This window comes from Rhizobium sp. Root1220, from assembly GCF_001426265.1.
Taxonomy (GTDB): domain Bacteria; phylum Pseudomonadota; class Alphaproteobacteria; order Rhizobiales; family Rhizobiaceae; genus Rhizobium.
Genome location: NZ_LMDG01000036.1, coordinates 1 through 57,671, shown reverse-complemented (window position 1 = coordinate 57,671; position 57,671 = coordinate 1). Strand labels below are relative to the sequence as shown.

The following is a 57,671-nucleotide window of genomic DNA, read 5'->3' as shown; positions in this document are numbered from 1 at the left end:
CGACGCTCTGACGGCGGAAGCGCGTCGCGGTCTTGTCTACGTCAAGCCGGAGCTTGTAGCGGAGGTTGAGTTTCAGGCATGGTCCGGTGACGGAAATTTGCGCCACGCGGCCTTTCGCGGGCTGCGCGAGGACAAGGCGGCAGGGGATGTTATGCGAGAGACGCAAGAAGAGAGTGCAAGGGATTTGCCTCAATCCGACATTGTGCTCACCCATCCGGACCGCATCTATTGGCCCGATGAGGGTGTCACCAAGCAGGGACTTGCCGGCTACTACGCCCAGGTCTGGCGTTTCATGGAGCCTTATGTCGTCAACCGCCCCCTGGCACTCCTAAGGTGCCCGGATGGCATTGCGGGAAGCCAGCGTTTCTTCCAGAAGCACGCGTGGAAAGGCATGAATGCGCACATCGAGCAGATCACCGATCCGAAAGACCGGGGTGGCGAGAAACTGCTGAGGATTGCCGATTTCGACGGCATGATAGCCCTCGTTCAATCGGCCGTGTTGGAAATCCATCCCTGGGGTGCGACGACTGGCAACTGGGAAAAGCCGGACATGATCACCATGGATCTCGATCCGGCCGAGGATGTTTCCTGGGCCGATGTGATCGTTGCCGCGCAGGAACTGAAAGTGCGGCTAGCAACTGCCGGCCTTGCTGCTTTCGTCAAGACCTCGGGTGGCAAGGGCCTGCATGTGGTGGCGCCCTTGAAGCCGAAGGCAGGATGGGTCGACGTCAAGGCCTTTTCCAAGGCTCTTGCAGACGGCATGTCGCGCGATTATCCCGACCGATACCTCGCAACGGCGACAAAGGCGAAACGCAACGGCAAGATCTTCATTGACTATCTGCGCAATGGGCGCGGCAACACGGCAGTTGCGGCTTACTCGACGCGCGCGCGTCCGGGGGCAGCGGTATCGATGCCACTGGCATGGAGCGAACTGACCGATGACATTGGTCCCGCCTATTTCACTGTAGACAATGCACCAGCTCGGCTCGAGAGCCTGGCAAAAGACCCATGGGAAGCGTTTTTTGCGTCGGCGGTGCCGCTGGAGAAGCTCAAGTAAGGCTGCTCGCTTCTCGCTTTCGGCTCAATGCGCTTTCGGACGGCCGGGGTCCTTGGCGATGCTCTTTTTCAAGGCATCCATGATGTTGACGACGTTCCCCGTGGGCTTGGCCGTTTGACGCTTCGGGGCGGGCGCCTTCGGCATGCTCTTCTGCCTTGCGCGGATCATTGCCTTCAGGCGCTTCTGGATCGGATCCTGCACCATCGACGGCTTCCAGTCCTCCGTCTTATCGCTGACGAGTTTGCTCATGAGGGAGAGCACCTTGGCGTCGATGCTGTTTTCCGTATCGAGCGAGGAGGCCGGCTGGCGGAGCTCGTCGCCGAAATGAAGCGTCCAAAGGATGATTCCTTTCCCTTGTGGCTCGAGCAGCACTGCACGTTCCCGCCGGTAGAGCACGAGGCGGGCAATTCCGACCACATCGCTGGCCTTCATCGATTCGCGGATGACGCAGAACGCCTCCATGCCCACCTTGTCTTCGGGCACCAGAAAGTGAGGCTTGTCGTACCAGATCCAGTCTATCGACCCGCGTGGCACGAAAGTGTCGATATCGATCGTACGCGTGCTTTCAAGGCCGACGTCCTGAAGTTCCTTGTCCTCGAGAACGACATACTCGTCTTCACTACGCGGATATCCCTTGGCCTGGTCCTTATCGGAGATCGGTTTGTGGGTGACGCTGTCAACGTAGCGGCTCTCGACCCGGTTCCGAGTCTTGCGGTTGAGGACGTGAAAGCGGATCTGATTGCTGTCGGTCGTTGCCGGTGTCAGTGAAACGGCTGCCGTTACGAGCGACAGCTTAAGGTATCCCTTCCAATAGGTTTGCCTTGCCATATTTCCCCTGACGCGCCCGCGCCATCTCCCAAGCCGTAGTCCGGCGATTTGCCAGTAACGGATGATTTCGATTTTGGTTCCGAAGTGGCGCCGCCAACACTGCGAGAATCTCTGTTGTGGTCAGAGGCTCACACGCTGCGTCTGTCTCAGCCAACGCAGCACCGCAATCTCGTCGGGTTCCATAAAGCGTTGCAACCGTGCGCTGCGGCTCGAACGCATCGTTGGAAGCCTCGCCAATTCGCCGCTCTGGAAATCCTCGAATACCTTGGGATGGATGTATGACGATTTGCAGACTGCACGCGTATTGACGAGACGGGCCGCTACGCCATCGACCACCTGGTTGATTTGCAATGTGCGCCCGCGGGAGGTTTCGTGCGGCTCGAGTACGGAAAGCGCCGTTGCCGCCATGTGCGTTGCGCCCCACGTGCGAAATTGCCGAGAGCTGAAATCGGCGCGGGCAGCCTCGCGAATGTAGGCATTGACGTCCTGCGAGCGAACCGGATGCGCTATCCCTTCCTCGTCGATGTATTGAAAAAGCTGTTGGCCTGGCAGTTCCTGGAGCATCCGTACGGCCCGCGTTATGCGCCTGTCATAGTGGCTCAGGCGCCATTCCTTGCCGGATTTTCCCGTGAAGCGGAAATGAAGGCTCGAACCGGTGATCTTGACGTGACGACTGCGTAGCGTCGTCAGGCCGTAGGACTTGTTCTCGGCGGCATAACTTGCATTGCCAACACGGATGTAAAGGTTGTCCAGCAGCCAGACGACGGTTGCAAGTGCCTTGTCCATCCCCGGCGACCGAAGTTTGAGATCCATGTCGACCTTCTCGCGAATGGCGGGCAAGGCTGAGCCGAACTCCGCCAATTTGCCGAACTTTTCCTTTCCACGTTCGGCGGTCCAAGCGGGATGGTAGCGGTACTGCTTGCGACCGCGAGCGTCGCGGCCGATCGCCTGCAAATGCGAGTTGGGATCAGCCGAGATCAGCACTTCGGTGTAAGCTGGAGGGATGGCGAGAGCGGCAATCCGATCGAGTTCGCCTGCTTCGCTGACGCGCTTGCCATCGACATCAAAGTAAAGGAAGCCGCTCTTTCCGGCCCGTCTGAGAATGCCATTCTCCAGGCTGGAAACGAACACCAAATCTGTCCCTGCCGGCTCTTCTGCGAGCGCCGGGAATGGCAGCTTGGTCCGATACTTCTTTTTGTAAGATGCGTTCTGATCCACAGTGCGAGGGAAACGCCAGATCGCAAGGTCGGTTCCATCGACCACACCGGGTTGAAACCAAGGCGTCGGCCTGGGACCGGGTCTTGGACATGTGCGAGGAGCTGTTCGAAGTCACCTTGCTGATGCGCAATTTCCTTGGGCAAGCGAGGTGAGTCGAGTCGGTCCAAGACCCGCAGACTTTGGCTGCGCTTTCACAAAACTGACATCCACGCGACATCGTAGGTTCACGCAGAACCGCTAATGAGCCCCGAACTAAACGACGGGGGACCGGATGCGTCTGGAAGCACTCACACGAAAATTCAACCGCCGAACAGCCGTCGACTCCGTAACCCTCGACATTCCTCAGGGCCAGATGGTCGGCATCATCGGCCGCTCCGGTGCCGGCAAGTCGACCCTCCTTCGCATGATCAACCGGCTTCAGGAGCCGAGCTCCGGCTCGATCCATTTTGCCGGTGTCGAGGTTTCCGGCCTGCGTGGCCGGGCGCTGCGCAATTGGCAGCGCGACTGCGCCATGATCTTCCAGCAGTTCAACCTCGTTCCGCGCCTCGACGTGCTGACCAACGTCATGCTCGGCCGCCTCAACCATCGATCGACGACGATGAGCCTGCTCGGCATTTTCACCCGCGAAGAGCGCACACATGCGATCGCGGCCCTCGAGCGTCTCGGCATCGAACAGACGGCGCTGCAGATGGCCGGCACGCTGTCGGGTGGCCAGCAGCAGCGTGTGGCCATAGCCCGCGCACTGATGCAGAACCCGAAGATAGTTCTCGCCGACGAGCCGATCGCCTCACTCGACCCGCTGAACGCCAAGATCGTCATGGACGCCCTGCGCGACATCAACGAACGCGAAGGCATCACGGTCATCACCAATCTTCATACGCTCGATACGGCGCGCAGCTATTGCGAACGCATCGTCGGCATGGCTGGTGGCCGCGTTGTGTTCGATGGCAAGCCTTCCGAACTGACGGCCGACGCCGTCAAGCAGATCTATGGCACCGACAAGGACGGCGCCGGTATCGACGAGGCGATGACCTCGACCTCAATCAACATTCCTGCGGCTGTCGCCGCCAATCAATCCGCCGGCTTGCAACCGCTGGCGTTGGCCGGTCTCTGAGAGGGGCGGCCTCGATCGTAAGCCCGCGTTATGGGCACACTTCTTCTTAACCAGAGATCGCCGGAAACACCGGTCAATCAGGAGAGTACCATGTTGAAGAAAGCACTCTTTGCCGCGACGGCGCTGTTTGCGCTGGCTGGCGTTTCGCATGCGGCAGACCTCAAGGAATTCCGCGTTGGCATCCTCGGCGGCGAGAACGAAACCGACCGCCTGCGCAATTACGCTTGCCTGGCCGACCACCTGAAGACCGAATTCGGCTTCGAAAAGGTTTCGCTCTTCCCGGCTGCTGACTACGACGGCGTTATCCAGGGTCTGCTCGGCGGCACGCTCGACTTCGCGGAACTCGGCGCTTCCGGCTACGCTGCCATCGCCATCAAGGACGAAAAGGCCGTCACCCCGATCCTGACGACCGTCCAGAAGGACGGCTCGACCGGTTACCACTCGATCGGTCTCGCTCTGAAGTCCTCGGGCATCAAGGACATCAAGGACGCCAAGGGCAAGAAGCTCGGCTACGCCGATCCGGACAGCACCTCGGGTTACCTCATTCCGCTGACGCAGATCCCGAAGGACACTGGCATGCCGAATGACCATTACTTCGCTTCCACGCAGTTCAACGGCGGCCACGAGAACAACCTGCTCGCAGCCTACGACGGCAAGGTCGACATCGCTGTCGACGACTCCTCCGGCATCGGCGATTTCAAGGACGGCTTCACCTCCGGCACCTTCCGCAAGGCTGTCGACAAGGGCACCGTAGACCCGAACAAGCTGGTTGAAGTCTGGCGCTCGCCGCTGATCCCGAACGGCCCGCTCGTCGTTCGCAACGAACTCGGCTCTGATTGGCAGGCCAAGCTTAGTGACTTCTTCATGAAGCTGCCTGAGACCGATGCCAAGTGCTTCGCAGCCATCGAAGGCGGCGACTACAAGGGCTACACCAAGGTGCAGGCCGATTTCTACAACGCCATCATCGACGCTCGCAAGGCTGCCATCGGCGGTTGATCGATCCTGATAGTTGAGGGGCGGCCGCAAGGCCGCCCCTTTTCCTGCGAAGAAAGCGGACACCGTTCATGACTTTTGCCGATCCAAACGCCCACGCGCCCGCTGCGCCGCAAAGCGCCCGTGAAATCGGCGACGCCTGGGACAAGATGGTGGCACGTCGCCGCCTTTATACCGGCCTCGGCATGGCGATCCTGCTGGCAGCCTTCGTCGCCTCCGTGCGCTTTGCCGACGAAAGCAATGCCGGCCATTTCTTCGACCGGCTGCCGCATCTCTTCGACTTTCTGAGCTGGCTCATTCCAAAGGATTGGAACGATGTCTGGCGGGCGCTGTTCGATATCGCAAGCCCGATCCAGAAGACCGGCGAGGAGTATAATTTCGCTCAGGGGCGCGTCTACGTCTGGGGCGGCTTCTACATCCCCGAGTACTTCGAGTTGATGATCATCACCATCAACGTCGCGCTCGTTTCCACCCTGATCGGCTTCATCTTTGCAGTGCCGCTGAGCTTCCTCGTGGCCCGAAATCTGGCGCCGTCCAATCCGCTGCGCATCGTCGCCAAGCGGCTCACCGAATTCCTGCGCGCCTTTCCCGAGATCGTCATTGCCGGCCTGTTTTCAGCCATTCTGTCGATTGGTCCGGTCGCCGCGATCATTGCCGTCAGCCTGCATACCATCGGTGCGCTCGGCAAACTCTTCTACGAAGTTGTCGAAAACATCGACATGAAACCGGATGAAGGCATGAAGGCTGTCGGCGCCAGCTGGTCGGAGCGTGTCCGCTTCGCCGCCCTGCCGCAGGTCATGCCGAATTTCGTCTCCTACGCGCTGCTGCGCCTCGAGATCAATGTCCGCGCCTCCACCATCATCGGTGCCGTCGGTGGCGGCGGTATCGGCGAGGAGCTGAAGCTCTCCATCTCGCGTGGTTTCGGCGCCAAGACGATGGCGCTCGTTCTCCTGCTTTTCATCACCATCGTTGCGGTCGACCAGTTCTCCGCATGGCTGCGCCGCCGCCTCGTCGGCGAGCATGCCTTCCTTTTGCAGCATTGAGGTCCGCCATGACGGTGATCGACGCCAACCGGATGCACGAGATCGAGCAACGGTACCCGGAATATTTCAAACGGTCCTTCAAGCAGCGCTTCGGCGGCCTGATGATCGCGATCGCCACGCTTGTCTATGCGCTTTACGCAACCTGGTTCTTCGATCTGCCGAAGCTGCTGGCCGATGCCCATTGGGAGCGCGTCGGGCTCTATCTCAGCCAGTGGGTGAGCTACGACGTGCAGCCGGAGTTCCGCATCGGAGATACCGGCATCACCGTCAAGTATCCGCGCTTCTCGCCGCTTGGCGACAACCCGCATCCCGACTGGGTGATCAACAATCCGGATGGCAGCGTCACCGTTTCCATCAGCGGCACACATCGCGCCGTCACCGTTTCTAAAACGGAAACGATCGTTACCGCCCATGGCATGAGCGTACCGGTGGAAGTCTCGAGCGGCGCTCCGAAAGTCGTCGGCCCGGTCCCCGCCTGGATGACCGTCTATGACGACAACGTGCTCGCCGATCTCGGTTTTGCCGGCGACGTCAGCATCTCGGTCGATCGCGTCAAGGTCCGCAAACGCTTCCTCGGTTGGGCGAATTTCGTTTTCGACACGCAGTCGCCCTTCTTCGACAAGTCGGCGAGCGAGGTTATCAGCCTGATCGTTTCGGGACCGGAGCTGAAGCCCGGCCAGTCCAATCTGTCGCTTGCCTTCGACAACATCTGGCACAACAGCGCCTGGCAGCATGGCGACGTCTGGACCAAGCTGTTCCAGACCATCGTCATGGCATTCCTCGGTACGCTTCTTGGTGCGCTTGTGGCCTTTCCTCTGGCCTTCTTCGCCGCCCGCAACATCACACCAAACCGTCTTGTCAACCAGGTGCTGAAGCGCTTCTTTGACTTCCTGCGTTCGGTCGACATGCTGATCTGGGCGCTCTTCCTGACCCGCGCCTTCGGCCCAGGCCCCCTGGCCGGCTCCGGCGCGATCTTCCTCACGGAAACCGGCACGCTCGGCAAGCTCTATTCCGAAGGTCTGGAAAACGTCGACAACAAGCCGCGCGAAGGTATCAGGTCGACCGGGGCCGCCACCGTGCTCACCCATCGCTATGGCATCATCCCGCAGATCGTCCCTGTCTTCGTCAGCCAGACGCTTTACCAGTGGGAATCCAACGTCCGGGGCGCCACCATCATCGGCGCAGTCGGCGCCGGCGGTATCGGTCTCAAGCTGTGGGAAGCGATGCGCACCAACGCCAACTGGGAAAACGTCGCCTACATGGTGCTGCTGATCCTTCTGGTCGTTTACATCTTCGACACGGCATCAAACGCGCTTCGCTCCCGCCTCATGGGGACTAACCGCCGCGGCAGCTAGCCCGTGGGAGTTTGACGCTGGCTCATCGGACGCCAGCGCCTTCGGCTGACCTGATTGTTCTCGCGAGTCGTCCTCGCCGCGCAGGCGCCAGTTGCCGTACGGGGCGAGCCAAAACGCCTCGGAATGACGAAACAGACCACCGCATGCTCCAAGTAGAACAAGCAGCGGGTGAGGGAGGGGCGTGGACGATATTTCTTGGTGGGTGAGCTGGCGGGTCAGCCCCGCCAAGGCCCGCAACGTTCCGCGAGCCGGACCGGAGGTGGGGGATGGACTGGTCGACGCGCGCCCTAGAAGTCGCCGAGCGCGTAGCCGGCACCGCGCACCGTTCGAATGACACTGTCCGTCTTTCCGAAGCTTATGCCCTTGCGAAGCCGCCCTATGTGGACGTCGACCGCCCGTTCGTCGACGCTGGCCTCGTCGCCCCAAAGCGACATACGAAGCTCCGCCCGGGAGTAAACTCGGCCAGGAGACTTCATGAGGAATTCGAGCAGTCGGAACTCGGTAGGGCCTAGCTTCATTTCCTTCTTCTGTCGGTGCACTCGCCGCGCATTCTTGTCGAGAACGAGGTCACCGACCTTGAGGGTGGTGTCCAGAAGAGCGGGATTGAGGCGGCGGAGCAGGTTCTTCAGCCGGATCAGCAGCTCCACTGGCGACACGTCCTTCATCAGACAGTCATCGGCGCCCGCCGACAGGACCGCAAGGCGGTCCTGTTCGAAGGAGGAGCCAAGCAGCACCACGACGGGCAGGCGTAGAGTTGCAGGGGTCGTCCGGAACTCCCTGCAGACCTCGATCGCGGCCGAACCCGGAGCGCGAGCCCCGAAGACGACGGCGTCCGGAAGTCGGGCAACGGCACTCCTCACAAGGGCCTCGCCCGGACGCATCGGTTCGACCGCGTAGCCCTCGGTCTCCAGCGCGCGCTGAAGCGTGACCGACAGTTCCTCGTTCTCTTCGGCAAGCAGTATCCTGAGCGACAATCGCGTGTCCCTTTAGGCTTCCATTGAGTATCCGGCGCCGCGAACGGTGCGAATGACATCTTGCATATTGGAGAAGTTGAGCGCCTTGCGCAGACGGCCGACATGGACGTCGACAGTGCGTTCGTCGACATAGATGTCGTGACCCCAGACACCATCGAGCAGCTGTGAGCGCGAGAAGACGCGGCCGGGCGATGCCATCAGGAATTCCAGAAGTCGGAATTCGGTTGGGCCGAGGCGGACTTCGCGGCTCTTGCGGTGAACGCGATGCGTTTCGCGGTCGAGTTCGATATCGCCGCATTTCAGCAGCGACGACAGAACCTCAGGCTTGGCACGGCGCAGCATCGCCTTGACGCGCGCGACAAGCTCCGGCGTCGAGAATGGCTTGACGACATAATCGTCAGCGCCGGTCGACAGGCCGCGAACGCGTTCGCTTTCCTCGCCGCGGGCCGTCAGCATGATGATCGGCAGCCGCTCGGTTTCCGGTCGCATGCGCAGACGACGGCAGAGCTCGATGCCTGACACACCCGGCAGCATCCAATCGAGGATGAGCAGATCGGGGGTGCGCTCCTGAAGCCGGATCTCGGCTTCGTCGCCACGCAGGATGGTGTCAACTTCGAAGCCCTCGGCCTCGAGGTTATAGCGAAGAAGTACGCTCAGTGCTTCTTCGTCTTCAACGACTGCAACTCTTGGGATCATTCGTCTTGGTCTCCTGGGGGCACGGGTCCGGAGCGCTTATTCCGTGACAGCGCCGACGGTGTTGGCGGTGTCGTCCTTCGGACGCTCGCCTTCCGGCTGGGCACCGGTCGCCATATAGTAGATGGTCTCGGCAATGTTGGTGGCGTGGTCGCCGATGCGCTCGATGTTCTTGGCGCAGAAGAGCAGATGCGTGCAGCTGGTGATGTTGCGCGGATCTTCCATCATGTAGGTCAGCATCTCGCGAAATAGCGAGGTATACATCGCGTCGATTTCCTCGTCGCGTTCGCGGATCGACTTGGCGCGGTCCGCGGCGCGGCTGGTGTAGACGTCGAGCACTTCCTTGAGCTGGACGAGCGCCAGTTCGGAGAGATGCTCGAGGCCGCGAGCGAGCTTGCGTGGAACGCCGGTGCTCTGCACGGCGATGACGCGCTTGGCCGTATTCTTTCCCAGGTCGCCGACCCGCTCTAGGTCGGCCGCGATACGGATCGAACCCATGATTTCGCGAAGGTCGGCTGCCATCGGCTGCCGACGGGCGATGGTGATGATCGCCTTGTCACCGATTTCGCGCTCGGCGTGATCGAGGATCACGTCGTCGGAGATGACTTTCTGGGCAAGCGCGGTGTCGCCGTTGACGAGCGCGCGAACGGCGTCGCCGACCATCTGTTCGGCAAGGCCACCCATTTCCGAGATACGGCGGGTCAGGAACTTGAGGTCGTCATCATAGGCGGAATAGATATGTGTCGATGCCATGGGGCTTATCCTTGAATGTCCTGAGGGTTTCCGACGCCGGAGATCAACCGAAGCGGCCCATAATATAATCCTGGGTGCGCGGGTCATCCGGGTTGGTGAACATCTTGTCGGTATCGTTCTCCTCGACGAGGTTGCCGAGGTGGAACATGGCGGTGCGCTGCGACACGCGAGCTGCCTGCTGCATCGAGTGCGTGACGATGACGATGGTGTAGGCTTCACGCAGTTCGTGGATAAGCTCTTCGACCTTGGCAGTTGCGATAGGGTCAAGCGCCGAGCACGGTTCGTCCATGAGGATGACCTCAGGGCTGACGGCGATGGCGCGGGCGATGCACAGACGCTGCTGCTGACCACCCGAGAGGCCGGTGCCGGATTCATGGACGCGGTCCTTGACTTCGTTCCACAGGCCGGCGCGCTGCAGGCTCTGTTCGACGATCACGTCCATGTCGGCCTTCGCCTTGGCGAGACCGTGGATGCGTGGGCCGTAGGCGACGTTTTCATAGATCGTCTTCGGGAACGGGTTCGGCTTCTGGAACACCATACCGACGCGGGCGCGCAATTCGACGACGTCGATGTCAGGATCGTAGATATCATCGCCATCGAGCGTGATCTTTCCGGTGACGCGGCAGTTGTCGATGGTGTCGTTCATGCGGTTCAGGCTGCGCAGGAAGGTGGACTTGCCGCAACCCGACGGACCGATGAGTGCCGTCACGGTGTTTTCGCGGATGTTCAGCTTGACGTCGAACAGCGCGCGCTTGTCGCCGTAGTAAACCGAAACGTCCTGGCCGATCATTTTATACGGAACTGTGTTCATCTTCTGGTCCAGCGCCTTCTCAACTGCGGCTTCCGTCAACATGTTCATGATGTTTACTCCGTTTACCAGCGGCGCTCAAAGCGACGACGCAAGAGGATAGCTCCGAAGTTCATGACGATCAGGAACAGGAGCAGGACGATGATGGCGCCGGATGTGCGCTCCACAAAAGCGCGTTCGGCTTCGTTTGCCCACATGTAGACCTGTACCGGCAAAGCCGTGGACGGATCCATTGGGGTCGTCGGTGCATTGGCGACGAAGGCGACCATGCCGATCAACAGCAGTGGTGCGGTTTCGCCGAGCGCATGCGCCAGGCCGATGATGGTGCCAGTCAGAATGCCCGGCATTGCCAGCGGCAGAACGTGGTGGAACACCATCTGCATTTTCGAGGCACCGAGACCGAGGGCCGCGGCGCGGATCGACGGCGGCACGGCGCGGAGCGCTGCGCGGGTAGCGATGATGATGGTCGGCAGGGTCATCAGTGTCAGCACCAGGCCACCGACCAGCGACGCGGAGCGCGGCAGGCCTGCGAAGTTGATGAAGACGGCGAGGCCAAGCAGACCATAGACGATCGACGGAACAGCCGCGAGGTTGTTGATGTTGACCTCGATCAGGTCGGTCAACTTGTTCTTCGGTGCGAATTCTTCGAGGTAGATCGAAGCGGCGACACCGATCGGCAGGGCCAGGACGAGGACGATCAGCATCAGGTAGAGCGAGCCGATAAGCGCGACACCCAGGCCTGCAGCTTCAGGGCGGCTTGAATTGCCGTTGACGAAGAGGCCGGTGTTGAACTGCTTGTGCAGGGTGCCGCTGGCGGTCATCTGCTGCATCCAGCCGACCTGACGATCGTTGACCTTGCGGTTCTTCTCATCGACGGTCAGGTCGATCTGACCTTTATTGGCAGAGTCGACATTGGCGTCAGCAAGAAGCGTAACGTTGACGGTCTTGCCGATCAGCGACGGATCGGCTTCGACCATGTCACGCAACACGATCGGCGCACCCTTGGAGATCATCGCCGTTGCGTCGCGTACTTCGGGACGGCTCGAGGCGTTGATGCCAAGCGTCTTGACCATGGCGTCGCGGATCAGGACCGGATAGTTGGCCGCAATCAGGACCGACGGATCGGTTGCTCGCTTGTTGTTGGGATCGAGCACCTTTTCGGAGAACTCGATCGGCAGCGTGATCGCCGTCTGTGCGAAGGCCGTGTAGCCCTGGCGGATGACGGTGGTCAGCAGGATGGCGAGGAAAATCAGTCCGAAGGAGATGGCAGCGATGCCATAGGCCTGAAACCGGCGTTCAGCGGCATACCGGCGCTTGATACCGATATCGCGGCGGGCCGGCGCCTTGGAGACGACGACGCCCTGTCCGGAGGAAACAACATCGGTCATTCGTACTGCTCCCGGTATTTGCGCACGATAAAGAGCGCGTAGATATTGAGGCAAAGCGTGATGAAGAAGAGCGTGATGCCAAGCGCGAAGGCGACCAGTGTCTGCGGCGAGGTGAACTCGAGGTCGCCCGTGAGCTGGTTGACGATCTTGACCGTCACGGTGGTCATCGGCTCGAACGGATTGATCTGGATACGGGCCGCGACACCGGCTGCCAGCACGACGATCATGGTTTCGCCGATGGCGCGCGATGCCGTCATCAGGAGAGCGCCGACGATGCCGGGGAGTGCGGCCGGAAGCACGACCTTCTTGATCGTTTCCGAGCGGGTCGCACCCAGACCGAGCGAACCGTCACGCAGCGCGCGCGGCACGGCGGTGATGATGTCATCGGAAAGCGACGAGACGTAAGGGATCAGCATGATGCCCATGACGACACCGGCGGTCAGAACACTCTGGGCCTGGATGAAGTTGCTGTAGTCGCCGGTCAGAAGGCCGTTCACCTGGGACGACAGATCACGCAGGAACGGACCGACGGTGATCAGCGCGAAGAAGCCGTACACAATCGTCGGGATGCCGGCCAGTACTTCGAGCAGCGGCTTTGCCACCGAGCGAACCTTGGGCGCTGCATATTCCGCCATGTAAATCGCCGCAAACAGGCCGACCGGGACGGCGACAAGCATAGCGACGAGACCGATATAGAGTGTGCCAAGCAGCAGCGGGATCAGGCCGAACTGGCCGAAGGAGGAACTGCCGGCACCGGCAAAGCGCGGATCCCAGACCGTGCCGAAGAAAAAGTCAGCGGCCGGAACCTCTGCGAAGAAGTGGGCCGCTTCGGTCAGCATCGACAGGACGATACCGATGGTGGTGAGAATGGCGATCGACGAGGCCAGCAACAGGCCCCAGAGCATGACGCGCTCGACACGGTTGCGGGCCCGGAAGCGCGGGGCGACTTCGCGCAGGGCATAGAAGCCACCGGCAACAGCGATTGCCAGAACCACCAAGGTCATGATGAGGCGGCTGATGCCGCTTTCCGCGTTGAGCTTCTGCGCGCCTTCGATCATGTAGGGCTGCGGTTCGCCGGCAAGCGGAACGCCCTTGGCTGCAAGCTTGGCCTGCAGGCCGGCCGGGTCACTTGCAGCCGACGCAACGTCTTCCTTTTCCAGCAGCGGCAGGCCGCGGGCGATGGCATTGACCATGCCGTAGCTGAGGTTCTGCTGTGCAGAGGACTGCGCCTTGACGTCTTCAGGGAAGGCGCCGCGGACGGAGGATTCGATGATGGATGGGCTGATGGCGAGCCAGGCGCACAACACGATCAGTGCCGGCAGGACTGCCCAGATGGCGGCATAGGCACCGTAGTAGCCAGGCCGGGAATGCAGCGCCGAGGATTTCCCTCCGGCAAGCGCTGTCGCACGGCTGCGCGCGGCCACGAAGGCGACGGCGCCCAGTAGGACGAGGCACAAGAGTAAGACGGATGTACTCATTCGTTAAGGTCCCCAGGCTCTTGGCCCCAAAACGCGAAAACGGCAACCCGCCGGCTTTCGGCTTCCAATCATGGAGTCGTTCAACTTCGTCGTTCCCTTGGAACGGACAAAGGCAATGCCGGCGCGCCTGTCTGGGCGCGCCGGCAAAGTTGATTACATGGTCTTGCCGTCTTCGACCAACTTACGGGTCGCTTCGCGCTCGGCGTCCGGAGCAGCAACCAGGCCGTACTCGACGAGCGGGCTGTCAGGACCAACCATCTGGTCGGATACGAAGAAATTCACGTATTCCTTCAGGCCCGGGATAACGCCCAGGTGAGCCTTCTTGACGTAGAAGAACAGCGGACGGGAAACCGGGTAGGTGCCGTCAGCGATTGTTTCCGGGCTAGGAACGATGCCCTTTACGGTGGCAACCTTCAGCTTGTCAGCGTTGTTTTCGTAGAAGGACAGGCCGAATACGCCAACACCGGTCTTGTTGGCAGCGATGCGTGCCAGCGTTTCCGGATAGTCGCCGTCGATGTCGACAGCAGCGCCGTCCTTACGAACTGCAACGCAAGCCTTGCTCTGAGCAGCCTTGTCAGTGATTTCCTTGGCGATAACATCAAAAGCGCCGGAGTCCTTGCAGCCAGCAAGCAGAACGTTCAGTTCGAAAACTTCGCGGGTGCCGTGCTTTTCGCCCGGGATGTAGGCAGCAATATCAACAGCCGGGAGAGCCGGGTTGACTTCAGACCACTTCTTGTAAGGGTTGGCTACGAGCTTGCCATCGACAACAACCTGGGCAGCCAGAGCCTTGTAGAGGTCGGCAGGAACGTAAGCGACATCAGGGTTCGAGGAGTCAGTCGCGAAGACGATACCGTCGTAGCCGATCTTGACTTCCTGGATGTCGGTAACGCCAGCTGCCTTGCAGGCTTCCAGTTCCTTGGCGTTGATCGGACGCGATGCGTTGGCAACGTCGATCGTGTCAGGGCCCACGCCCTTGCAGAATTCCTTGAGGCCAGCGCCGGTGCCGCCAGATTCGACGACCGGTGTCTTGAAGTCCTTGAAGGTTTCGCCGAAGGTCTCGGCAACAATCTTTGCGTAAGGCAGAACCGTGGACGAACCACTGACCTGGACCTGGTCGCGTGCGGACGCCGCACCTGTGGTGGTGAGCAGAGCTGCGGCGATGACGCAGCTTCCAAAGTACTTGTTCATGGATTTACTCCGGTAGAATTCCGTTAGACGCTAGGGCGTCGGCTACCCTCTAAAGACTGTACGTAACAGTTTTGTGACACTTTTATATCAATTGAAATTCGATCGATAAGCGCTCGGAATGGATGAGCCATCCCCGTCGGGAGCGCACTGATCATTGCAGCCAACCGCCTACAAGGGTGTGACCGATTTGCCAACAGTGCCTCGCAGGTCATTGACCATCAATCGCCTCTCATTCCTTGACACCCTGACGCCGGATCAGCTTGCTTCGACACGCTGATACCGATGGCACCAGCGTGTCGAAGTTGGACAAACCCAGCTACCTCTGTTCAGTGGCCCGATAGCACCAGCGTCTGTACTGGAAGCAGCAGTGCCTGCATCCGGAGTAACATGGCGTGCACGAGCCCGACGGCGTCGACCACATGCAGGAAAAGCCAACGCAATGTGCCGATATTGGGATCGGCAAGCACATCGTGATTGTTAGTATAGGCATTTGCGATACAACTGCTACCCGGTGGGATGCCGTCCAGACCGCCCTCGAACAAGGGTTGCAGGAAGACCGTCAGCGTTCCCGGCGTTGAAATCGACCTTACATCGATAAGCTGGTCGGTCGGACGCAATTGGCCGGCTGCGATCACATCCTGCACATCGGTCACAACAAGTGGGATGATGGTGAACGGCCTCCCGATGCAGGTTGCTTCCGCGATCATCCCCCGCTTGATCACCTGCGCTTCGATCTGGCCGAAGCCTGCGATCAGCGTGCCACGACCCGCCGCCTCCGGAACGAGAATACCTGCAGGGCGCAGCATCGTATTGACGACGTCGCCCGTTCGAAGCGTGAACTGCTGAACAGTACCAGCGATGCCTGCGCGCACGATGGTCTTGTCCAACTCCACCTGCGCCTGAGCGAGAGCGGCTTCGGCGCTGGCTTTCTGTGCTGGCAGCAGTGCACTGATCTTGGCTTCCAGAGTCTGTTTCTTGGCAATCGCAGCAGCCAGGCTTCCCTTGCGGCTTTCGATGGTGTTGGCCAGACGCTCGACTTCGCGGCGGGCGACCGCGTCCTTTGCCAGGAGTTGAGCCTTCATCTCGTATTCAGTTTCGGCAAGCTGAAGAGCTCCCTGCGCTTCCTGGATCTGCCCATCCGCTGTCGCGAGCTCCGTCATGGCCACCGCGGCTTCAGCCTCGAGTTCCGCGATCTGCCGCCGTGCCGTCTCCACGGCCGCTTTCTGCTGAGAGTCGTCCAGCCGGAAGAGCGGTGCGCCAGCGGCGACCTTGTCGTTAATGCCGACATAGACATCATCGACGCGTCCGACCGTTTCCGGCAGGATGGTCACCGTGCGGAACACCGCCGTCACGCTTTGGGTCGAGGGATGGAAGTAAAAGATCATCGTGATCAATGAAATGGTGAGCATCAGGCAGGCCGAGATGCCCCAGCGCAATTCGTACCACATGGAATAAAGGGTGATTTCACGGCCAATTCGCTTTCCCTGACCATACCGTCGATAGAGATAGTCCGGGAAAATGGTCAGCAGGGAGCAAAGCATCAGCTCAAGCATGGTCAGATTCCTTCACGATCGCTGGCACTCTCCGAACTTTCTTCGACGGGCTTCGAGGGCTCATCTGGGACCAACGCTGGGTCGCCGCTGGTTTCGAGGGTGCGGCCGGACAGCTTTCCGAGCGATTGTGCGATCGAGTATAGCGGTGTCGAAAAGTCGGGAATATGCACGAAGGCGAGCAGCAAGCCGGCGATCCAGAAGAGGTGATTGTGTGTAAACAAAGAAATCAGCGCTAACACCGCGACGACCTCCATCTGCACTTTGCTTGTGCGATGTGCCATGCGCTCGGGAACCGCGTGAAGCTGAAAGTATAGATTGCCGATGATCAGGATAACCAGGACCAGGAAGATGACAACGCCGACGAAGAGGTAGTCGGTCTGTCCGGGCTCTGTGATAAAGCCTGGCAAGTGATCGACTGCTGCCGGGTGAAGAGCTTGCATCGTCTGAATCTCCTTTCTGTGAGGTTGGAAATATTCGCAGGCCACTTCTCGCGACCGACGTTGACCACTGCGCCGCCCGTTTGTCGCGTGCTACCTCGATCGTCGAAGCGTCGATCTCAATGGCATCTTCGCGGGCGCGGGATACCGGTGTCATGGTGATCTGTCGGAGGCGGCAGGTTGCACTGATCGAAAAGAGTGTTGTCGCATGATGGCGCCATGGCTTCGAAAGAGCCGAAAGACGCGCCATGATTGCCGGTACATCGCTCTCTTGTGCTCTCAATGCGACTTGTCCACCTCCGTGGTTCGATCCCTTCAGTCAAGCCTCAGGGAACAATAAGCGGCGATCACGCGGTTTACCCGTAGTATCCTGTAACTTACGGCGAACTTGGCGCCGGGTCTTCGGCTTGGTCGCCTTCTTGTGAAGGGGCGCCGTTGTGAGTCGGGAGGCCAAGCGGAATGCATGTGCAATCAGATACGATGCAAGCGCCTCAGCGCAACTTGGCAATGCATGCTATTCGAGTATCAAAATGTCAGCCCGTTGAGACAGAGTGAACGGACTTCTGCGCAATTCGTTTGCCGGCTGGGCGCCACAACATTTTTGGTGACAAACTTCGGGATGGTACCCACCGTAAATGTTGGACAGGACCGTAGCATCGCGTAAGTTACGCCTCTCCGAAAGTCCGGTAGTATAGTGTTTCGATGTGTCCGGGGAGGGAGCGTATCAAAGGCAGCATTTTCGCGCAACGCGTCGGCCAGCAGCGCTTGCCGCGGCTCAATCCGATCAAGGTAGTGCTGCGTGGTCAATCGCGCTAGGCTGGCCGAAATGCTCCAAATCCCCAGACGCTAGATGAGAGGAGGTCGACCCGTGATGAAAGCAAGATCCTTCAGATTGCTTGCCGGACTGTCCGCGTTGGCGCTCGTTTCGACGTTTTTCGGTCCGGCAGCCTATCCGCAGACGCCAGTACCCGCGTCGAAGCCGGTTTCCGCGCCGACAGCGGCCGAGGCGGAAACCGGTCTGCTTTCCGACGACGAACTCGCGGTTCTTGTCGCGCGCATAGCGCTCTATCCGGACGAGCTCGTTGCCGCAATCTCAGCGACGTCGCTTTTCCCCCTGCAGATCGTCGAGGCCGAGCGGTTTCTGGAGGCCAGGAAGAAGAAAAGCGATCTCAAGCCGAAGGAAGATTGGGACGGAAGCGTCATCTCGCTGCTCAATTATCCCGATATCGTCAAGATGATGAGCGAGGACCTCGACTGGNCGACGCACCGTCTTCATTCAGCTGCGGCTTTTCTTTGGAGGCCAGGAAGACAAAAAGCGATCTCAAGCCGAAGGAAGATTGGGACGGAAGCGTCATCTCGCTGCTCAATTATCCCGATATCGTCAAGATGATGAGCGAGGACCTCGACTGGACCCAGTCGCTGGGCGATGCGCTGACCAATCAGCAGAAGGATGTGCTGATCGCCATCCAGCAGCTTCGTGACGAGGCGGTGGCGAAAAACGTCATCAAAACCGACGACAAGGTCACGGTGGTGGTGGAAAACGAGAATGTCGTCATTCGTCCGACCGATCCGGAAAAGGTCTACATTCCGCANGAAAAACGTCATCAAAACCGACGACAAGGTCACGGTGGTGGTGGAAAACGAGAATGTCGTCATTCGTCCGACCGATCCGGAAAAGGTCTACATTCCGCAATACCCACCCGAAATGCTCTATCAACCGGGATATGTTGCAGAGCCGATCTCTTATTATCCCAATCACTACGATAGCTATTACTATCCAGGCGCCGCTTTCTTCGCCGGGGAAATGCTCTATCAACCGGGATATGTTGCAGAGCCGATCTCTTATTATCCCAATCACTACGATAGCTATTACTATCCAGGCGCCGCTTTCTTCGCCGGYGCGGTGACGGGCGTCGCGTGGGCGGCCATCGTCAACTGGGATGATTGGGGCGTCTGGGGTGGCGGCTGGGGCAACGACCTCGATATCGACTGCAACAACTGCTTCAACGACCGGAACTTCAATGGCAAGGTCAAGTGGAACGACGTCGACTGGTCCAAGGTGGACCGGAGCAAGTTGAGCATCGGAAAGGATCAGCTCGCCAAGCTCGATCGCTCGGCGATCAAGTCCGGCCTACAGTCCGACAACCGCAACCAGCTCAAGAACAAGGTCAGCGATCGCCAGGCGAACCGCGGACCGGGCAGCAGGGATGTCGGCGTCCGTGCCAACGATATTCGCAAGGGCACTGTGGAGGGACTAAAGGCAAATCCGAGGACCGGTGCGGGAATTGCTGCCGCGAACCGGCCTGGCGCTTCGCGTCCGGATGCCCGCCCTGACAGGGCGGCCAACCGCCCTGCGAACGCGGCCAACCGTCCCTCGAAGCCGGCCGCGAATGTCAACAGGAAGGCAGCCGCATCGAAGATGGCGGCGCGTGCGGACAACCGTCCACGCCAACCAAGCGCTCTCGGCAACATGCAGTCCGGGCGTCGCGAAGCAGTTGCTTCCCAGCGGGGCGGGCACAGCATGGGAGGCGGGCAACGTGGCGCGCCGCGCGCCGCGCAACATCGCTCGCGCCCAATGCCACATGGCGGCGGTGGCGGTCGTGGCGGCGGCCGTGGTGGTGGTGGCGGACGGCGCTAGGTTGCAGCCCTCAGATTTTCGGAGATGAACAATGAGACCACAGTTGAAATTGACTGCGCTGCTGCTCGGAACGTCTCTCGCTGTGGTGTCCGCAGTTCCTTCCACGGCCCAGATGCAGACAAGCATTTCTGAATTCGCTGCCGGCAACCCGCCGTCATTCGACGACCCGTCGGCCGCCCTCGAGCGGCTCAAAGCGGTGCTCAGCGCCAACGATATCGATGGCCTGGCAAGTCTCCTTGGTCTGGACGCTGCCAAGCTCAGGTCCAGCAACGACGCCATGGCAAGCTATGACCTCATCCGCGAGGGGGCAGCCCGGCAGTTGCGCCTTCAGGATGTAGGAGATCGCAAGGTCGTTGCCGTGGGAGACATCCTCTGGCCCTTGCCATTCCCTCTGTCCCAGGGAAAAGACGGAAAGTGGGCGTTCGATACCGAGGTCGGGTTGCAGGAAATTGTCAACCGCCGGATCGGCCAGAACGAACTCGCGACCATTCAGGCGATGCATGATTACGTGACCGCGCAGTATGAATACGCGCGCATCGACCAGGATGAGGACGGCGTCTACGAATACGCGCAGCGCCTGATCAGCACTCCCGGCAAACGTGATGGCTTGTACTGGCAGCCCGACGTCTCCGACGAAGCGAGTCCTGCGGGTTCTCTGATCGAAGCAGCGGCCTTCAACAAAGCCAAACGCGGCGAGGGATATTACGGCTATCGTTATCGTATCCTGACGGCTCAGGGCTCCAACGTGATTGGCGGCCAACAGAACTACGTCGTCAACGGCAATTTGACAGGCGGCTTCGCGCTGATTGCATGGCCGGTCAAGTACAGGGAAACTGGAGTCCAGACTTTCATCGTCAACAACGCGGGCATCGTCTATGAGATGGATCTGGGCGCGCGTACCGAGGAACGCGCCGCGGCGATCAAAGAGTTCAATCCGGACGCCAACTGGAAGATCGCAGAGGACTAGCGTTTCCGCGATGCCAAGGCAGCGGTCAGAGGATTGCGGTCACTTGCCGTGTCGGCGTCGGCTGCATCGGGCCCTACCGGGATGACTGCGGGGCCGGCACGGCTTCCTGAATCAAAGGATGTTCCCCGGACGATATGTCAGGGCTGCCTTTCTCCCTGGACTTCGCGGCTTTTATCCATTTGCCCACCACCGTCGATCGGCACCGACGGCGGCAAAGGCCATGCCCATGCGAGCAGCAGGTCGTAGAAGACACTGAGGACAATCGGCCCAAGAAACAGGCCTATCAGACCATGCGAGATCGTACCGCCGATAACCCCTATAAGAATGACCGACATTGGCGTCGAGAGTCCCCGCGACATCAAGAGCGGCTTCAGGATGTTGTCCATAAGCATGACAGGTACAGCAACGATCGTGAACGCGAACGACACGCCAACCGGCCACGAGAACCAGGCCCAAATGATTGCGGGCACCAGAATGAGGCCGGGTCCGGGCAATCGCTGCCAATATCGGGCGGCGACCCAAGAGCCGGCTCAGGAAATCGAAGATGGGGTAGAGCGCGACAGTCAAGATGCCCGCCCAAACTACGATCAGGGCGAAGGGCGCTATTATCTGCGCCGACCAGTAAGCGAAGACGGCGATAATACCGAGGCGAACAAGGTCACTGACCCGTGCCTCGATGGATATCTGGCTCGATCGCGCTACAACCGGAGTTTCATCTTTCACCGATGCGTCGACATTCATCGTCCTGACTCACCTCACGATCGCCGGCTCTGATCGCCACGGCATTTCAAAAACTAGGTCGTGAGATCGGGGACGACATGGCGGATGTGCTGATCCTCGACATAGTCGTTCGGTCGTTTCTGCCGCTTTCCCAGATCCGGAGCCTCGAATTTGACGCGTTCATAAGGGATCGACTTGAGTATGTGTGTTATGCAATTTATGCGTGCTTTTTTCTTGTCGTCCGACGGGACAATCCACCACGGGGCGTGTTCACTGTCGGTCATTCGGAGCATCTCGTCGTAGGCGTGAGTGTAGTCCCACCACCGACGATAGGACTCAACATCCATGGGGCTCAATTTCCACTGCCGAAGGGGATCTTCAATTCGCCTCTTGAACCGGCGTTCCTGCTCCTCCTCGCTGACCGTGAGGAAATATTTCAACAGCAAGACGCCGCTTTCCACGATCGCCGCCTCAAAGCGTGGAGCAAGTTCGAGAAAGCGTTGCGCTTTCTTCTCGCTGCAGAACCCCATTATTCGGTCGACACCAGGTCGATTATACCAGCTGCGATCGAAGATAACGATTTCCCCAGCGGCCGGTAGATGCGCGATGTACCTCTGCATGTAGATTTGAGATTTTTCACGATCCGTCGGAGCCGGCAGCGCGACGACCCGGAACACACGCGGGCTGACCTTTTCAAGGATGCGCTTTATCATTCCGCCCTTGCCCGCGGCATCGCGACCTTCAAAAATGATCACGACTCTCAAGCCCGACTTCTTGACCCATGCCTGAAGATGGGCAAGCTCAACCTGCAGTTTCTCGATTTCCGTGTCGTAGTTCCAGGGCTTGTCCTTCTTCTTCTTTTCCACCTTGGCCGACTGTTCATGGTCAGGCTGATGCGTCTTGCTCATGCTTCCCTCCCTTGATGCATTGAGATGCCGACGCTCCGGAGCGCGGGGTTCTAAGCTGCCATGCAAATCCAGGTACCGTTTGCGCCCTCCGCCCGGAGCTAACCCCCAGACTGCAGTCCAAGACATCAACCTGCGACGGCATCCAGTGCCGGTCACAGTCAATCCGGCGGATATTAGCTCGGATGAAGCTCCGTTGCCCGTAACATCATGTAGTATCTATGGTTACTTGCCGCGAGATATTGAGGACGTCGCTCGTGTCGCGTCACGGCGGCCGGAGGGCTGCAGCCACCACAGTATTATGGATGCCCAGATGCATCCTGTATCTTCATGTATTATACATCCCTAACCAACCCCAAGTGAAATACCATGTCTTCGTCTCTTGCCGGTGAACGTTATTGCAGGTGTGCGATGGGGTCCAATTCAAACAAATCACCGCCTTCGCCAGTTCTCGCTGCTGCGCTCGAACTTTTTCCAGCACAGTCTCGACAGATTGAGAATCTCTTTGAATTCGACGAAAGTTTCCGGGGGCTATGTGAGGACCTGGCGGACGCGGCGAATACCTTGAGGCAAATCGCTCGACTTCCTGATGACGTCCGTGACGCACGGCGATTGGAATACCAGGAACTGGTCTCAAGCCTGAGCAGTGAGATCGAAGAGGCCCTTTCCAGGGCCAAAATCATCCACCTACGGCACAAGAGGGTCTCGCCCAAACCGTAGTCGAACGCTATGTCGCCCTCGCGTATCGAAGGTCCAATTTCATCCTGATTGACATTCGATCGCGGTCGATAAGCGGGTTTTGCCACGTCGGCTGGCGCAACACAGCGCATGCGTGGATGTAGCACCGGCGCGCCAGTCCTCATTGAGTACGAGGAACTTCCGCTCGATCTCAATCGTCTTCATTGCCAAGTCCCAGATGACCGCGCCCGTCGGACGCGACTTCTCCTATTTCGGATTACTCCACCGGCGGTTCCCAGCCGAGGAAGAAGCCGATATCGCCGGGGATACCTTCCGGAAAATTTATCACCATGGCCTTCAGCGAGTAGCCTTGCGGCCGCGCTACGGTTTCAAACAGATCGTAAACTTCCCGGGCTCTGCCCTGCAATGTGTTTTGCCAGCCCTGGACACCGTTGTTGATTGCCCGGCCGCTGTCAGTGCAAAAGCTTGACGGAAAGCTGTAGACCATTGCCTCGTATTTTCCGTCAGCGGCCGCCTTCATGACCAGCCGCTTTATGACGGCGCGTTCGTTGTCACCGATATGCTTCCTGAAGAAGTCTTCGACGAACTCCGCGTGCTTCGCGGCCTGGCGGGTGTTGATTTTCTCCGCGCGCTCCAACTCCACAAGTTGAAGCTCCAAGGCACGTTTGCGCAGTTCTTCCGCGCTTTCAATCGATGCGCGCGGACCGCCGGCTGTAGGCTCTACCATCACTATGCCCTCCATATCGCTATCCCCAGGATAGTCCGGTCGGACATCGGAGGGCAGTAAGATACGGGTTGCCGACGGTATAATACGGTATTTTACTTCGCAAGTACTGGTTGTTGAGTGACCTTGCCTTTGACTCCGTGACCATGCCACGACGCAAGACAAACGGCTCCGGAAGGCGGCTTTCGTACCGCATTCTTCAACGCGTAAGTGGTCCGCCACTTGTTTTCCGTTCGAAAACCGCGGGGGCGTTCTGGCCATCTTCGAACTTTCGACGCGCTGGTTGAAACGGATGAAGGGGAAAATCATGTTTGGGTCGCCGGCTGGTGACAAGTCGTCCACGTTGTCAGGTGAAGCATGGCGACCGGATCTCGTTGCGGGGCTGACGGCGGCGGCGGTCGTCTTACCGAAGGCCATGGCCTACGCGACCGTTGCCGGACTGCCGGTGAGCGTCGGATTCTATACCGCGTTTGTCCCAATGATCGTCTATGCATTGTTGGGGACGTCGCGTGTCCTCAGCGTCAGTTCGACCACGACCCTCGCGATCCTGACCGCTGCAGAACTAGCGCTTGTCGTGCCCGACGGCGATGCTGGCAGGCTCGTCACGGCGACGGCCACGCTCACCGCGCTGACGGGCCTGTTGCTGATCGCCGCGGCAGCCCTGCGGCTGGGGTTTGTCGCAAATTTCATCTCGTCGCCCGTGTTGACCGGCTTCAAGGCTGGCATCGGACTGGTGATCGTCCTGGATCAGATACCGAAGCTATTCGGCCTTCACATTGCCAAGGAGGGTTTCTTCCGGGACGTGCTGAACCTTCTGCAGCATCTTCCCGAGACCTCGGTAGTCACGGCCCTGGTCGGGGCAGTCGCTCTTGTGCTCCTACTCATCATGGAGCGGGTGCGGCCACACTCGCCTGCGCCGCTTGCCGTGGTCGGAGCGGCTATTGCCGTCTCCTGGCTATTCGGCTTGAGCACGCATGGCGTGGCGATCGTCGGGTACATCCCCCAGGCGCTGCCCTCACTGACGCTGCCAAGCGTCGACCTGGTCACACAATTGCTTCCGGGGGCGATCGGCATTGCCCTGATGAGCTTTACCGAGACAATTGCCGCGGGCCGCGCCTTTGCTGCCCCGTCCGAACCACCGATCCGGGCAAACCGTGAGCTGGTGGCCACCGGCGTCGCGAACCTGTCCGGTGCCTTTTTCGGGGCGATGCCCGCGGGCGGCGGTACATCGCAGACCGCAGTGGTCCGTGCCGTCGGGGGCCGAACACAAAAGGCATCGCTGGTCACGGCGGCCGTCTCCGTCGCGACGATGCTGGTTCTTGCGCCGCTGCTCGGCCTTCTGCCTCAAGCAGCGCTTGCGGCAATTGTGATCGTCTACTCCGTCGGTTTGATCAAACCCGCAGAGTTCGCATCGATCCGCAAGGTTCGCAGGATGNGCCTCAAGCAGCGCTTGCGGCAATTGTGATCGTCTACTCCGTCGGTTTGATCAAACCCGCAGAGTTCGCATCGATCCGCAAGGTTCGCAGGATGGAATTCCGGTGGGCGCTCGCAGCCTTCCTGGGCGTCCTTGTCTTCGGCACACTTCAAGGCATTGTCGTTGCCATTGTGCTGTCCCTGGTCGGTTTGTCCAGCCAGGCAGCGAACCCGCGTATCCACGTGGTCGGTCGCAAGCGCGGTGAGGATATCTTGCGCCCGCTATCGGCGGAGCATCCGGACGACGAAACCTTCGATGGGTTGCTGATCGTGCGGCCGGAAGGCCGGCTCTTCTTCGTCAATGTACAGCAGGTTGCCGACCGCGTCCGCGAATTGGTCGTTGAGGCAAGACCCGGCGTTCTCATGCTGGATCTGAGCAGGGTCTTCGACATTGAGTACTCCGCGCTGCAGATGTTGATGGAAAGCGAGAAAAGCCTTGAGGAGCAGGGTGTGACGCTCTGGCTCGCCGGTCTCAACCCCGACGTTCTCGAATATGTCCGGGCATCCGGTTTTGCCGAGCGGCTCGGGGAGGGCCGGATGTTTTCCACTGTTCGTGCCGGCATTGACCGATATGAGGCAACCACCGCATCTCAATCTTCCGGCAAGGGGTCGGAGCCAAGCTGTGAAGGCATTTAGTGACGGGATGGTTACGCAATACAAGTCACACGTAGCCGGAGCACTTGCGGTTGGCTGGTTGATTGGCAAGGCCACCGGCATCCAATAGAAACATCGTGCCGTGTGGCTGGGCGAGGGTGCTTGCTATACGCTCTGCTATGTCTTCCTGGATTTGAAACACCCCTTGCGATCGCACGTCGCCGTCGTAGTTGTTCGCCCAGAGGACTGCTCCGTCGGCCCTGCGGACGAGACGAATGAGTGACCGGAACGTGTTCCCCTCGAGCCGAGCGCTTCCTTGCAATGCGTAGCGTGGTTCGACACTTAGGTCTTGGCGTTTCGTGGTCGGCAAATTCGCGATAACGACAATACCCTTGAATTTGGCAAGCTGCCCAATAACCTCATCCCTCAGACCATCCGCAATGTCCGGCGCCCCCTCTGAGGTCACGATATTGTCGAATTGCTCGACGAAAATCTGCGGCGGAATTGCGTTCGTCGTCTCAGCAGGAAGGGACGCTTCCGGAAGCCGCGAGGGATTGAGGGGGATATAGCCGAATGCTGCCAAGACAAGCAATGCAGCGCCCGCCGGCAACGCATATCCAGCCCAGGCCCGGGAATGGTTGCCAAGGTCATCTGGTGACGGGTAGTGATCCGTCGGTTCAATCCCGATTGCCGATATCGGGGCGGATGCAGGTTGCGTGCCTGTGGTCTTATAACCGTCTGCGTAATCGAATGATGGTACGTAGCCACCTTTTGGTATGGTAACGACCACTCGGTCGGCGTTTCCGCCGACCAGATAGTATCGCTCCAAGGCCCTGCGCATTCGTCCCGCCTCGATGCGGACGACCGGGTCGTTCTGCGCATCAAATGAGACGTTTCGGCCGAAAACGACGTTTGCAATCGTGAACGCTTTGAGAAACTCCGAATGTCCTGCCAGCGTCTCATTCACGATAAACTGCAAGAAAGCCCTGCCGCGCTGCGGGGAGTGAAACTCCGGGCTTGCAAATATGCGATCCAGCTGTTGACGAACTTCCGTCTCGGTTGGTTGACCGGGGCAGGTGGATGTCAGGTCTGCAACTCCCATGACGCCCTCGACACAGAGTAAAAACATTCCTGTTTTAGTATACGTCGATTTACCGGTATGGCAATCATGCGCTGCAACAACCGCAACCCTGAGAGGTGCGTTTCTTCAAGCAAGCTTGGGGGCACGAAAAAACCCTGTGGCGTGAATTTCCAGTGGGCTCACTGCAGGCTGCGCTAATTGGCACATAGGCGCCTCAGTCCAATCAATGGTGGCGGCGTCGATGCATTGAGATTTGCAACGAGGAGGAAGCGAGGGATTATAGAGCCCCTCGAAGCGCGCCAACCTCGCTGTCGGTCTGCCAATTGCCAAACTATCGTGTCGAGGTAAAATCGGCGATTGCCACCAGATTGAGACGTGCGATTCATCAACAAGCGGAGGAGTTTTGAAACATGTCCCATATGTCGATTTGGGAAAGGCTGTGCATCACCCCGACCAGAATGAGCACGGCAATGTTAATCGGTGCCAGCGTCGCGCTTCAGCTTTCTGCTGTCGCCTCTCCACGAGCTGCCGAGGATAAGTTTGCCGACTTCCCATTTGTAATCAGTTGCGAATACAAGGGTATGTTCCACGCGTTTTACCTTTCGAGAATAACCCCTGATGGATTGGCGACCTACGTCGCGTCGGAACGCCTTGCGGGCACGATTTCCCTTGATGGGCATGCCAAAGCGGTTGGCGGGTCAAACGGAGGGAACTGTTTGGGCAAGACACTCGATCAGTTGCGTGCATCGGGCCAGGCTCACTTTCTACAGCCGTAATGGCTTTGTGGAAGGAACCGGGGTCGTCCGCAATCGTGGTATCGGCCACGGGGATACGCCGGGCAAAGGTTTTCGTCCGACCCTGGCAAGGGACCGTGCACGTTTCAGCGTGGTCCGACCCGGCTACCAAGTTCAGAGATTTCGCGAGCCGTGGCTGCTGATCGACCACGGGATGTGCATGTTTCTTTGCGTCAGCTGAGACCCATGACGAACGTTGTGGCCGCAGCGACGCCAGCCCTCTCGGTCGGCTCCGGGAACGGGGCTCGATCCACAAGAGTGGCCCTTGCTGCCATCCATCGCTCTATGATGTTATCTGGATTCAAGACGCGAAGAAGTTTACCGCGGTCGCCTTACTAGCCTCCCCATATGACCGCGTCCTCATGACGCTTGATAAGATGGCGCAGGGTTTGGAAGCCGGATCTTATATGGCTCGCGAACTGTTCGACGGCAGGCGCCCTGGGGGCTTCCGTTCGCCTCAGTATTGCCAGGGCGCGCTCGGGATGTGGGATGTTTATGGGCAATGCGGTGATTGATCTTTCCTTCCGCTGCGCGAAGACGACGCTGTGTGGCATCACGGTGAGCGCTTCGGAGGCCTTCAGGTAGTTGATGACGCCCATCAGGGAGCCACCGGAATAGCGAACCTTTATCTCCGTACCGCCGAAAGACAGGAGAAGCGCGCGAAGATCCGCCAGGAGTGGGCTGCCAGGTGGAGGAGCAACCCAGGGATAGCTCAGGATCTGGCTTGGTTGGGGCTTCCTTTTGAGCAGCAGCGGGTGGGTGGCGCCGCAAGCGATCACATTGCGCCCTGGCAGGATCGGTTGGAATTCCAGGCCAGAACCCTCTTCCAGGATGTCGATGGGACAAATGGCGATATCGATCTGGTCAGCCTTCAGTCGCGCTCGAAGTTCGGGGAAATACCCGTAACTCTGGTCGATGCGCAAATCCGGATGGGTAATCTGAAACTCGGCGCACATTCCGGCGATAAGTGAGTCCATGAAAAAGGGCGTTCCGCCCACTCTCACCACACCGCTGTTGCCGATGCGGAAGCCTTCGATAAGATCAGACGCTTTTCGCGATGCAGCCAGCATCACAAAGCCATGTTCGGCGAGTGCAATCCCAAAGGCCGTCGGCTGCAGAGGACGCCGTCCCTTGATGAACAGCGGCTCCCCGACACGCTTCTCCAGCATCGAAAGCGTCCGAGATACAGCAGACTGGGCTAAGCCCAGAAACGCTGCACCCTCTGTCACCCCTCCGGTCTTAACGACCGCGGCAAGCTGGATAAGATGTCGCTCATCGATCTTCATAACGATCGGTTATATTGAACCTGTCAGAAATCATCAACTGCGGTGCGCCGTGGTGCTAGTTTTTGCTTCGAGGTTGCCAAGCAACTGGGAGGACGAAAATGGCGGGACATGTTCCGGCGAGGAGTTTCAGCGAGGCAAATTCCGCGGAAGCATTCGCCGAGCGACTGACGCTGGACAGTGACGCCAAAGCGGCGAAGATCATTGCCGCCACGGTGAGCCACATTCACGACCTCATCAAGAAGTTTCGCCCGACTCAAGATGAGTGGCGCGAGGTCATCGCGTTCCTCACCGACGTCGGACACGCATCCGACGAACGGCGCCAGGAGTGGGTACTACTTTCCGATCTCACGGGGTCTTCGGCACTCGTCGAGGAGATCAACTCTCGCAGACCGACTGGCGCGACACCCAACACCATTCGTGGGCCGTTCTTTCGAGACGACGCTCCTGAGCGTGTTTCCGGCTCATCAATATCCCTTGATGGCCTTGGAGAACCGCTGATGGTTTCCGTAAAGGTTCAAGACCTCGATGGGCTCCCCATAGAGGGAGCGAAACTCATAACCTGGCAGGCGAACGCCCAAGGCTTGTACGAGAACCAGCAGCCCGACCTGCAGCCCGAACACAATCTCCGTGGTTCATTCCGGACGGATGCCAATGGCTGCGTGACCTATAGATCCGTCGTACCTTCAGGCTATGGCGTTCCCTGTGACGGCCCCGTCGGACGGCTTCTTGCGAATGCAGGCCTTCCTCTCCGTCGACCCGCCAACCTGCATTTTGTCGTGCGAGCACCGGGTTTCGAGACAATCACAACTCACATTTATGACGCCATAGACCCGAACCTCGGCGAGGACGCGGTTTTTAGCGTACGGCCTGAGCTCGTCTATTGCTTCGAGCGGGCAGTCGTCGATGGTCGTGCCGGGAAGAGCGTCGCGCTAACCTTCATCATGGTTCGCGCCAAGCAACGGAGATCCGTATGACCCGAGAATTCTTATATTCAGGCAGTCCTGCGCGCATTGTTTTCCACGATGGCGCAAAGAACAGCGTTGCTGACTGGATTGCAAAATCGGGTGCAAGACGCGCCCTCGTGCTCTCCACGCCCCATCAGAAAGCTGATGCCGAAGCATTGGCGCGCCAGATCGGAGGGGCTGCCTGCGGAGTGTTCTCTGGTGCAGCCATGCACACACCTGTTGAGGTTACTCTGGCAGCAATGAGGGTGGTAGAAGAAACTCGGGCCGATTGCGTTGTGTCATATGGCGGCGGTTCCACGACGGGTCTCGGCAAGGCGATCGCCTATAGGACTGATTTGCCGCAGATCGTTGTTCCGACCACATATGCCGGCTCTGAGGCAACCCCAATTCTCGGGCAGACCGAGGGCGGGCGAAAGACGACGGTGAAGGCTGCGAAGATCCTCCCCGAAATCGTGATCTATGACCCTCTTCTGACGCATGGATTGCCTGTGGCGATGAGCGTGACGAGCGGCCTCAATGCGATGGCTCACGCCGTCGAGGGTCTTTACGCGCAGGATCGGAACCCGATCTCCACTCTGATGGCCATTGAAGGATTGCGTGCGTTCGCTCGGAGTCTGCCGAAGATCGTTGAGAACCCTGCAAGCGGAGAAGCGCGAAGCGATGCTCTTTATGGCGCATGGTTGTGCGGGACGGTGCTCGGTACGGTTGGGATGGCGCTTCATCACAAGGTCTGCCACACGCTTGGCGGATCGTTCGACACGCCGCACGCGGAAACTCACGCGATCATGCTGCCGCACACGGCAGGTTTCAACGCCGTAGCGGCATCGCAGGCGCTTGCTCCTGTTGCGGAGATATTCGGCGGATCGGTCGCTGGGGGGCTTTGGGATTTCGCTAAGGCGATCGGGGCGCCTCTGTCGCTTCGCGATTTCGGGCTGACCGAAGCTGACCTCGACAAAGCGGCGGAGATTGCTGTGGAGAACCCCTACTGGAATCCACAGCCGATCGACCGAAAATCAATCAGGCAGCTTCTGCAAAATGCCTGGGAGGGCAACCGCCCCATCTGAATAATTTTTTTACGCACTGCTTGGTGCGCTCTTTGGGAGGAGAGACGACAATGGGAGGAAACATGTTCACGAGACGCGATTTTCTGAAAACGTCGGCAGCGGGCGGTGCCATGATCGCTACGCCGGGTTTGGCCGCGCCTGCGATCGCCCAGGACAAGGCGGTGAAGCTTGGCTATGTCAGCCCGCAGACCGGGCCCCTTGCTGCATTCGGCGAGGCGGACAAGTTCGTCATCGACACATTCCTGGAAACGACCAAGAAGCTCGGGCTGAACTACGAGGTTGTCGTCAAGGACAGCCAGTCTAATCCGAACCGAGCCGCGGAAGTTGCCAAGGAGTTGATCGTTACGGACGAGATCAATCTGATGCTCGTCTCGTCCACTCCGGAGACGACCAACCCGGTCTCGACCACTTGCGAAAGCGAGCAGGTGCCATGCATCTCGACGGTCGCACCTTGGCAACCCTGGTTCATCGGCCAGCAAGGAAATCCCGGTGATCCGGCATCGTGGAAGCCGTTCGACTACTCCTACCACTTCTTCTGGGGACTTGAGGATATCATCGCTGTTTTCACGGGTATGTGGGGACAGATCGAAACGAACAAGAAGGTAGGCGGCCTGTTCCCCAATGACGGCGATGGCAACGCATGGGGCGACAAGGTTGTCGGCTTCCCGCCTGTTCTCGAGAAGCTTGGCTTCGGTCTGACCGATACGGGCCGCTACCAGAACTTGACGGACGATTTCTCGGCCCAGATCAACGCCTTCAAACAGGCCAAGGTGGACATCCTGACGGGCGTTATGATCCCGCCGGACCTGACCACCTTCTGGAACCAGGCAAAGCAGCAGGGCCTGAAGCCGAAGATCGCTTCGATCGGCAAGGCGCTGCTTTTCCCACAGACGGTCGAGGCTCTGGGCGATGCGGGTCACAACCTGTCGACGGAGGTCTGGTGGACGCCGAGCCACCCCTTCAAGTCGTCGCTGAGTGGCGATACGGCCGCGACTGTTGCAGATGCCTTCACAAAGGCCACGGGTCGCCCGTGGACCCAGCCTATCGGCTTCGCCCATGCACTGTTCGAACTGGCGGTCGATGTGATGAAGCGGGCCGGAGATATCGGCGATGGCGATGCCGTTGCCAAGGCAATCGGTGAAACGAAGCTCGATACCATCGTCGGACCGGTTGCCTGGGGCAGCGACAAGCTTCCGCCCTTTGCGCAGAAGAACGTCGCCAAGACACCGCTCGTCGGTGGCCAGTGGCGTCTCAAGTCTGGTGGCGGCTACGAACTGGTCGTCGTGGAAAACAGCCTCGCTCCCAATGTGCCGCTTGGCGGCAAGCTCGAAGCGCTCGCCTGAAAAGCTTTTTCATGCCCTGTCAACGAATAATTAGACCGTTCCAATTTTTTCTAGCGGTTCTTCGCGCGATAACCCTTTATTTGCGGCAGAAAAATCGATTTAAATCGACGATTCGCGCTGCGTTTTGCTTCATAAGTGAGGTCAAATCAATAAATCTTGCTTGCATAATTGGAACGTTCCAACTAATCACTGCACGTGGCCGCTGGCCGTGGGAGGATTTCATGACTAAGGGACGGGTTACCGTCATCGATATCGCGAAGGCTGCGGGCGTGTCGAAATCGACGGTCTCGCTGGTGCTCCAGGGTTCGTCGCTGGTGAACGACGGAACGCGCGCCAAAGTCACCGCGGTGATGCGCGAGCTCGGCTACGTGTATAACCGTGGCGCCGCCAATCTCCGGCAGGCCGGTTCCAAGTCCAAGATTATCGGCGTCGTAGTCAACGACCTGACCAACGGCTTCTTTGCGGAACTCGCCGTGGGCGTTGACGTGGTCGTCCAGTCCGCTGGCTTCGTGCAGTTCCTTTCCAATACCAGCGAGAGTCTCGATCGGCAGCGGGAGGTCATCGCCTCCATGCGCGAGCACGGAATATCCGGCCTTATCATGTCGCCCGCGCGCGGCACCGACGCTGAGGATCTCAAGCCCCTCGTGTCCGCTGGAATTCCGGTCGTCGTCGCTGTCCGCAGTGTGGCTGGCGCGAAGGTTTCATCCGTCGTGTCCGACAACCGTGAAGGAATCTTCGCCGGGGTCCGGCACCTCGCTTCGCTTGGGCACCGCCGCACAGCCTTTCTTGGCGGCTTTCGTGACACAGGTGTCTTCGATGACCGTCTGGAAGGCTATCGCGCCGCCGTCGCCAGCTGCGGGCTGGAGTTCGACGAAGATCTCGTCGTAGACGCGCCGCCGTCGAGGGCAGGCGGCGCCGATGCCGTCAGCCGCGCGCTTTCCATCGCCGAAAAACCGACTGCTGCCGTGTGCTTCAATGATGCCGTGGCCTTCGGCGTCTGCGATGGCCTGCGGGCACGACAGCTTGAGCCGGGCCGTGATTTCGCGGTGGTGGGGTTCGACGATGTCATCGAGGCGAAGACGGCAGTGCCTGCTCTGACCACGATCTCGGTCGATCCGCAGGGCATGGGCCGCCGTGCTGCGCAGCTCCTGCTCAAGCAGATCAACGCCGGGAAGGCGGAAGCTGAATCCATTATTTCGTCAGTGCGACTGGTGGTCCGCGAAAGCTGCGGAGCGCCGTTCCACGACAGTCTCGGGAGGAGACAGGCATGACTGCAAAATGGGGTCTTATCGGTGCGAGCACGATCGCCCGCGAGTGGGTGATTGGCGCGATTCGTGCGACAGGCGGTGAGATCGTCTCCGTCATGAGCGCGAGTGCCGAGCGCGGCGCTGCCTACGCGAAGGAGAATGGCATTCCGAGATCGACGACCGATCTTTCGGAATTGCTCACCGACGCTACGATCGACGCCGTCTACATTTCGACAACCAACGAACTACACCGCGACCAGGCGATAGCCGCAGCGCGCGCAGGTAAGCACGTGCTTTGCGAGAAGCCGCTTGCGATGTCGCTCGAGGACGCACACAAGATGGCGCAGGTTGCCAAGGACGCTGGGGTAGTCCTCGCAACCAATCATCATCTCAGAAACGCGCCTACCCATAAGGCAATGCGCGACGCGATCGCTGCCGGGAAGATCGGTAGGCCACTTGCGGCCCGTGTCTTCCATGCAGTCTACCTGCCTCCTCACCTCCAGGGATGGCGCCTTGACCGTGCCGACGCAGGCGGCGGTGTGATCCTCGACATCACCGTCCACGACACCGACACCCTGCGCTTTGTGCTTGGAAGCGATCCGGTCGAAGTCACCGCCTTCTCGCAGGAGGGCGGCATGGGCAAGTCGGGCATCGAAGATGGCGTTATGGGCGTCATGCGTTTCGAGAACGGCGCGATCGCGCAGTTCCATGATGCGTTCACGGCGAAGTTCGCCGAGACGGGCTTCGAGGTTCTCGGAACCGAAGGCTCGCTGATCGCCCGCAACGTGATGACGCAGCGCCCCGTCGGAACGGTGGTCCTCCGGAACGCCGACGGCGAGCACGCGCTGCAGACGTTGGACAGGAACCTCTACGAAACCGCACTCGAGGCCTTCCATCAGGCGGTGGCTGGCAAAGGCCAGCCCGCTGCGACGGCGCAAGATGGAATCTGGTCGCTGGCGACGGGGCTCGCGATTGTAGAATCCGCAAGAAGTGGCACGGCCGTTGCCGTCAAACCAGGACTTTGAGTAGTAAGATGAGCAAGCACATCACACCGGCTGAAGCCGCAGCACTCATACCGGACGGAGCCATCGTCTCCGTGTCGTCGTCGAGCGGCCTCGGGTGCCCCGATCTGATGCTGAAGGCGATCGGCGAGCGGTTCGAAGCCACCGGTCATCCGCGCGGGATCACGACGCTTCACCCAATTGCAGCCGGCGATATGAGCGGCATCAAGGGCGTTGACTACATCGCCAAGAAAGGCCTGCTGAAGAAGATCATCGGCGGTTCCTATCCGTCCGGCCCGTCCAGCGCGGAGCCGCCGCTTATTTGGCAAATGATCACGAACAACGAAATTCCGGCGTACAACATTCCGTCGGGGATCATGTTCGACATTCATCGGGAGGCTGCCGCCAAGCGTCCTGGCGTCCTAACCAAGATCGGTATCGAGACGTTTGTAGACCCGAAGCGCCAGGGCTGCGCGATGAACGGACTCGCCTCTGAAGAACCCGTGGTGAAGCGCGTGTTGTTCGAGGGCGACGACTATCTCTTTTTCCCTTCCATCGTCCCGCAAGTGACGATCATTCGTGCGACAACCGCGGATGAGCGTGGCAACCTGACATACGAACACGAAGGCGCCTATCTCGGAGGCCTTGATCAGGCACTGGCAGCCCGCAACAACGGCGGTATCGTCATCGCCCAGGTGAAGCGTATCACCATAGAAGGCTCGCTCAAGCCCCACGACGTGCGTGTTCCCGGCATGCTGGTCGACTACGTTATTGTCGACCCCGAGCAAAAGCAGACAACGCTGACGCTTTATGATTCCGCGATTTCCGGTGAGATCTTCCGTCCACTCGACACGTTCCGCGTACCTGAGTTCAACATCCAGAAAGTCATCGCCCGCCGCGTCGCGCAGGAGCTCGAAGCAGGAAGCTGTGTGAACCTCGGTTTTGGCATATCGGCGAATGTTCCCCGTATCCTTCTGGAAGAGGGGCTGCATGGGTCCGTCACCTGGGTCATCGAGCAGGGCGCCGTCGGTGGTGTGCCACTTCTCGACTTCGCTTTTGGCTGCGCATCCAACGCCGACGCCTACATGCCGTCTCCCTACCAGTTCACCTATTTCCAGGGAGCCGGATTCGACGCCTCGCTGCTCTCCTTCCTGGAGATCGGGAAGGACGGCTCTGTCAACGTCTCCAAACTCTCTTTCCGCCCTCATGTCACGGCGGGAGCAGGCGGCTTCGTCGACATCACCGCCCGCGCCAAGAAGATCGTCTTCTCTGGTATGTTCAACGCGGGGGCGAAGCTGGCCATCGCCGACGGAAAGCTCGTCATCGAAAAGGAAGGCAAGCTCAAGAAGCTGGTCAACGAGGTAGAGCATGTGACGTTTTCGGGGCCGCGCGCGGTCGAGCAGGGGCAGGACATCACGTACGTCACGGAGCGCTGCGTGTTGAAACTGACGCCTGACGGTATTGTGCTGACAGAAATCGCCCCCGGTGTCGATTTGCAGAGGGAAATTCTCGATCAGTCGGAATTCCCGTTGATTGTCGCCCGTGATCTGAGAATGATGGAGGCGAGACTCTTCGCTGACGACCTCATCGGTCTGTCGCTTCCGCAGAAGAAGCCTCGCGTTCTGGGGGGGACGTTCAATGGGTGAGGGCACGGTACGCGTGGACGTTGACAAAGCCGTCGCCGTCATAACGGTCTCGCGGCCAGCGCGGCTAAATGCGCTGGACATCGACATGCTCAAGGCGCTTTCGTCAGCATGCGACGAAGTCGAAGCAAACCCGGCCGTGCGTGCGGCAATTCTGACAGGCGAAGGGAAGGCATTCTCCGCAGGCGGAGATATCAAGGCGTGGGGCGGAATGCAGGCAAACGAGTTCGGACATGCCTGGGTTCGCTTCGGCCATCGTGTTTTTGAACGGCTTGCCACGCTGCGGATTCCTCTTGTTGCCGCGCTTAACGGCCATGCCCTGGGCGGCGGCCTCGAGCTCGCCGGGACGGCCGATATCCGTATCGCCGAGGAGCAGATCAAGATCGGCCTGCCGGAAACCGGCCTCGGGATGATTCCGGGGTGGTCGGGCACCCAAAGACTCGTGAAGCGGTTTGGTGCCCAGGTTGTGCGGCGCATGGTCCTAGGCGGAGAAATGTTCACCGCCGAGGAAGCTCGCGCTCTCGGGATCGTCGATGCGGTGGTTGCAACCGGCGACGCTATGGAGGCTGCCCGGGCATACGCCGACCGCATTGCCGGCCGTGGACCGGCCGCGCTCGAAATCTCGAAGCTGATGATCGCGTCCGCGAACGGCGAAGACAATGGCACGGCGGTCGAGGCGCTGGGGTCGATCCTTGTCGCCAAGACTGCGGACCTGAAGGAGGGCGTTGTTGCGTTCAGCGAGAAGCGCCCCGCCAAATTCAAGGGAGAATGGTAATGACCGTACTGGTAAACCCCAAAGCGCTTAGCGATCAGAAGCCGCGCGACTTCAAGATGCTGATCGACGGGCAATGGGTCGGCTCGGCGGAAAGCAGCGCGCTGATCGAGCGCGTTGCGCCTAGCCATGGCGTGGTCGTTAGCCGCTATCAATCCGGATCCAAGGTAGACGCGGAACGTGCTATCGCCGCCGCGCGCAGGGCGTTCGATACCGGTCCCTGGCCGCGTATGACCGCGGCGGAACGCTCGGCCGTCTTGCTGAAGGCTGCGGATCTCATCGCCGAGAGGTCAGAGGAACTGGCCTATCTTGATGCGATCGAGGCCGGAAAGCCGATTGCGCAGGTTCGCGGTGAGATCGCCGGTTCGGTTGATATCTGGCGTTATGCCGCGGCGCTTGCGCGCGATCTCCACGGAGAGAGCTACAACACGCTCGGCGATGTTACGCTTGGCGTTGTGTTGCGTGAGGCAATTGGCGTCGTCTCTATCATCACACCATGGAACTTTCCTTTCCTGATCGTCGGTCAGAAACTTCCGTTCGCGTTGGCTGCCGGCTGCACGGCAGTTGTCAAGCCTTCGGAAATGACATCCGGCTCGACGATCGTTCTTGGTGAGATCTTGCTGGAGGCCGGGGTTCCTGCCGGCGTTGTCAATATCGTGACAGGTACCGGACCGGAGGTCGGCGCGCTGCTGACGTCGCATCCCGAAGTCGACATGATCTCGTTTACCGGCTCTACGGGTGTCGGCAAGTTGACAATGACCAATGCCGCACAGACCCTGAAGAAGGTCTCGCTGGAACTCGGTGGCAAGAATCCGCAGATCGTGTTTCCGGATGCCGACCTCGATGCCTTCATCGATGCCGCCGTGTTCGGTGCCTACTTCAACGCCGGTGAGTGCTGCAACGCAGGTTCACGCCTAATCCTTCATAAGAGTATTGCCAGCGATGTGGTTGCGCGAATTGCCGAATTGGCGAAGAGCGTCAAAGTCGGCGATCCGCTCGATTCGACGACACAGGTTGGCGCGATCATTACACCCCAGCACCTCGACAAGATTGCGGGTTACGTGGCCGGGGCGAAGCGCGCAGGCGCTGAAGTCGCCCATGGCGGTGAAACGCTCGACCTCGGAATGGGGCAATTCATGGCTCCGACGATCCTTTCCCATGTAACGCCGGCGATGGCGGTGGCGCGCGAAGAGGTGTTTGGACCCGTCTTGTCCGTCTTGACGTTCGATACCACAGCCGAGGCAATCGAGATCGCAAACTCCATCGACTACGGGTTGTCCGCAGGGGTCTGGAGCAGAGATTTCGACACCTGCCTGACTATAGGTCGCAGGGTTCGCGCCGGAACCGTGTGGATGAACACTTTCATGGACGGCGCTTCTGAGCTTCCATTCGGCGGCTACAAGCAGTCCGGTCTTGGACGCGAACTCGGCCGCCACGCGGTCGAGGACTACACCGAGACGAAGACGTTGAACATGCATATCGGTAGCCGCACGGGTTGGTGGATGCCACGAGGCTAAAAGGCCAGCGCAACTGGCTTGAGGGACCACGCTCGAGGAGGGCGGGTAATTGGAACGGGAATGGGTCCCGTTCTGCGAACTTGCAACTGGGAGGAATAACATGCGCAAGTTTCTTAGGACGACTGCAATGGTCGTCGTCGCAATGGCCGCGGCGGGCGGATTGGCGCGCGCTGACGATGTAAAAGAAGTGCAGATGCTCCATTGGTGGACATCCGGCGGCGAAGCGGCGGCGCTTAACGTTCTGAAGGGCGACCTTTCCAAGGAAGGATTCGCTTGGAAGGACGTACCGGTTGCCGGCGGTGGCGGTGACGCGGCAATGACCGCGCTCAAGGCCATGGTTGCAGCCGGAACCTATCCGACGGCTTCCCAGATGCTCGGCTATACGGTGCTGGACTATGCACAGGCCGGCGTCATGGGCGACCTTACCGAGACAGCCGTGAAGGAAGGCTGGGACAAGTCCGTTCCGGCGGCTCTGCAGAAGTTCTCAGTCTACGACGGCAAGTGGGTTGCTGCACCGGTCAACGTTCACTCGGTCAATTGGCTTTGGATCAACAAGGCAGTCATGGACAAGATCGGCGGCACCGAGCCGAAGACTTTTGACGACCTGATCGCGCTTCTCGACAAGGCCAAGGCGGCGGGCGTCACCCCGCTCGCGCTCGGCGGCCAGAACTGGCAGGAAGCCACGATGTTCGACTCGATCGTTCTTTCGACGGGTGGCCCCGAGTTCTACAAGAAGGCGTTCAACGATCTCGACGAAGAGTCGCTGAAGTCGGACACGATGAAGAAGTCGTTCGACAACCTTCAGAAGATCGTCACCTACGTCGACCCGAATTTCTCGGGACGTGACTGGAACCTTGCGACCGCCATGGTCATCAAGGGTGACGCACTCGTGCAGGTCATGGGCGATTGGGCCAAGGGCGAATTCGTAGCGGCGAAGAAGACGCCGAACACGGATTTCCTTTGCTACCGCTTCCCGGGCACGGACGGCAGCGTGATCTATAACTCCGACATGTTCGGCATGTTCAACGTTCCGGACGATCGCAAGGCGGCCCAGGTCGCGCTTGCCACGGCAACGCTCTCCAAGAGCTTCCAGTCTGCGTTCAACGTCGTCAAGGGTTCGGTTCCGGCTCGTACCGACGTTCCTGACACGGACTTCGATGCTTGCGGCAAGAAGGGCATTGCTGACCTGAAGGCAGCCAACGAAGGCGGCACGTTGTTCGGCTCGCTGGCGCAGGGTTACGGCGCTCCTCCGGCTGTTGCCAATGCCTATAAGGACGTTGTGTCCAAGTTCGTGCATGGCCAGATCAAGACCTCCGATCAGGCTGTCGAAGAGCTCGTCAAGGCAATTGACGACGCCAAGTAAGCGCGGCTGACAAAGGTCTTCCCCGCCCGTTGCGGCGGGGAAGATTTCGACTACGGACGACACCCTTGGGAGGGGATGAACTTCATGAGCACCATCGCTACCACCAAACCCGTTCTCACGCCGCACCGTGGAATGCCCGTTTCAATCCGCGCGCGTTTGCAGGACGCACTGCCGAAGATCGTGCTTGCACCAAGCTTCGCCGTCACGCTGATTTTCGTTTACGGATTCATCCTCTGGACGGTCTATCTGTCCTTTACGAACTCCAAGACCTTCCCGTCATATGTGCTGACAGGGCCGCGGGCGTATCAACGGCTCTGGCGCTGGACATTCGAAAGCGATCCGCCATCCAGCTGGTACACCTCCATCACCAACATGGGCATCTTCGGATTTCTCTACATCGGGATCTGCCTAGGCCTCGGGCTCTTCCTCGCGATCATGCTTGACCAGAAAATTCGCGGCGAGGGCTTGCTGCGGCCGATTTTCCTCTATCCGATGGCGCTTTCCTTCATCGTGACCGGTGTTGCCTGGAAGTGGTTCCTCGACCCTGGTCTCGGCCTCGAGCAGACGCTACACAATTTCGGGTGGACGAGCTTCCATTTCGACTGGATCAAGAACAAGGATTTCGTGATCTACACCGTGGTAATCGCCGGGGTGTGGCAGGCCTCTGGCTTCGTCATGGCGATGTTCCTTGCCGGCCTTCGTGGCATCGACAGCGAGATCATGAAGGCGGCGCAGATCGACGGCGCAACCACGATCCAGCTCTACCGGCGCATCATCATCCCCTTGCTTCGGCCCGTCTTCCTGTCCGCCTTCATCGTGCTCGCCCACATGGCGATCAAGTCCTACGACCTTGTCGTTGCGCTGACGAGTGGAGGGCCCGGCGGTTCCGCCTGGCTGCCGTCCAACTTCATGTATGAATACACCTTCAAGAGGAACGAAATGGCAGTTGGCTCCGCCAGCGCGGTCATCATGCTGATGACGATCACGGCGATCATCGTTCCCTATCTCTACTCAGAACTTCGGGAGAAAACGCGATGAGCGCCGTTACCTCGACAGTTTCCGGTGCGCCGCAAACGTCACGCGCGAAGATCCTCAACCGCGTATCCATCTACGGTCTGCTTGTCATTTTCGCGATCATCTATCTGATGCCGCTGTTCGTCATGCTGGTCACCTCATTCAAGACCATGGACGAAATTCAGAATGGCAACATGCTGTCGCTGCCGAGCGCGCCAACCTTGGAGCCTTGGTTCAAGGCCTGGGGAGAGACCTGCGTCGGCCTGACCTGCGCCGGAATCAAGGGTTATTTCTGGAACTCGATCAAGATGGTCGTCCCTGCGGTGGCGATCTCGACCATTCTCGGTTCGCTCAACGGTTACGTGCTGACCAAATGGCGCTTTCCGGGCCACACCCTGGTCTTCGGGCTGATGCTGTTTGCCTGCTTCATCCCGTTCCAGTCCGTGCTGCTGCCGATGGCGACCATTCTCGGCAGCCTCGGGCGCTTCGGGATGACGCTTCAGAACGCCACAGGTCTTTCCTTCGGCTTCGGCAATCCCACGGTTAATCTGGTGTTCGTCCATGTGGTCTACGGCCTCGGTTTCACGACGCTCTTCTTCCGCAACTATTACGAAGCGTTCCCGACCGAACTGGTGAAGGCGGCGCAGGTTGATGGCGCTGGGTTCTTCCAGATCTTCTGGCGCATCATGCTGCCGAATTCGCTGCCGATCATCGTGGTCACGGTCATCTACCAGTTCACCAATATCTGGAACGACTTCCTGTTTGCCTCGGCTTACGCCGGAACCGGCGATTCCATGCCGATGACGGTGGCGCTCAACAACGTCGTCAACACGTCCACCGGCGTGGTGGAATACAACGTCAACATGGCAGCCGCGATGATCGCCGCCATGCCGACACTCCTCGTTTACATTCTCGCCGGCCGCTACTTCGTGCGCGGTCTCATGGCGGGCGCCGTCAAAGGATGATCCAATGGCTTTCGTCGAAATATCCGGTCTCAGAAAGCGCTTCGGCGCATTGGAAATCCTCAAGGGTATCGACCTTGAACTCGAAAAGGGCGGCTTCCTCGTGCTCGTCGGTCCCTCCGGCTGCGGCAAGTCCACGCTGCTCAACACGATCGCCGGGCTCGAATCCATCACCGCCGGCGATATCCGCGTCGAGGGGCGTTCGATCTCCGACCTGCATCCTTCCAAGCGCGATATCGCGATGGTGTTCCAGAGCTATGCGCTCTATCCGAACATGACTGTCGCCGGAAACATCTCCTTCGGGATGGAGATGCGCGGCGTGCCGGTCGAGGAGCGCAAGGCGGCGATCGACAAGGTCGCCAAGGTGCTGCAGATCGGCCATCTGCTCGACCGCAAGCCGAGCCAGCTTTCCGGCGGCCAGCGGCAGCGCGTCGCCATGGGCCGGGCGCTGGTACGCGACCCCAAGCTCTTCCTCTTCGACGAGCCGCTCTCCAATCTCGATGCCAAGCTGCGCGTCGACATGCGCATCGAAATCAAGAGGCTTCACCAGGCAACCGGCAAGACGATCGTCTATGTCACGCACGACCAGATCGAGGCGATGACGCTCGCCACCAAGATCGCCGTGATGAAGGACGGCGAGGTGCAGCAATTCGGGACGCCGGCGGAGATCTACAACAACCCGGCCAACATGTTCGTTGCCGACTTCATGGGCTCCCCGGCCATGAACCTGCTTTCGGGCACGATAGAGAAGGGCGCTTCGGGCCTCTCGGTCTCGCTGGCGCGTCCCGGCGGCGAGCCGATGGTCCTTCCGATCGCGCACGGCAAGGCTGCGCTCGAAGCGCATGCAGGACGGCAGATCGTGTTCGGTATCCGTCCCGAGGCGCTGACGGACCCGGATGGTGCCGACCGCAACGCCCAGAGCCTGGCGGAAGGCGACTGCCTCATCGAGGTGGTCGAACCCGCCGGCTCCGATACGTTTGCCGTCACAAAGCTCGGGGGGAAAGAGGTCGTCGCGCGGCTTCGGGCCGATGCTCGGATACAGGCTGGCCAGAGTGCCCGCCTTGCTTTCAATCTCGACAAGGTCGTCTTCTTCGATCCGCAAAGCCAAATTCGGATCGCCTAGTAGGAACCTTGAGACGTGAAAGACATGAGCGCTTCACCGGATATCGTTATCGTCGGCTCGGGAGTTGGAGGTTCCACCGTCGCTGCTGGCCTAGCGGCGACGGGAGCAGAAATTTTGATACTTGAGGCCGGTGATTTTATTCAGGACCGCCCGGAAAACAGGGATCAGCGTGCCATCTTCCAACGCGGGCACTTTCGCCCGAAGGAAACTTGGTACGAGCCCAGCGGCCAAGGGTTCAATCCGGGGAATTACTACAATGTCGGTGGAAACTCGAAGTTCTACGGCGCCGTTCTCTCTCGCTATCGAAAAGAGGATTTCGGCGAGATCAGGCATCTTGAGGGTGTCTCGCCTGCTTGGCCTTTCCCCTACGACGTTCTTGAGCCCTGGTATGGCAAAGCGGAAAGCCTCTTTCATGTCCGCGGGGCGCTGGGCGAAGACCCGACAGAGCCAGCTCACTCCAGCGCCTACGATTATCCTGCGGTTCCTGATGAGCCGCCCATCGCCAATGTCCGGGCGAGGCTGAAGGCGAAGGGGCTGTATCCTTCGTCCCTACCACTGGGCATCGATATCGACAGGTGGCTTGCGAAAGCGAAGACGCCCTGGGACGCCCATCCCAATTCGCGCGACGGCAAGATGGACGCCGAGACGGCTGCCCTGCTGCCAGCGCTTGAGCATTCGAACGTCAGCATCGAAACCAACGCGCGGGTTCTAAGGCTGGAGACGGGAGACGGCGGCCGCATCGAGAAAGTGATCTACACGAAGGATGGTGCGACCATGGCGGCGAAGCCGAAGATCGTCATCCTTTCCGCAGGCGCGGTGCAGTCGTCCGTAATCCTCCTGCGATCGGCAAATGACAGGTTCAGAAATGGATTGGCGAACTCGTCTGACCAGGTGGGTCGCAACTTCATGAACCACAACGCATCCGCCGTGATTGGGGTGTCGCCGACCTTTCACAACAACTCGATCTATCAGAAGACGTTCGCCTTCAACGATTTCTATCTGTCCGACGGGGCGGGCGGTCCGCCGCTTGGCAACGTCCAGCTGCTAGGACGCCTTTCAGCGAAGATCCTAAAGGGGTCGCTTCCACTTGCGCCTGAGTGGCTTCTGGATCTGGTGACCGGGCATTCGATTGATTTCTACGCGATGAGCGAGGACGTGCCGAACCCTGAGAGTCGGGTTACGGTCGACGGCGACCGCATCGTCCTTCAATGGCATCGCACAAACTGGGCGGCTCATCTCGCCCTCGTATCGAAGCTGAAGGACGTGCTGAAGTCGATCGGCTTCCCCATCGTCCTGACACGGCCGTTCGACAAGCGGACGCCGTCCCACCAATGCGGCACGATCCGGATCGGAAACGATCCCGCAAGTGCCCCGCTGGACATTTTCTGCCGTTCTTACGATCACCAGAACCTCTTCGTGGTCGATGCGAGCTTTTTGCCGACCTCGGCCGCAGTCAATCCGGCACTGACGGTCGCCGGCCAGGCGCTGCGCGTCGCCGATCATATCGCCTCGACGGATCTCAAGATTTCCAGTGTGTCTGATCCCGCTTCCGCGGCGTCGACAACAGACAGCCCACAGCATTCAACAGGATAAGCAAGATGCGCTTCGACTACATCATCAGCGGTGCCGGTCCTGCCGGATGCGTGCTCGCCAACCGCCTCAGCGAGGATCCGGAGGTGAACGTGCTGCTTCTGGAAGCAGGCGGGGGTGACTGGAATCCGCTGTTTCATATGCCCGCCGGGTTCGCGAAGATGACGAAGGGCGTCGCGAGCTGGGGTTGGGAAACGGTGCCGCAGAAGCATATGAAAGGTCGGGTGCTGCGTTACACTCAAGCCAAGGTTATCGGTGGCGGCTCGTCAATCAATGCCCAGCTTTATACGCGAGGAAACGCGGCGGACTACGATCTCTGGGCGAGCGAGGACGGCTGCGAAGGTTGGGATTACCGTTCGATCCTGCCGTATTTCAAGCGGGCGGAGGACAATCAGCGCTTCGCCGACGACTATCATTCCTATGGCGGCCCACTTGGTGTTTCGATGCCGATCTCGCCCCTTCCGATTTGCGATGCCTACATTCGCGCCGGACAAGAGCTGGGCATCCCCTACAACCATGACTTCAACGGCAGGCGGCAGGCGGGGGTTGGGTTCTATCAGCTAACCCAGCGCAACAAGCGTCGGTCTTCCGCCTCGCTCGCGTACCTCTCGCCGATAAAGGATCGAAAGAATTTGACGATCCGCACGGGAACGAGAGTAACTCGGATCGTTCTCGAAGGTAGCCGCGCGGTCGGGGTCGAAATCGCGACGAAGAACAGCCTCGAAGTGGTGCGCGCCGAACGCGAGGTGCTTGTGACTTCCGGCGCTATCGGCTCGCCAAAACTTCTACTTCAGTCGGGCATCGGGCCGGGCGATCACCTGAAGTCAGCTGGTTTGAAGGTTCTGCACGATCTCCCGGGCGTAGGTGGCAACCTCCAGGACCATCTCGATCTCTTCGTCATTTCCGAATGCACAGGCGATCACACGTACGATGGGGTAGCTAAGCTTCACCGTACGTTATGGGCAGGGATACAGTACGCTCTTTTCAAGACCGGACCGGTTGCCTCGTCGCTCTTCGAGACGGGCGGCTTCTGGTATGCTGACCCGGACGCTCGTTCGCCGGACATCCAATTCCACCTTGGCCTCGGCTCCGGCATCGAGGCAGGCGTCGAGCGCCTCAAGAACGCGGGCGTTACACTGAACTCCGCCTATTTGCATCCCCGTTCTCGTGGGACGGTGCGCCTCTCGTCAGCAGATCCAGCTGCCTTGCCCTTGATCGACCCGAACTATTGGTCGGACCCACACGACAGGAAGATGTCACTGGAGGGGCTCAGGGTGGCGCGCGAAATCATGCAGCAGGACGCCTTGAAGCCCTTCGTGCTTGCCGAACGCCTCCCTGGCCCGAAGGTCGTCACCGAGGAGCAGCTCTTCGAATATGGCTGCGCGAATGCCAAGACCGACCACCATCCGGTGGGTACCTGCAAAATGGGAACCGGAGCCGACGCGGTCGTTGGTCTCGACCTGAAGGTCCATGGTATCGAGGGACTACGCGTTTGCGACTCATCGGTCATGCCGCGGGTTCCGTCATGCAACACCAACGCGCCGACGATCATGGTCGGCGAAAAGGGCTCAGATATCATCCGAGGCCTGCAGCCGTTGCCGTCTGCGATCTTCTCGCATGAGCGCAATGACGCCCGTCCGCGAGCGCGAGTCAACGTCCGATAGGACCGGACCTCAGCGAAAAGATTCAGGGATAGACAGCATGTCCATCGACGTTCCACAGGAAATCCTCGACGCTCTGACCGACGTCGATATGCCACGGTTGAAGCCGGAGGCCCCTCCAACGGAGACGATCCGTCTTGTTGGCGTCAACGTGCCAGTTTACCGGGCAGGCTGCGTGATTATTGGCTCTGGAGCGGCGGGTCTGAGGGCAGCCGTTGAAATGAAGCGTCGTGGCGACGATGTCGTCATCGTCAGCCAGAGCGCTTGGGGCGGCACGTCCGCTTGCTCGGGTTCCGACAAGCAGACCCTCCATACCGCAAACACCGCCGATCAGGGCGACAACTTCAAGGCTATGGCCCGAGCAATTCGTGCAGGCGGGGCAATGGACGAGGATACGGCCTACATCGAGGCGGTCGGCTCCACTCGAGTGATGGCGTCTCTGCAGTTTCTCGGGTTGCCTCTCCCTCAAGATGGGCTGGGCGGAACGCTCCGCTACCAGACAGATCACGACGAAGTTGGGCGAGCGACGAGTTGCGGTCCGAGGACTTCGCGACTGATGGTCAAGGTGCTCGCCGAGGAAGCAATCCGTCTGGACATTCCCTTCTTCAATCACACCACGGCCGTCAAGATCCTGGTTGAGGGCGAAGGTGACGCTCGTCGCGTTGTTGGGCTGCTCGCGATACGGGCGAACGACCGCGCCGACGGTAACCCTCTTGGCGTCGCGCTGTTCGCAAGCGACATTGTCATCCTGGCAGCCGGGGGGCCAGGCGAACTCTACCGCGACAGCGTGTATCCGAACGGATGCTTCGGCTCCCTCGGGCTGGCGTTGGAGGCGGGTGTCGCGCTGGTCAACCTGACTGAGAGCCAGTTCGGGATCGGAACGCGTCGCGAAGGGTTCCCCTGGAACCTCTCGGGCACCTATGTGCAGGCGATCCCGCACATCTACTCGGTCGACAGCGAAGGCGCCGAGCATCACTTCCTTGCAGAGTATTATCGGACCACGAAGGAAATGGCTTCCAACGTGTTCCGCAAAGGCTACCAGTGGCCGTTCCATTCGACGCGGATGCTTGACTTCGGCTCAAGCCTTGTCGATCTCGCAATCTACCGGGAAAGCGCCAAGGGACGGCGCGTGTTCATGGATTTCAACCGGAATCCTCTTCCTGTGCCCGGCGATCAACCGTTCGACCTCGAGCGGCTTGACGATGATGTGCGGAAGTATCTCGGTAGTGCCGGGGCAAGCCAGGACATGCCAATCCAGCGCCTTCGTCATATGAATCCGCTGTCGATCGAACTCTACCGCCGATACAAGGTGGATATTGCCGCCGAACCGCTCGAGTTCGCGGTGAACAATCAGCACATGAACGGCGGCGTAATGGTCGATATATGGGGACGGAGCAGCCTCGCTGGCTGCTACGCCATCGGCGAAGCTGCGGGAACCCACGGCGTGACCCGACCTGGTGGGGCCGCCCTCAATGCCGGACAGGTCTTCGGAACGCGCGTCGCAGAACATGTGGGTGCAAGCGGCCGAGCGCGCCACGCTTCGGCGGCTGATATTCGGGAGATTGCGGGTGCAGGGGTTTTTGAGGTGCTCGCAACACTAAGGCCCGACAGCTCCCTGTCTGCGAAGACAGTGCGAGCGGAAGTGCAGTCCCGAATGAGCGACAAGGCGGGACTGATCTGCGACGCGAAAAGCGTCAGCGGCGCGCTTGAGGAGGCGCGGCGCTTGAACAACGCGCTCCGCGAGAAGGGCATCGCCTATGATCGCGCCGCAGAAGCCGGAAGGGCCGTCCAGTGGCGGCAGGTGGCGCTCGCATCGGAGGCCGTCCTTACTGCTCTCGACCACTTTATCGCAAGCGGCGGTGGAAGCCGGGGCGCCAGAGCGGTCTGCGATAGTGATGGTGAGTTTATTCCGGACTCTCGTTCCGGCTCGCTCGTGGAGTTTCGCTTCCGAAAGGAACAGGAGGCCCATCGAGACGAACAGATTGTCGTCCAGCTCTACGGGGACAAGCTGGCGGTGTCGACACGGAGCAACCGTCAGTTCGATGAATCCGCAAAGTCCTTCTTCGAACGCGACTGGCCTGCGTGGCTCACGGGCGAGATCTACGATCTCAGCAGCAAGGCGAGTAGCCGGTGTCCCGCTCCCGCGTTGCCCTCGCCGCCATAATCTGTGATCGGCTTTCGTCGAGATTACGAGCGGCGGATCGGCGAACTCTATCGGATAGAGACGGAGTGTGCCATGACGGGGGTGCGGAGAACTGGCGACCATTGCCTCGCTCATTGAGACCTGCAAGCTCAGCGCCGTCGATCATTCGCCTACCCATTCAAGAAATCGCTTGTGCTCTGTGGCGGAATCTTTTCATCAATTCATCGGAGAATTGGAGGCTGCTAGAAAGAGAACTCGCTACAGCGCTGGATACGGAGGGCCGTTTCCAACGAATCGCGCGCAGCTTTTGAAGGCCATCAACTGGAGGCTGGCGCCTCTGCTCCTGCCGGTCGTACTCGCGCTGTTCAATCAGCCAGTTGGGGAGCTTTAACACTAGGCGCGATTGCGCTGCCCTGATCAGAATTCATCTCGTCGAATCCTTATGCGATCAACGATGATCACCGTCCGGTCAGGCAACGTCAATGGCTTGCGCTACGCCGCTTCAAAAGCAACCGACGGTCGTTTTTAAGAAACAGCTACATGGATTTTCTCGTTGCGCCCTTGTGGGTCTATGAAGCAGCAAACAGTCCAAATTGAGCACCATTACGGTCTGTGAACGTCCCGTTCAGTCGCTCACAAAAACTGGTTTAAGGCTGCCCGGGGTTCGGATTTCCTGTTTCGCATTCCGGCAGCCGCACAGGTTTGTCGAGCTTCGCCAACACCTCGGACTTGGAGCACGTCGGGAACCCAGCTAGGGGCATCGTCTCCATGAACCGACTGCGCTCCACTGTGCTTAGGCCGGGCTCATTGATCATGCTCTCTACAGTCAAGTCCGGGTGCTGCTTGAGAGCTTCCATAGCCGAGGCAGCCGCTTCATCGGTACGACCCAGGGCCGCGAGGGAACTGCTGCGCACCACCCAAGTCCACCTTTGGTAGCTGCCAGGCGTCATGCGCTCCAACATCTTCACCGCGTCCTCATACCGGCCCGCCATAAAATAAGCAGGGGCGAAGAAATTGGACGCCCACATCGGATAGTTTGGGTCCAGCCGCTTTACCTGGTCGACCATTTGAGCGCCGCGTTCGGGTTCACCGAAGCGTGCTGCAAAGCCGGTATAGAAAGTTAGGATTTCGGACGAGCCAGGAGCTAAACGAAGGGCCTTTTCAAATTCAGACCTGGCTCGGCCCATGTCGCCCTTATTTGCAAGGCTCATACCAAACACCGCGTGTGCTTCAGCGTCGCTCGGGTCAAGTGTCACAGCGCGTTCGGCGACATCGGCCGCCGCCTTGCGGTTGCTCTCTGGATCAACGCCAAACAACTCCAATATTTCATGAGCATGGTAAAGTTCCACCCAGGCCCGTGCCAGCGCCGGGTCCAGCTCTACGGCGCGGTTGAGAAAGGTGACGGCCTGCTCCTCGTCCTCTTTGGTGAGCTTTTCTATCTTCTCGGACCCCAAAAGATAAAAATCGTAGGCGCTCAGCTTTTCAGGCCGCTTACGCTTGGCTGCCGCCCGTCCGGCCTCTTGTATTAGCCCCACTCCGCCGCCGAGACGGTTGGCGACTTGGTCCGCGATTTCGGACTGAACGGCGAACACGTCCTCAGCGGGCCGGTCCCAGTTCTCCGACCAAAGATGGTGGCCGGTCTTCGTATCGACCAACTGTGCTGTGATCCGGACCCTGTCACTCTGCCGCTGAATGGAGCCTTCCAGTACAAAGCCCACGTGGAGCGCATTTGCAACTTGGCGCATCCACAGTCCTGCCTTTATAGACTTCCGTCGAATTCCGCGCCACGACCTCGAATTCGGGAAACCGCGCGAGGTCGGTGATGATGTCTTCGGTCAAGCCATCGGCCAGACGCCCGGTTGCCTGGTCGCCGCCAAAATTCTCGAAGGGAAGTACCGCCACAGATGGCTTGTCGCTCAAAGGCGCGGGCTGCAGGAACCACCAGACCCCGCCGCCCGCCAAAGCAAGCGCCACGACCGCTGCCACAGCCCTCCTAACCCAGCGCGGGATCGATCCGAGAAGTGGGCGACGTGCCCGTTTGCCGTCCAGTCTCAGCCGGTACATCCGAACGGGGCGGCTGATGTTCTTGACCTGCTGCTCGCCGACGAAATCAAGCGGCCAGTCGAGTTTGCCCTGAAGATGATCGTATGCTGTCCCAGACACCAATACGCCGCCCGGTTCTGCCAATTGTTCGAGCCGCGCGGCGACATTTACCCCATCCCCATAGACATCGCCATCCACCAACACCACATCGCCCAGATTGATCCCGACGCGGAACACGATGCGCTCATGCTCCGGTACGTCGGCGTTACGCGCTGCCACGATATTCTGAAACTCGGCCGCGCAGCCGACCGCATCAACCACGCTGTCGAAGGCGACAAGCGTGCCGTCCCCCATCAACTTGACAATCGTGCCACGACGCCGGGAGACGGCGGGATTGATCAGGTCGGCACGGATGGCTTTCAGTCGCTTGATGGTTCCCGCCTCATCGGCTTCCATCGCCTTTGAATAGCCGACCATATCCGCTGCCAGTATCGCGAGTAACTTCCGGTCGAGAGCCGAGATACTCATCATCGTTGCCTTGCATGATCATGCAACAGTGTTGGCAGTCTACACCCATCGAAGCGCCGCAACTAGCAGACCCCAAAATGGCCTCTCCCGTCATCCGAGAGTTCTGCCGGCATAGCGATGCGGTCCATGAACTGGCGACTGTACCCGATCGTGGTTTCTTCGCAATTCTTCGGCTCTATACACCCAGTAAGCCAGCCCTCGACGGAACCTGGAAGCCCGGTGATATGGAAGAGATTCAATGAGAATACCCAATAGCGGCCGCCTGATCGGATGGCCGCTATTGGACCAAAGGCGCATCGCGGATGATTGTTATTGGCCCGAGGCGGACATCTCCGCCGCGCCCTTATGTTCAAGCCATCTGGGGCCACAACCCTCCCGGCGCGTATCAGGGCCTCAACGGCCTGATGTACCGCTTCCAAACTTGTGTAGCGCGGGCTGTATCCAAGGCGCCGTCGGCTCTTTTCAATCGAGTGGCATGAACTACGGATGACGTGGCCGCGAGTGTTCTCGCGAGCGTCGGGGTCGAGATCGAGAAGCCATTCCTCAAATGGCTTGAACGCGATGCGCGGTTCTCGGCCAAACCAACGATAGACCGTTTCCGCGTAACCCTTGAGGGTGACCGCTTGGCTGGACACCGTGTTGAATATCTCGCCGATCGAGGCGGCGCGGTTTTCGATGGCGCAGATGATCCACTGAGCTACGTCGTCAGCGTGCACGTGATGGACCATTTCCAAACCGAGATTGGGCAGCACCAATTCCTCACCCCGCGCGATGAGAGAGAACGTGTCGGGATTTGCGTTGGCTTGGGGCGTAACGGGGTTCCAGCCTTCGCCGACGATGTGACCTGGTCGGAAGCAGGTGGCCGGGAAACCGCTCTGACGAGCCTCCTTCATCAGCCAAGCTTCGCTCTCGGCTTTGCCAGTTCCGTATTCGTCGATCGGGTTGGTGGGTTCCGTCTCCGTCGCAGGGATGGCGAACAATCGACCGTAAACCCAGATGGTGCTGCAAAAAAGGTAGTGCTCGACCTTGCCACGTATTGCTTCAACGAGATGTTGTGTACTGGCGAGATCGAATGAAATCATGTCGACGATCACGTCGGGATGGAGATTGGCGACCTTGATGCCGAACGTTCCGGCTTTCTCCTCGGCCGCGCGGTCGAGCGCAACGTTCTCGATCAAGTCCCAGCAATAGTGCGCACGATAGGGTTTCGCCGTGCCTCGGCTAACGTTGACGACTTCGTGCCCGCGTTCGACAAGACGCGGCAGCAGATAGCTGCCGACATGACCGCTACCGCCAATCACCAATATGCGCGACATGTGCTCCTCCATTCTTTTAGATTATGATAGCCCAAGGGCAGCAAGCGAAGCGATAAATGCTTCGGCAGTCCGCTTTTAAAGCGAAAGCGGTCTAACACACATGACTGCTTCCGGCCCTTAGCTGCCTCTGGATCACCACGTCTCGGTGAACCACTTGCCTTTCAATTGTCTTTCGGACACCTTGCAACTGACGAGATTGAAGGTGGCATCGATGAGATTTTCAGGACGCCTTGCAGGTTCTGCATTTATGGTTGGCTCTTTCATAGCGCCCGCCTACGCCTACGCCTCCGATCCTGTTCCGGTCACGGTAGACAATTTTGTTCGCGCCGAAACGGACGTCACCATGGACGCCTACGCGAAGGAGGGCGCACTCGGCAAATTTGTTCACGCAAGAACCCCGCCGTCTGTGGACGATCAGAAGGTCGTGCGCATGAACCGCGACACACTTTACTCGTTCGGAATATTTGATCTCGGTGCCGGACCGGTCACTCTATCTCTTCCAAATACCGACGAGCGCTACATGATGGCCCAAGTCATCGATCAAGACCACTACACGCACGACATCAACTACGCACCGGGATCGAAGACCTATACGAGAAACGAAATTGGCACGCGCTATATGATTGTCATCGTCCGAACGCTCGCCGATCCGCAAAGTGAAAATGACTTGAAGCAGGTTCACAGTCTGCAGGATGCAATTAAAGTCGAGCAGAAGGAACCGGGTACCTTGGTCGTTCCCAACTGGGATGCGGTCTCTCAGGAAAAGGTTCGTGACGCCTTGAAGGTTTTGGGTTCGACACTTACCAATACCGACCATACCTTCGGGACCAAGCAGGAAGTCGATCCAATCCGGCATCTGATTGGCGCTGCAATTGGGTGGGGCGGCAACCCGAGTTCGGCAGCGATCTATCTCACCGGGCACCCCAAGAATGAAGATGGCACACACGTCGAGAAACTGACGGTCAAGGATGTCCCCGTCGATGGTTTCTGGTCGGTCAGCGTCTACAACGCGAAGGGCTTCTTCGAGAAAAACGCCCTCAATTCGTATTCCCTCAACAATCTAACTGCCAAGAAAGACCCCGACGGGACTGTCAGGGTGCAATTTGGTGGATGTGAGAAGACGACGCCGAATTGCATCCCAACCAATAAGGGGTGGAACTACACAGTTCGTCTGTATCGCCCCAGAGCCGAGCTGCAAAACGGTAGCTGGAAGTTTCCCGAAACGGAGCTGGTGAATTAAACGTCCTCCAACCGTGAGAAGCCGGACCCACACGGGGTTGGTTTTCGTTTCAGGCACGTGCACTAAGTAAATTCGCTTATGACCGCAATTGGCGTATTGCTGCCCCAACCGAAACCAAAGTCTAACATCAGAGTATGTATCTCGCCTGGGCAGAGGGCGGCCGCAGTATATTGGGACAGCCGCTATCCTTCGGCCATATTCGTAAGCTTCCAGTAAGCCGAGATTGTGCGCTGCTCGCTGGTGGAGAATTACAGGAGCGCCAGCCGTTACATAGGAGTTTGGAATGACACTTGCGCTCGGTGGTCTCACACTCGGTTTCGTTGGAACTGGCACGATCACGGAAGCCGTGGTCACAGGACTGAGCAGGACTAAATTCCGTGACAACCGGATTGTTGTGTCGCCAAGGAACGAGACCGTCGCCAAAAAGTTGGCGGCAGCATACGAAAATGTCGAAGTCGCCACAGACAATCAAGATGTGCTTGATCGTGCCGATCTTGCATTTCTTGCGGTCCGGCCACAGATCGTCGAGGAAGTCGTGCGTTCGCTCCGGTTCAGGCGCGACCACCATATCGTCAGTTTTGTTGCCGCTACCCCTCTTGATCGGTTGATGGAATGGGTGGATGAGCGACCCGCGTGCCTGAGCCAGGCAATTCCATTGCCATTCGTCGCCGATCTCCAAGGTGCGACAGCGATCTATCCACCCGACGAAAAGGCCGCCGCCATTTTCTCGGCGCTCGGCACTTCAGCCCAGGTGGCGAGCAAACACGAATATGACCTTCTTGCAGGGGCAAGTTCGTTAATGGGGACCTATTTCGGAATCTTGGATGCCACTTCCGGCTGGCTGGAACGTAACGGACTGCCGAAACCCGTGGGCGATGCCTATCTCCGACAGCTTTTTGCTGGGCTCGCATTTGCCGGATCGGCTAGATCGGGGCTCAGCTTTGACGCTCTTGTGGAGGGGCATTCCACAAAGGGAGGGTTGAACGAACAGGTTCTCGCCGATTTCACAGGGAACGGCGGCTTACGCGCACTGTCGGAAGCGTTGGACGCGGTGATGGTGCGCATCGCGCCAGACAACAAGAAGTGACCTCATGTCCGGTTTCGCAGGTGGGAAGGGGATTTCCATTCGAGGGTTCGTTCGGGCCGAGCGTGCCGAGCGCGAGATCGTCGTGATGACCGCTACGCCGTCGTCTGCCGATCCATGACCACTCGCTGAGAACTGCACACTAGACCTGCGCTGGGCAATCTTCGATGAGGCGAGAAATTGTGCTTCGGCCCAGCTCGGCCATGACGGGGTTCGTGCTTTCATAATACCAAGCCAAGCCCATCGCTTGCTGGAATGCCCATGCCGCGCCTCTGCGCCATTCAAGGTCATCTATTTGCAGAGCTTCACGCAGGATGGTCCGGGTATCCCGATCTAGCAGATGCCATCCGGCGACGAGGTCCAGCGATGGATCGGCAGGAGCAAAGTCACCAGTGTCAAGCACTCCAACTAAGTGCTCGCCATGAACCAGGAGATTTCCCGGAATGAGGTCCTTGTGGCTCATCGCTTCCCGCGTTGGAGATGGCAATTCGCGAAAGCTTCCCCACATGCGGCGCAGATGTTCAACATCAAGTAGGTGTTCACTTTTAGAGAAGCACACCTCCATCCACCCATCGTGATCCGTCAAGTTACCGCCCCGGCCTCGACCGTCAAATGTCCGCCCCTCCAGATCCGCCGCACGAAGTGTGGTGATCAGTCGGACAAGGTCGAGCGCAAAAACCGATGAGTTACATAGTCCCATCGGTGTAGCGACTTTCCCTTCGATCCAAGTCTGTACGAGCCACGGAAGAGGGAACACACCGCTTTGCCGCCCGATACCGACTGGCTTTGGGCTGGGAAAGGGACACAATTCGTTGAATTCCGCGCTGGCTTTGGCTTGTTCGTCCAGCATACGGGTACACTCGGCAGGGTCCATCATCCGCAGAGGAAAGCGAGCAGCGTGCTTGGTACCGATCCGAAAGACTGCATTGACTGTGCCTGCCGTGTCCAATTCAATAATTTCTTCGCCTTGAAATTGCGGAAACTGGTCGGCTATCAATTCACTCACGTGGGCTGCTTTAATGCCTATTTGATCGCTGTGCATCTGCTGCCTTTCTTCAAGAACCTGCGCTGCTCTAACCTTTAAAAATGACGGCCTTTTGAAACGGCGATTTGGGAAGGCAATGACCGAAACGGCTGAAGGTAGCCTTCCGTTTTACGCAACATGCCCGAGCTGCTATGCGTGTCTCCCTGACTTTTCCTGCGGCGAAAATAGGCAATTTTGCAGCTACCGCAATGGCCGCTTTTGGCGGATATCGTTGAAAAACTCGCCGCATTAGCTTCTCATCCGCCCATTTTGTTTTTCCGGGCGGAGTACCAACGCGTTTCTGCCCCGCGCCTCGGGCGGATATCGTTGAAAAACTCGCCGCATTAGCTTCTCATCCGCCCATTTTGTTTTTCCGGGCGGAGTACCAACGCGTTTCTGCCCCGCGCCTCGGCGCAGGGTCTCAATTCATGCCGCTCTCATGCGGCAATGACGCCATATGACGTCGTTTGTGGCCTGAGTTTAGCTAACCTCCTTAGATTTTGTGCGGTTGCGGCAAGCAGGAATTCGTCTCTCGCACCACAGGGTCCCCGAAGCCGAAGACGCGCCATCCGTAGAATGCGTTTGAGATGCGCGAATAGCATCTCGACTTTCTTCCGGCGGTGACGCGACAGTTCATATTCTGGTGTGGCCGCAATCGCTCTGGCAACATCGCGCGCATCCTCATGGAGATCGCGCGGCACCTTGCGCATAGGCGTGTTCGGGCAGCAACGCTGCTTCAGGTCACAGACATCACAGTCCTTTTTGCTGGCACGATAAATCCGTGTCCCTTCGGCCGTGATCCCCGATCTTGGCGTATCGTAAGTGCGGTGGAACTGCTTCAGTTCGTTCCCGGCCGGACAGATGTATCGCTCGTTCTCGGCTTCCCAGGTGAAGTCCGAACGTGAGAAGGTGCCGTCTGTCCGGTTCGACTTGTCAAAGACCGGAATGTGCGGCGCGATCTTCTTCTCCTTGACCAGCCATGCCAAGTTGTCGGCGGAACCGTAAGCACTGTCAGCAGCCACATAGTCCGGCCGTAAGCCGAAGCGGTTCTCGGTCCTTTCGAGCATCGTGCGGGATGCCCCGACTTCGGCCTGACGGATCGCACGCGTCGCCTCCACATCGACAATGACACCATGATCGGTGTCTATCAGATAATTGGTGGAGTAAGCGAAGAAGGCATGGCCTTTGTGAGCACCGGTCCATTGGGCGGCAGGATCAGACGGGGAGATAAACTTTGGTGTCACCGGCGACGCAGCACCGAAAGCGGCATCATCGAGAACAGCCAGATACTCTTGTACCGAGCGGCTAGCGCCTTCCTTTGCTTCCCACTCAGCTCCTGGTACCGAACGCTGCTTGTTGGCATCCGCTGCAATAAGGCTGGCATCGACGGCAAATCCTTCTGCTCCGACCAACCCTTGCGCAAGACAGCGCTCCACCACTGTTTCGAACATGTGTCGCAGGATATCGCTTTGCCGAAACCGGCCATGGCGATTCTTCGAGAAGCTGGAGTGATCAGGCACTTTGCCGTCCAGTCCGAGTCTGCAGAACCAGCGATAGGCAAGGTTGAGATGGACCTCTTCACACAGCCGCCGCTCCGACCGAATGCCCATGGCGTAGCCGACAATCAGCATCCGGATCATCAGTTCGGGATCGACCGAGGGACGGCCAGTGCTGCTATAGAAAGGCTTCAACTGCTCTCGAACGCTATCGAGTTCGAGATGACGGTCTATTCCCCGCAACAGGTGCTCGGCGGGGACGTGATCATCAATACAGAAGTCATAAAAGAGCTGCGCCGGAGCTGCCTGACATCCCATCATCGCTCAATCCTCCGCAAATCAATACGACGATTGAATCAGGGCTTTCCTGCATAAGCAATGCGAATTCCTTGGCAATACGGCTACATCCGGCATCACCGAACAATCTTCAGTTCCATCGGGCCCGCTGTCATCCGTTCACACTGAAGTCCTACTCGCGCCAGAGAGGCCGAGATATCGACGCCGCAAAGGCATAGGTCGAGGTCGTGCCAATCTTTGCCAACAGACCAATTTACAAAAGGATTTTTGTCTCGCCACACGAGGCCATCTATTCCGACAAGCGTCGCCAACTCGCGCGGCGTCTCATAAATTGTTTCGCCATCCACAACCGAGTTACACACATTAGCCTCCTAGAAAGGCATTACGATATCTCGGCGGGCGGTTCGTGTCACGGACGCTAATTTCTAAGGGGACAGATGAGATTCTCACCACCAATAGTTTTTCAACAGTATC

The 57,671-nt window shown here is 59.2% G+C and carries 43 protein-coding genes and 6 pseudogenes (1 of these 49 running past the window's edge); 29 read left to right on the top strand and 20 right to left on the bottom strand.

Annotated elements, in window-relative coordinates; translation table 11 throughout:
• Nucleotides 1–1,057: the 3' end of a DNA ligase D gene (gene ligD / locus ASC90_RS25050; RefSeq protein ID WP_056546607.1), read on the top strand. 1,457 nt of this gene lie to the left of the window's left edge; only the last 1,057 of its 2,514 coding nucleotides appear in the window; its start codon lies beyond the left edge, outside the window; the stop codon is at nt 1,055–1,057.
• A gap of 24 nt (nt 1,058–1,081) precedes the next feature.
• Here the strand turns inward: ligD and ASC90_RS25045 are convergent, their stop codons facing one another.
• Both ASC90_RS25045 and ASC90_RS25040 read right to left on the bottom strand, forming a co-directional pair.
• Complete coding sequence (locus ASC90_RS25045; protein WP_056546604.1) at nt 1,082–1,885, bottom strand: Ku protein; 804 nt, start codon at nt 1,883–1,885, stop codon at nt 1,082–1,084.
• Between the two features lie 120 nt (nt 1,886–2,005).
• Nucleotides 2,006–3,019 carry a DNA topoisomerase IB gene (locus tag ASC90_RS25040; RefSeq protein WP_082520052.1) on the bottom strand — a complete coding sequence of 338 codons (1,014 nt, stop codon included), beginning with the start codon at nt 3,017–3,019 and terminating at the stop codon, nt 2,006–2,008.
• Between the two features lie 355 nt (nt 3,020–3,374).
• Between ASC90_RS25040 and phnC the strand changes: the two genes are divergently transcribed.
• The 4 genes from phnC to phnE (ASC90_RS25020) all read left to right on the top strand — a co-directional run bounded on the left by phnC (nt 3,375) and on the right by phnE (ASC90_RS25020) (nt 7,608).
• Nucleotides 3,375–4,217, top strand: coding sequence for a phosphonate ABC transporter ATP-binding protein (phnC, locus tag ASC90_RS25035; protein ID WP_056546601.1), 843 nt, complete (start codon nt 3,375–3,377; stop codon nt 4,215–4,217).
• A gap of 90 nt (nt 4,218–4,307) precedes the next feature.
• On the top strand, nt 4,308–5,213 hold the full coding sequence (phnD, locus tag ASC90_RS25030) for a phosphonate ABC transporter substrate-binding protein (protein WP_056546598.1): 906 nt from the start codon (nt 4,308–4,310) through the stop codon (nt 5,211–5,213).
• 68 nt (nt 5,214–5,281) lie between these two features.
• On the top strand, nt 5,282–6,253 hold the full coding sequence (gene phnE, locus ASC90_RS25025; RefSeq protein WP_056546594.1) for a phosphonate ABC transporter, permease protein PhnE: 972 nt from the start codon (nt 5,282–5,284) through the stop codon (nt 6,251–6,253).
• Nucleotides 6,254–6,261: 8 nt separating this feature from the next.
• On the top strand, nt 6,262–7,608 hold the full coding sequence (phnE, locus tag ASC90_RS25020) for a phosphonate ABC transporter, permease protein PhnE (protein WP_056546591.1): 1,347 nt from the start codon (nt 6,262–6,264) through the stop codon (nt 7,606–7,608).
• Between the two features lie 287 nt (nt 7,609–7,895).
• Here the strand turns inward: phnE (ASC90_RS25020) and ASC90_RS25015 are convergent, their stop codons facing one another.
• From ASC90_RS25015 to ASC90_RS24975, 9 genes are all read right to left on the bottom strand, one after another.
• The gene (locus tag ASC90_RS25015; RefSeq protein WP_056546588.1) at nt 7,896–8,582 is read right to left on the bottom strand and encodes a winged helix-turn-helix domain-containing protein; all 687 of its coding nucleotides are present in this window, start codon (nt 8,580–8,582) and stop codon (nt 7,896–7,898) included.
• 12 nt (nt 8,583–8,594) lie between these two features.
• Nucleotides 8,595–9,278 (bottom strand): phosphate regulon transcriptional regulator PhoB, encoded by a 684-nt coding sequence (phoB, locus tag ASC90_RS25010; RefSeq protein ID WP_037187663.1) that lies wholly within the window; start codon nt 9,276–9,278, stop codon nt 8,595–8,597.
• Between the two features lie 36 nt (nt 9,279–9,314).
• Nucleotides 9,315–10,028, bottom strand: a complete 714-nt coding sequence (gene phoU, locus ASC90_RS25005) for a phosphate signaling complex protein PhoU (RefSeq protein ID WP_056546586.1) — start codon at nt 10,026–10,028, stop codon at nt 9,315–9,317.
• Nucleotides 10,029–10,071: 43 nt separating this feature from the next.
• A complete protein-coding gene (pstB, locus tag ASC90_RS25000; protein ID WP_056546583.1) occupies nt 10,072–10,887 on the bottom strand; it encodes a phosphate ABC transporter ATP-binding protein PstB in 816 nt (271 codons plus the stop codon).
• Between the two features lie 14 nt (nt 10,888–10,901).
• Complete coding sequence (pstA, locus tag ASC90_RS24995) at nt 10,902–12,224, bottom strand: phosphate ABC transporter permease PstA (protein ID WP_056546580.1); 1,323 nt, start codon at nt 12,222–12,224, stop codon at nt 10,902–10,904.
• On the bottom strand, nt 12,221–13,702 hold the full coding sequence (gene pstC, locus ASC90_RS24990) for a phosphate ABC transporter permease subunit PstC (RefSeq protein ID WP_056546578.1): 1,482 nt from the start codon (nt 13,700–13,702) through the stop codon (nt 12,221–12,223). Before pstC ends, pstA begins: the two co-directional genes overlap by 4 nt.
• 153 nt (nt 13,703–13,855) lie before the next feature.
• A complete protein-coding gene (locus tag ASC90_RS24985; RefSeq protein ID WP_056546574.1) occupies nt 13,856–14,890 on the bottom strand; it encodes a substrate-binding domain-containing protein in 1,035 nt (344 codons plus the stop codon).
• 326 nt (nt 14,891–15,216) lie between these two features.
• The gene (locus tag ASC90_RS24980; RefSeq protein ID WP_056546571.1) at nt 15,217–16,443 is read right to left on the bottom strand and encodes a biotin/lipoyl-binding protein; all 1,227 of its coding nucleotides are present in this window, start codon (nt 16,441–16,443) and stop codon (nt 15,217–15,219) included.
• A 2-nt stretch (nt 16,444–16,445) separates the two neighbouring features.
• Nucleotides 16,446–16,883: a hypothetical protein gene (locus ASC90_RS24975; RefSeq protein ID WP_056546568.1), complete on the bottom strand. Its 438-nt coding sequence runs from the start codon at nt 16,881–16,883 to the stop codon at nt 16,446–16,448.
• Between the two features lie 868 nt (nt 16,884–17,751).
• Here ASC90_RS24975 and ASC90_RS24970 point away from each other — a divergent pair.
• The 4 genes and pseudogenes from ASC90_RS24970 to ASC90_RS24960 all read left to right on the top strand — a co-directional run.
• Nucleotides 17,752–18,138, top strand: a pseudogene (locus ASC90_RS24970) (DUF3300 domain-containing protein); the annotation flags it as partial.
• A 1-nt stretch (nt 18,139) separates the two neighbouring features.
• Nucleotides 18,140–18,472, top strand: a pseudogene (locus tag ASC90_RS30160) (DUF3300 domain-containing protein); the annotation flags it as partial.
• A 1-nt stretch (nt 18,473) separates the two neighbouring features.
• On the top strand, nt 18,474–19,518 hold a 1,045-nt coding region (locus ASC90_RS29005; RefSeq protein ID WP_244480449.1), incomplete at its 5' end, for a DUF3300 domain-containing protein.
• A gap of 31 nt (nt 19,519–19,549) precedes the next feature.
• Nucleotides 19,550–20,485 (top strand): DUF2950 domain-containing protein, encoded by a 936-nt coding sequence (locus tag ASC90_RS24960; protein ID WP_056546559.1) that lies wholly within the window; start codon nt 19,550–19,552, stop codon nt 20,483–20,485.
• 137 nt (nt 20,486–20,622) lie between these two features.
• On the opposite strand, the pseudogene ASC90_RS28520 reads toward ASC90_RS24960, so the two are convergent.
• From ASC90_RS28520 to ASC90_RS24940, 3 genes and pseudogenes are all read right to left on the bottom strand, one after another.
• Nucleotides 20,623–21,226 (bottom strand): annotated as a pseudogene (locus ASC90_RS28520) (AI-2E family transporter).
• 53 nt (nt 21,227–21,279) lie between these two features.
• On the bottom strand, nt 21,280–22,113 hold the full coding sequence (gene ppk2 / locus ASC90_RS24950) for a polyphosphate kinase 2 (RefSeq protein ID WP_056546554.1): 834 nt from the start codon (nt 22,111–22,113) through the stop codon (nt 21,280–21,282).
• A gap of 952 nt (nt 22,114–23,065) precedes the next feature.
• Nucleotides 23,066–23,536, bottom strand: coding sequence for a hypothetical protein (locus ASC90_RS24940; protein ID WP_056547218.1), 471 nt, complete (start codon nt 23,534–23,536; stop codon nt 23,066–23,068).
• 304 nt (nt 23,537–23,840) lie between these two features.
• On the opposite strand from ASC90_RS24940, the pseudogene ASC90_RS30155 reads away from it, so the two are divergent.
• Together ASC90_RS30155 and ASC90_RS30150 are read left to right on the top strand one after the other, a co-directional pair.
• A pseudogene (locus ASC90_RS30155) lies at nt 23,841–24,968 on the top strand (SulP family inorganic anion transporter); the annotation flags it as partial.
• A 1-nt stretch (nt 24,969) separates the two neighbouring features.
• Nucleotides 24,970–25,642: STAS domain-containing protein (locus ASC90_RS30150; RefSeq protein WP_244480448.1), on the top strand; the 673-nt coding region annotated here is incomplete at its 5' end.
• Between the two features lie 25 nt (nt 25,643–25,667).
• On the opposite strand, the gene ASC90_RS24930 is transcribed toward ASC90_RS30150, so the two are convergent.
• Nucleotides 25,668–26,702 carry a hypothetical protein gene (locus ASC90_RS24930; protein WP_056546549.1) on the bottom strand — a complete coding sequence of 345 codons (1,035 nt, stop codon included), beginning with the start codon at nt 26,700–26,702 and terminating at the stop codon, nt 25,668–25,670.
• Between the two features lie 449 nt (nt 26,703–27,151).
• Here ASC90_RS24930 and ASC90_RS24925 point away from each other — a divergent pair, with 449 nt between their 5' ends.
• Nucleotides 27,152–27,457, top strand: coding sequence for a hypothetical protein (locus tag ASC90_RS24925; RefSeq protein ID WP_244480452.1), 306 nt, complete (start codon nt 27,152–27,154; stop codon nt 27,455–27,457).
• Between the two features lie 353 nt (nt 27,458–27,810).
• On the opposite strand, the gene ASC90_RS24920 is transcribed toward ASC90_RS24925, so the two are convergent.
• The gene (locus ASC90_RS24920) at nt 27,811–28,761 is read right to left on the bottom strand and encodes a LysR family transcriptional regulator (RefSeq protein ID WP_056546543.1); all 951 of its coding nucleotides are present in this window, start codon (nt 28,759–28,761) and stop codon (nt 27,811–27,813) included.
• Between the two features lie 98 nt (nt 28,762–28,859).
• Here ASC90_RS24920 and ASC90_RS24915 point away from each other — a divergent pair, with 98 nt between their 5' ends.
• The 15 genes from ASC90_RS24915 (at nt 28,860) to ASC90_RS24845 (ending at nt 48,190) form a co-directional block, all read left to right on the top strand.
• Nucleotides 28,860–29,735 carry a dioxygenase gene (locus ASC90_RS24915; protein WP_056546540.1) on the top strand — a complete coding sequence of 292 codons (876 nt, stop codon included), beginning with the start codon at nt 28,860–28,862 and terminating at the stop codon, nt 29,733–29,735.
• A complete protein-coding gene (locus tag ASC90_RS24910) occupies nt 29,732–30,790 on the top strand; it encodes a maleylacetate reductase (protein WP_056546537.1) in 1,059 nt (352 codons plus the stop codon). The genes ASC90_RS24915 and ASC90_RS24910 overlap by 4 nt, the downstream gene beginning before the upstream one ends.
• A gap of 62 nt (nt 30,791–30,852) precedes the next feature.
• Nucleotides 30,853–32,133 carry an ABC transporter substrate-binding protein gene (locus ASC90_RS24905; RefSeq protein WP_056546533.1) on the top strand — a complete coding sequence of 427 codons (1,281 nt, stop codon included), beginning with the start codon at nt 30,853–30,855 and terminating at the stop codon, nt 32,131–32,133.
• Between the two features lie 221 nt (nt 32,134–32,354).
• Complete coding sequence (locus ASC90_RS24900; RefSeq protein ID WP_056546530.1) at nt 32,355–33,404, top strand: LacI family DNA-binding transcriptional regulator; 1,050 nt, start codon at nt 32,355–32,357, stop codon at nt 33,402–33,404.
• Nucleotides 33,401–34,405, top strand: a complete 1,005-nt coding sequence (locus tag ASC90_RS24895; RefSeq protein WP_056546527.1) for a Gfo/Idh/MocA family oxidoreductase — start codon at nt 33,401–33,403, stop codon at nt 34,403–34,405. The genes ASC90_RS24900 and ASC90_RS24895 overlap by 4 nt, the downstream gene beginning before the upstream one ends.
• A gap of 8 nt (nt 34,406–34,413) precedes the next feature.
• A complete protein-coding gene (locus ASC90_RS24890; protein ID WP_056546522.1) occupies nt 34,414–36,027 on the top strand; it encodes an acyl CoA:acetate/3-ketoacid CoA transferase in 1,614 nt (537 codons plus the stop codon).
• Complete coding sequence (locus tag ASC90_RS24885) at nt 36,020–36,799, top strand: enoyl-CoA hydratase/isomerase family protein (protein ID WP_056546519.1); 780 nt, start codon at nt 36,020–36,022, stop codon at nt 36,797–36,799. Before ASC90_RS24890 ends, ASC90_RS24885 begins: the two co-directional genes overlap by 8 nt.
• A complete protein-coding gene (locus ASC90_RS24880) occupies nt 36,799–38,313 on the top strand; it encodes an aldehyde dehydrogenase family protein (protein WP_056546516.1) in 1,515 nt (504 codons plus the stop codon). Before ASC90_RS24885 ends, ASC90_RS24880 begins: the two co-directional genes overlap by 1 nt.
• A 100-nt stretch (nt 38,314–38,413) precedes the next feature.
• Nucleotides 38,414–39,676, top strand: a complete 1,263-nt coding sequence (locus ASC90_RS24875) for an ABC transporter substrate-binding protein (RefSeq protein ID WP_056546513.1) — start codon at nt 38,414–38,416, stop codon at nt 39,674–39,676.
• Nucleotides 39,677–39,760: 84 nt separating this feature from the next.
• Entirely contained in the window at nt 39,761–40,714 is a 954-nt protein-coding gene (locus ASC90_RS24870) for a sugar ABC transporter permease (RefSeq protein WP_056547215.1), read from the top strand.
• The gene (locus ASC90_RS24865; protein ID WP_056546508.1) at nt 40,711–41,655 is read left to right on the top strand and encodes a carbohydrate ABC transporter permease; all 945 of its coding nucleotides are present in this window, start codon (nt 40,711–40,713) and stop codon (nt 41,653–41,655) included. The genes ASC90_RS24870 and ASC90_RS24865 overlap by 4 nt, the downstream gene beginning before the upstream one ends.
• 4 nt (nt 41,656–41,659) lie before the next feature.
• On the top strand, nt 41,660–42,775 hold the full coding sequence (locus tag ASC90_RS24860) for an ABC transporter ATP-binding protein (RefSeq protein WP_056546505.1): 1,116 nt from the start codon (nt 41,660–41,662) through the stop codon (nt 42,773–42,775).
• Between the two features lie 24 nt (nt 42,776–42,799).
• Entirely contained in the window at nt 42,800–44,368 is a 1,569-nt protein-coding gene (locus ASC90_RS24855; RefSeq protein ID WP_056546502.1) for a GMC family oxidoreductase, read from the top strand.
• Between the two features lie 5 nt (nt 44,369–44,373).
• The gene (locus ASC90_RS24850; RefSeq protein ID WP_056546495.1) at nt 44,374–46,029 is read left to right on the top strand and encodes a GMC family oxidoreductase N-terminal domain-containing protein; all 1,656 of its coding nucleotides are present in this window, start codon (nt 44,374–44,376) and stop codon (nt 46,027–46,029) included.
• Between the two features lie 37 nt (nt 46,030–46,066).
• Entirely contained in the window at nt 46,067–48,190 is a 2,124-nt protein-coding gene (locus ASC90_RS24845) for an FAD-binding protein (protein ID WP_056546492.1), read from the top strand.
• Between the two features lie 626 nt (nt 48,191–48,816).
• Here ASC90_RS24845 and ASC90_RS24840 read toward each other — a convergent pair.
• Both ASC90_RS24840 and ASC90_RS24835 read right to left on the bottom strand, forming a co-directional pair.
• Nucleotides 48,817–50,740: pseudogene (locus ASC90_RS24840) on the bottom strand (adenylate/guanylate cyclase domain-containing protein).
• Nucleotides 50,741–51,108: 368 nt separating this feature from the next.
• Nucleotides 51,109–52,056, bottom strand: a pseudogene (locus ASC90_RS24835) (NAD-dependent epimerase/dehydratase family protein); the annotation flags it as partial.
• A 211-nt stretch (nt 52,057–52,267) separates the two neighbouring features.
• On the opposite strand from ASC90_RS24835, the gene ASC90_RS24830 reads away from it, so the two are divergent.
• Together ASC90_RS24830 and ASC90_RS24825 are read left to right on the top strand one after the other, a co-directional pair.
• Nucleotides 52,268–53,296, top strand: a complete 1,029-nt coding sequence (locus tag ASC90_RS24830; protein WP_056546490.1) for a DUF1254 domain-containing protein — start codon at nt 52,268–52,270, stop codon at nt 53,294–53,296.
• Nucleotides 53,297–53,579: 283 nt separating this feature from the next.
• Nucleotides 53,580–54,383, top strand: coding sequence for a pyrroline-5-carboxylate reductase (locus tag ASC90_RS24825; RefSeq protein ID WP_056546486.1), 804 nt, complete (start codon nt 53,580–53,582; stop codon nt 54,381–54,383).
• A gap of 139 nt (nt 54,384–54,522) precedes the next feature.
• On the opposite strand, the gene ASC90_RS24820 is transcribed toward ASC90_RS24825, so the two are convergent.
• Both ASC90_RS24820 and ASC90_RS24815 read right to left on the bottom strand, forming a co-directional pair.
• Nucleotides 54,523–55,422, bottom strand: coding sequence for an aminoglycoside phosphotransferase family protein (locus tag ASC90_RS24820; protein WP_056546483.1), 900 nt, complete (start codon nt 55,420–55,422; stop codon nt 54,523–54,525).
• A gap of 419 nt (nt 55,423–55,841) precedes the next feature.
• Complete coding sequence (locus ASC90_RS24815; RefSeq protein WP_056546478.1) at nt 55,842–57,221, bottom strand: IS1182 family transposase; 1,380 nt, start codon at nt 57,219–57,221, stop codon at nt 55,842–55,844.
• Between the last annotated feature and the right edge of the window lie 450 nt (nt 57,222–57,671).

What these genes read in the sequence shown, in the direction of transcription:
- ASC90_RS24890 (WP_056546522.1), top strand. Translation starts at nt 34,414, where the DNA reads ATGAGCAAGCACATCACACCGGCTGAAGCCGCAGCACTCATACCGGAC.
- phoU (WP_056546586.1), bottom strand. Translation starts at nt 10,028, where the DNA reads ATGGCATCGACACATATCTATTCCGCCTATGATGACGACCTCAAGTTC.
- ASC90_RS24975 (WP_056546568.1), bottom strand. Translation starts at nt 16,883, where the DNA reads ATGCAAGCTCTTCACCCGGCAGCAGTCGATCACTTGCCAGGCTTTATC.
- pstC (WP_056546578.1), bottom strand. Translation starts at nt 13,702, where the DNA reads ATGAGTACATCCGTCTTACTCTTGTGCCTCGTCCTACTGGGCGCCGTC.
- phnD (WP_056546598.1), top strand. Translation starts at nt 4,308, where the DNA reads ATGTTGAAGAAAGCACTCTTTGCCGCGACGGCGCTGTTTGCGCTGGCT.
- phnE (WP_056546594.1), top strand. Translation starts at nt 5,282, where the DNA reads ATGACTTTTGCCGATCCAAACGCCCACGCGCCCGCTGCGCCGCAAAGC.
- ASC90_RS24855 (WP_056546502.1), top strand. Translation starts at nt 42,800, where the DNA reads ATGAGCGCTTCACCGGATATCGTTATCGTCGGCTCGGGAGTTGGAGGT.
- phnE (WP_056546591.1), top strand. Translation starts at nt 6,262, where the DNA reads ATGACGGTGATCGACGCCAACCGGATGCACGAGATCGAGCAACGGTAC.
- ASC90_RS24940 (WP_056547218.1), bottom strand. Translation starts at nt 23,536, where the DNA reads ATGGTAGAGCCTACAGCCGGCGGTCCGCGCGCATCGATTGAAAGCGCG.
- ASC90_RS24925 (WP_244480452.1), top strand. Translation starts at nt 27,152, where the DNA reads ATGTTAATCGGTGCCAGCGTCGCGCTTCAGCTTTCTGCTGTCGCCTCT.
- ppk2 (WP_056546554.1), bottom strand. Translation starts at nt 22,113, where the DNA reads ATGAGCAAGACGCATCAGCCTGACCATGAACAGTCGGCCAAGGTGGAA.
- ASC90_RS24830 (WP_056546490.1), top strand. Translation starts at nt 52,268, where the DNA reads ATGAGATTTTCAGGACGCCTTGCAGGTTCTGCATTTATGGTTGGCTCT.
- ASC90_RS24910 (WP_056546537.1), top strand. Translation starts at nt 29,732, where the DNA reads ATGACCCGAGAATTCTTATATTCAGGCAGTCCTGCGCGCATTGTTTTC.
- ASC90_RS24905 (WP_056546533.1), top strand. Translation starts at nt 30,853, where the DNA reads ATGTTCACGAGACGCGATTTTCTGAAAACGTCGGCAGCGGGCGGTGCC.
- ASC90_RS24880 (WP_056546516.1), top strand. Translation starts at nt 36,799, where the DNA reads ATGACCGTACTGGTAAACCCCAAAGCGCTTAGCGATCAGAAGCCGCGC.
- phoB (WP_037187663.1), bottom strand. Translation starts at nt 9,278, where the DNA reads ATGATCCCAAGAGTTGCAGTCGTTGAAGACGAAGAAGCACTGAGCGTA.
- ASC90_RS24900 (WP_056546530.1), top strand. Translation starts at nt 32,355, where the DNA reads ATGACTAAGGGACGGGTTACCGTCATCGATATCGCGAAGGCTGCGGGC.
- ASC90_RS24920 (WP_056546543.1), bottom strand. Translation starts at nt 28,761, where the DNA reads ATGAAGATCGATGAGCGACATCTTATCCAGCTTGCCGCGGTCGTTAAG.
- ASC90_RS24875 (WP_056546513.1), top strand. Translation starts at nt 38,414, where the DNA reads ATGCGCAAGTTTCTTAGGACGACTGCAATGGTCGTCGTCGCAATGGCC.
- phnC (WP_056546601.1), top strand. Translation starts at nt 3,375, where the DNA reads ATGCGTCTGGAAGCACTCACACGAAAATTCAACCGCCGAACAGCCGTC.
- ASC90_RS25045 (WP_056546604.1), bottom strand. Translation starts at nt 1,885, where the DNA reads ATGGCAAGGCAAACCTATTGGAAGGGATACCTTAAGCTGTCGCTCGTA.
- ASC90_RS24985 (WP_056546574.1), bottom strand. Translation starts at nt 14,890, where the DNA reads ATGAACAAGTACTTTGGAAGCTGCGTCATCGCCGCAGCTCTGCTCACC.
- ASC90_RS24865 (WP_056546508.1), top strand. Translation starts at nt 40,711, where the DNA reads ATGAGCGCCGTTACCTCGACAGTTTCCGGTGCGCCGCAAACGTCACGC.
- ASC90_RS24815 (WP_056546478.1), bottom strand. Translation starts at nt 57,221, where the DNA reads ATGATGGGATGTCAGGCAGCTCCGGCGCAGCTCTTTTATGACTTCTGT.
- ASC90_RS24820 (WP_056546483.1), bottom strand. Translation starts at nt 55,422, where the DNA reads ATGCACAGCGATCAAATAGGCATTAAAGCAGCCCACGTGAGTGAATTG.
- ASC90_RS24850 (WP_056546495.1), top strand. Translation starts at nt 44,374, where the DNA reads ATGCGCTTCGACTACATCATCAGCGGTGCCGGTCCTGCCGGATGCGTG.
- pstB (WP_056546583.1), bottom strand. Translation starts at nt 10,887, where the DNA reads ATGAACATGTTGACGGAAGCCGCAGTTGAGAAGGCGCTGGACCAGAAG.
- ASC90_RS24870 (WP_056547215.1), top strand. Translation starts at nt 39,761, where the DNA reads ATGAGCACCATCGCTACCACCAAACCCGTTCTCACGCCGCACCGTGGA.
- ASC90_RS24895 (WP_056546527.1), top strand. Translation starts at nt 33,401, where the DNA reads ATGACTGCAAAATGGGGTCTTATCGGTGCGAGCACGATCGCCCGCGAG.
- ASC90_RS24885 (WP_056546519.1), top strand. Translation starts at nt 36,020, where the DNA reads ATGGGTGAGGGCACGGTACGCGTGGACGTTGACAAAGCCGTCGCCGTC.
- ASC90_RS24915 (WP_056546540.1), top strand. Translation starts at nt 28,860, where the DNA reads ATGGCGGGACATGTTCCGGCGAGGAGTTTCAGCGAGGCAAATTCCGCG.
- ASC90_RS24930 (WP_056546549.1), bottom strand. Translation starts at nt 26,702, where the DNA reads ATGGGAGTTGCAGACCTGACATCCACCTGCCCCGGTCAACCAACCGAG.
- ASC90_RS24825 (WP_056546486.1), top strand. Translation starts at nt 53,580, where the DNA reads ATGACACTTGCGCTCGGTGGTCTCACACTCGGTTTCGTTGGAACTGGC.
- ASC90_RS24845 (WP_056546492.1), top strand. Translation starts at nt 46,067, where the DNA reads ATGTCCATCGACGTTCCACAGGAAATCCTCGACGCTCTGACCGACGTC.
- ASC90_RS24960 (WP_056546559.1), top strand. Translation starts at nt 19,550, where the DNA reads ATGAGACCACAGTTGAAATTGACTGCGCTGCTGCTCGGAACGTCTCTC.
- pstA (WP_056546580.1), bottom strand. Translation starts at nt 12,224, where the DNA reads ATGACCGATGTTGTTTCCTCCGGACAGGGCGTCGTCGTCTCCAAGGCG.
- ASC90_RS24860 (WP_056546505.1), top strand. Translation starts at nt 41,660, where the DNA reads ATGGCTTTCGTCGAAATATCCGGTCTCAGAAAGCGCTTCGGCGCATTG.
- ASC90_RS24980 (WP_056546571.1), bottom strand. Translation starts at nt 16,443, where the DNA reads ATGCTTGAGCTGATGCTTTGCTCCCTGCTGACCATTTTCCCGGACTAT.